The organism is Arenibacter algicola (assembly GCF_018860365.1).
Lineage (GTDB): Bacteria > Bacteroidota > Bacteroidia > Flavobacteriales > Flavobacteriaceae > Arenibacter > Arenibacter algicola_B.
The window spans coordinates 1-57671 of the sequence record NZ_JAHKPO010000018.1; the positions used below are offsets into that span (position 1 = coordinate 1).

The window sequence follows — 57671 nt, forward strand, 5'->3', positions numbered from 1 at the left end:
ATAGATGACCATTTCGGGGTGTACCACGCTGATGGCGTGGCAGGTCTCGCCCGGCTTGCAAAGCCAAAGGCATTGTTATCGCGCCGCGTTTGGGACGCGGAGGTCGTCACGCTTTGGGCGTGACCACCCCAAAGAGAGTTAGTATATGTTCGTTTATATTTTATATAGCGAGAAACGTTCAAGATATTACGTAGGTCAGACTACGGATATTGACAAGAGATTGAAAAGACATAACCTCGGGATTGTTCCTTCTACCAAGAGTGGGACCCCTTGGAAATTAGTTTTGCAACTGGAAGTATTATCTCGCTCGGAAGCCTTAATTTTGGAGCGACGTATAAAGAAAAGAGGAGCAAAACGTTTTATAGATGACCATTTCGGGGTGTAGCGTAGCCCGGTTATCGCGCCGCGTTTGGGACGCGGAGGTCGCAGGTTCGAATCCTGCCACCCCGACCAAGAAAATCCGATCATGAAAGTGATCGGATTTTTTGTTTTTAACGGTATAGTGCCAAGGGCACTTAAACCGGGAAAAACAAAAAAGACGTACAGGCGTCAGCCTGTGTCGGATTATCTTGAGCACCGAACCCTAAACATGATCACCGAGCACATCAAGGTAATCCTGGCACGGATACCATTAGCATAGCTAGGGGGTTAAGCAGTGGAAAACAAAAAATCGGGATAGGCACAAGTCTGTATCGGATTTTTATAGGCCACGATCCTGCTAGAGGATTATGGAACTCATTGAGTTAATTTCTGATTATTGATTCAATATACATTGAAACCCTTCTTTTTCATATATTTCCCTTCAAAGTTTACGTCTACCCACTATAAGAATCCTAAGAAAACCTGACGATTCGTTAGCTTTTTGCTTATATTTTGCATATTCGTATTTTGTAATGTTAAAATTTATTAAATCTATAATATAGCCGGCCTATATTGCGATATATTTAATAAGTTTGAGTAGAATTAGTTAAAAAAACAAATCTAAAACATCCTTAAAATATGAAAAAGTCAGTATTTATCTTGATGGCTGCAATGCTGTTGAACGTGGTTCAAGTTTTTGCTACCGATCCCCAAAAAGGCGAAGCAAAACCGGCGAAAGCAGTTACGACCCAAATTTTCCAATTGTTGAGTGACAATATTATTCCCGATGAAATTCGTGGCGCAAAGGCCGAGGTACGTGTGGCATTGGACAATGGTGATTATTTGCGGGTTCTAAGTGTTAAAACGGAAAACGAAGCATTGGAGACCTATATTCGCAATAGTATCGATTTTCAGAAAGTTTCAAAAGGAACTTTCGAGCAAGGAGTTATATATCGTATTCCTTTAGAAGTCAGTAAAAAGGGAAGTATCCTGTAAGCTGATTCAATTAAATAATAGTAAAAGGCCCCTGAAATACTTTCAGGGGCCTTTTGATTTTTTGGAATACTATCAATACTTTTTTAGAAGTATTAATGATTTTCCGATGAATGTGCATTGGTATTTATTCCAAAGAAGGTATTGTAATTAACAACCTCCTCGGTTTTATCGCTTCTTTTCAATTTAGTGATCAAGTATGGAATGTAGGTGACAGCTACCATAATAATTCCTGTAACCACTAGTACCACTGGGTTCACGAAAAATTCGCTGAAAGAAAAAATACTAATGATCAAAATGGTGGAAAACGGCATGGAACAAGCCAAAATATTAACGGCAAAGTTAATATCGAAAGTGGGCTTTTTCTGTTCGTCCTTTTCCTCCAAGGTACTTACAGCACTCATATGGGCAAACGGCCAAAAGCTGCAGGCACTCTGTGGGAATACCACAATAAATAAAATCATTGGGGCGGCCAATGCAGGGAACAGGAAAACAAAAATAGCCGATAGTAAAAAGGTGATACCGGCGCGTCTCATCAAAAGTGAAAAGATAAAGCCAAATTCCCTAAATTTTATACGTACTGCCATACCAATGAAAAGGAGCACCAAAGGTGTCATAATCAAGCTCATTTTAACTATGGTGTTCCCCAAGAAATCAGGAAAGGAGCTAAGGGTTAGTCCGAACCCCAAAAGTACCATAGCTACTATTATAACCAGGTTAATAGGTTCATTCAGCATTGAAAGGAACAGGCCTTTTAACTTGCTGGAAGTAGTTGCAACCAAATCTTTGACGGCCCTTGCATGATACCAGTGCATCCCTAACATATACAAAAGGATAAGGACAAAGATTTTGTTGCCAACGTCTGCCAATGCGGCCAAGGCCAGATATTCATCCCCCAAATAGACTATGATAAAGGGGAAACAGGAAAGTCCTGGTGCCAAAGAGGGGAGGAGCATTGTCAATGTTCTTTTTTTAGCTCCTTCATTGTTTGGTAGTGAAGGTGCCAATAGGTACTTAGTGGCTATGACCATTATAAAATTAAATACCAAAGCCATAAGGGGAAAAACCAATAATGACCCTTTGAGTTCTATTTTTAATAAGGCCACAAAAATTGTAGCTGGCAATGCCACGCTCAATATCAAGGTCTTAATCCCTTTCAGGTCATCCTTAGCTACCTTTTTTTGTAGTAACAGACCCAGACCTATGATCAGTAGGAGTTCTAATGTTTTTTGTAATGCATAATTCATATTATAAGTTCTTAATAATTCACTATTCCGTTCGGGGGTTTCCGTAATAAAGAACCCAACAGTAGTTGGATCATAGAAAGATCTGTAAGACCCTCCTATTGATCCAACCCGTGGGTAAACTCAACTTAAACCAATACTTTTTCCAACGCTTTTGTAAATAGCTTCATTTCCTCCATGGTACCCATACTAACGCGGCACCAGTTCTTACCCATAATCTCGAAGGCGCGAACACCTACTTTCTGGGCTGTCATTTTCTCTAGGAAGGCCTTTCCTTCCATTTCAATAGGGAAGATTATGAAACTTGTGGAAGACGGAATGTATTCAAAGCCCATTTTATCCAAACTTTGGTAGACATATTCTCTACATGCAGCGTTGAGCTTTCTGGACTTGTCCTGAAAGGCTACATCATCCATACTGGCCGTAGCTGCAAATATGGAAGTGTATGCAATGCCCATACCCCCGCGGGTAACTTTTTCAAGTTTTGCCAGAGTCGATTCCTGTGCCACGATATATCCTACCCTTAGGCCGGCCATACCGTGTATTTTTGAGAATGTACGGGCTATTATTACGTCCTTGCCTTCATTTACTAGAGATACCATACTTTGTTTGGCACCATCCTCTAAAAAGCCCATATAGGCCTCATCCACGAAAATGGGAACTTTTTCGGATACCCTTGAACAGAAATCTACCAATTCAGCACTATCGGTCATTGCCCCGGTAGGATTGTTGGGATTACAGATGTATACCAATTTTGTATCTGCGTCAATGGCAGCTTCCATGGCTTTAAGGTCATGTGACCAATCTGCCTTACAGGGAACGGCTTTCCAAGAAGCACCTGTGGCCTCTGCTACACGAATCAATGACATATAAGTAGGGTCAGCGGATACCACATTACCACCGTTCGCAAAAAGGACCATGGCTGTTTTTTCCAATAGATCGGATGATCCAGGCCCCATCATAATGTTCTTGATGTCTACGCCTTCTTCCGTAGCTATTTTGCCCATTAGGTCAAAAAGTTCGTACCAAGCATAACGATTGCCTTTAAAGGCAACATTTTGTAAGGCCGAAATGGCTTTTGGGGATGGTCCGTAAGGATTTTCGTTGGCATTTAATTTAGCTTCCAATACCGGCATTTCACGACTATAGTCCGGTAAAAATTCCTTAAAAAATGGAGTGTAAATGGCATTTCCCTGGGCATCAAGTGCTAAAGGTGCTTTGGGCATCTCGGAGATCCCAAAACTCAAATGTGGCATAGCCATTGCTCCTGCAGCAGTTAATGCTCCTTTTTTTAACCATGATCTTCTGTCTAATGTTTTCATAATGTTATCGTATTTAAGTTTATGAGTTTAATTTTTAATTACTTTCTACTGGTTCGGCATTGGCACCTATATTTCCTGAGGCCACTACCGTATTATCTGTTTCGCTTAGGTAAATGTTGATGTGCGCATCCAGGTCTAGGAGCCCATCATAAAAAGAAGTATCGCTAATGACGTAAAACTTGTTGTCATTTAACTCGCCCGTATCTCCGGAAACGGTATCCAGTGTTAGCAGGGTAGTAGTTCCTACTCCTGCCGCACCCTCTATAATAAGTGCAGGATGTTGTTGGCCTTCAATGGTGTTATATAGCGAAACCTGAACAAGTGTTCTGTCTAGGGTGCCTTTCCAAAAAACCACGCGACCATAGACATTGGATCCACCTGGGTCAGCAGCATCAATGGTATAGGCAGTATAATAGCGTAAAGTTCCTCTGCCTTCGGCGACCTCTAATGCAGCTTCTGGCATTTCTTGCTCACAGGAAGCAGTGAAGAAAACAAGAAATAGCAAACTAATAATTTTTATAGATGTATGTTTCATATCTTTTATTTTTATAGCGTTAACAGATTAAAATCCAAAAGTTAGCCTAGCGAAATAATATGCTCCGTTAGAACCTTGCTGATAGTTGGAGTATAGGTAGAAGCCTCTTTGTTCGGACCTTAGAATATCTGGGTACTTATTAAAGATGTTATTGCCCCCTACAGTTAATGCAAGCATGTCAGTAAAGTTGTGGGTAACTCCTATATCTGTAACAAACTGAGCTGAAAAGGTTTGGTCTGGATAGCCTTCAGAACCATCACTAAGAGTTATGAAATTGTTGCTTAAGGAGGTTACTTCCCCAAAATAGGATCCCCTTAGCATTCCTGACCATTTGCCCCAAGTATAGGTTCCAGAACCAATAAAGGTGGTGTTTGGAGTACCTGTTTCAAATTGACCTATGGAAGACCTGTTTACATATTTAGTTTCCAATTCCTCATCGGACAATACGGTATTAAGATCGGGAACACTTGCCCCTTCAAAAGTGTTTTCACGGAATACACCTGAAAGTGTTAGGCCCAACATGCCTTCACCTACTTTTTCTCTATAGTTGGCCACTATTTCAACTCCTTTGGTGCTTATGTCGCCGCCATTTATTCTAAAACTGGCCAATCCGGAACCAATGATAGGTGCCAATGCAGGAGCTTCGCTAGCATCAAAATTATCGGTTTCAAAGATGCGGTCTTTTATATCAATTTTATAGGCATCTACTGTTAGGTCTATTTTGTTGAAGAGACGGGTAGTGAAACCTATACTTAAATTTGTGGACTGTTCCTGTTTTAGGGCCTCTATACCGATGGCTCTTGCGGCACTACTTGTATTTGGATAAAGTGTACCATCAAAAGGATCAAGACCTACAAAGAAGGTAAAGGTGTGTGAATAATTCAATTCTTGTAGGGATGGAGCTCTAAAGCCCGTGCTCAAAGACCCTCTCAAGGCAAAGTTATCCAAGATGGAGTATCTAGTAGCTATTTTCCCAGTAAAGACATCTCCAAAATCTGAGTAGTTCTCAGTACGAACGGCACCTGTCAATAGCCATTTTTCGGTAACATCAAGTTCAGCATCCAAATAGGCAGCTGTAACCGAGCGAAATTCGTTGGCCTCATTCTCAGGGGCAAAGCCTCTAAAGCACTGACAGTTGGGGCTGTAAAATTTATTTATGTTGGTACTGGCCTCACCATAAGGCAGAACTACTGGGCTGCCATCTGCATTTACAATGGGTTCGGAGTTAAGATCTTCCAAGGGAAAACCATCAGGACCCAATAGCGCTTCGTTATCAGTAGTTGCCGTATATATCCCGGCATCGCCTATGGCGTAACTTTCTGGCTGACCTGCCTCAATTTGGTAGTTTTCTACCCTTAGTTCTACTCCTATAGCAACGTTAAGCCCTAATAGTACATCATCAAAATATTTTGATACATCAAAATTGGTTGTGTTCTGGTAGAAGCTGTGTGTTCCCAAATCCATTGTTGTAGGGGATGCGGATTGTAGGCTTGCGTTGAAGGTATTGAACATGTCATAATTCATTTTGTTTCTACCGAAGGTATTGCTGAAATCAAAATTGAAATCGCCCAGGGTACCATCAATTCCACCTGTAAAGGCTATGTTGGTCTGGGTACTGGCAATCTGGGGCCTAAATCCATTCGGGAAAAGGTCAAAATTGGCTCGGTCCGCTTGTGCAGCTCTACGGTAAAAGCAGCTGTACCCAGCTGTGTATTTATATCCAAAATCACCAAAAGAATAAAATTGGATATCCTCATTGATGGGAAATGCCAAATTGTAGGCCACGACTCCTAGATTGGATGCCGCGGTACCTGCATAGGAGGAAAAATCCTTGGCAGTAAGGCCTCTCGCATCCGAAAGTCCGGCATCTGTCCTAAGTTCATCTGCAAGGGCTGTATTGCCTGAGGCCTGTGCCGCTACCAGTTCTGGGTTGGTTATGATAATATTCCCTTGGGCATCCGTACGCTCGTTGTTCAGGTATGCATCACCATAAGGAGTAGCATTACTTATATTGGGGCGAACTGTTGCTTCTGCTTGGCGGTAAAGTCCTGTAAGGTTTAAGTAGCCACCTTCTTCAAAAGAGACCCCGTAATTTCCTGCCAATTGATAATTGATACCATCTGGTTCTGTGTCTTTCAACAAAGCCTGATTTTCTACACTTACATCGGTTCCGCTAAGATCTGGGGCGGAATTTGGGAATCCGCCCACAGTAAAATTTCCGGTAAACTCTCCAGTACCCTTTTTTAGTACAACGTTCATTACACCGGCAATGGCATCGGAACCGTATTGCGCCGAGGCACCGTCCCTTAAAATTTCGACCCTGTCAATGGCGTCGGGGACAATGAAGCTCATATCCGTGGCATTTGCAGCTGATCCAGTTTGTGAACCTGCCAACAGTGCTGAAGTGTGTCTTCTCTTACCATTTACAAGTACCAACATTTGGTTCGGGGCTAGACCACGAAGGGTGGGGGGGTCAACAGCAGACGAAAGGTCACCACCCTGGGAGCGAAAGGCACTAAATGAAGGTGCTGAGGCGACCAGCATTTGCGCCAGGTCCATTTGCGGCATATTAATAGCCTGTTCCTTTATACTTATAACATCGACGGGGGCAGTAGTTTCCAATTTGGTCCTACCTTTACTTCTAGAGCCAATAACTATAGTTTCCGTTAACATTTCAGCAGCTTCGGGAAGGGTTACGGTAATGTTGGTTCTTCCTCCTATTAGAATTTCCTTATTAGCGTAACCTAATGATGATAATAATAAAACTGCGTCGGATTCCGCGTCAATGGAAAAATTTCCGTCAAAATCCGATATACTTCCTTTAGTGGTACCCTTGATTACTACATTCACGCCTGGTAGGGGGGTACCGACTTCATCTGTAACTATTCCAGATACAGTAATTTGTTGGGCGTTCATCGCTAGCATACTGAATAGTGCGAGTGATAGTATTAGAGCTTTCTTCATATACAATAGTTTAAGGTAGTTAGTAAACACTGTTTTAGGCATACCTATTCCAATCGTTTCCATGGCCATGGAAATTCAACTGTACACCTGGTAAAAGGAAAGTTCCGGATACTTAGCTATCAAAAAACAACCAAAATTTATTGTTAAATGACTTTACAAATTTAACGATACATTAGGATAAATAAAAGTTTGGTGGTTTTCTAAAAGTCTGTATTATAGTCAGTTACAAGTCAAAAAGTAAACATATAGCCATTTTATAGTCCGTTTTCTAACGATATGTCAGCTTTTTTAATTTGAAAGAATAAAAGCTGTCAATATGATCAATTTTGCAAATAATTCATTTTTATCATTATGATAAAAAGCCTCTTGTTCAAAATGAATTAAAATCAGTATTTGATTCTTTTTCTTGCCATATTATTTGTGTTTTTTGCAAAATGGTAAATTAAATTTATTAAAATCGACCATTAAAAGGATTTTATTGAATATTTTTCATCGTTATTTTTGTAAAAAACTGACTAATAAGTTTATTATGATCTAAAAAGTGATAAAACAATATTATCTGGTCTTGAATGGATGTTTTTACAAGTATTGTATAGTAGTGGGTCTTAGATTTCATCCATAACGGTTATTATTATTCGGGAGTCTTAAGTGATAATATTAAGATTGGATCCAATAATGGGGATTCTAAGTGTCCCATTAAAGACAACACAACAGGAGTAGCTTTCAGTGACTGGACCACAAAGCGAGCCCAAGTATGCACATAGAGCTATATTATCCTAATTGCTTTAAAGGTGTAATGACATTGGTCCGTATGCGGAAAGGGTATAATTGAAATCCAAAAAGGTCTATAGGAAGGATAAACTAATATTGGAATGATTAATGGAGTTGGAGTTAAGGGGTAACCTTTATTATATACGGCTAATGTTAATTTACAACTATATCAATATTGGGAAATGTATACCTATATATAATAAGGAGTATATTTCTATGGTAAAGTGCTTCGGGTTTTATACCGTTACTGAAGGTCAAAGAATAAGTTCCTTTTTTATTATTGTCAATATATGGTTGATGGAGCCGTATAATAGAGAAGCCTTTGGAAAACTTAATAGCCCAGGGTTGAAGGTTGTTAAATTCGATAATTTAGTAAAAGAGCCTGATCCAAGTTGCCGTTAAGCAATGGTTCCAAATATTCAATATTTAAAAGAAGTTGTAGTTAGTTGGTAGTGATCTTAGGAGTTGGCCAAAAGATTTCAATAAAGGAGATTGTTTTTATCTAAAACTAAAGAATTGGCAGTTTTAATAAATATTATATGTCATATAAGTATATTATATCATTTTTTTTGATGATTTTTTAGATTTTCGAATTCATTGTTCAAAGGCCATCGCTAAGAACAAAAAAATGAAAAAGTGATTTTTAATAATATGAAAAATCCTACTTCTGAAAAATGACATAAAATTATTTTTACATCTTTTTATTATCATATTATTAGTGTTTTTCCTTAAATGATGAATTAAATTTACTGAAACTTATAATTATCAGAATAAAACACATTATTTCACAACTGATGTTATATACGTGACAGATATTTAATGTTCTGGATAATCTAAAATTGAACAATATGAAAGATAGAATTGATGAAATGGATTTCAAAATTTTAAGTTTGCTGGCAGACAATGCCCAGATGCCCTATACCGAGGTGGCTAAAAAGGCAGGTATTTCCCCTGGTACAGTTCATGCCCGGACCAAGAAAATGATAAATTTGGGGCTGATAAAGGGTGCAACCTTAGATCTTGACTACAGCAAGATAGGATGGAAAATGACTATTTTTCTAGGGGTTTATCTACGTGAAAGTTTTATGTACAAACAGGTTATCGAGGCCTTGAGAAAGGTGCCGGAGGTAGTTAAAATTCACCACAGTACTGGTAAATATGATATTTTTCTTAAAATGCACGCTAGGGATAGTATGCATTATCGGGATGTGTACCAGGATACCATTTTAACCATAGACGGGATAAAAGGGGTAGAATCTTTTATGTCCGTGGAGGAAAACATGAGCCGACATATTTCTTTTGAGTGATTTATATTTTTCCAAGTCCGTGGTAACCAATTACGCTACAATTAGGTTGACCATTGGAACAAATGGTTTCAATGGTGCTTTTTGATCGGAGCTTCAGCTTTCATACTAAGGAGGACTAAGGACGACTATGGAGAACCAGGGGCCCGGCCCCAAAACCTGAGCCCCTGTGTCTATTATATTTTAGAAGCTAAATAGGGCCGTAATATCACCAATAATACCTCCTTATAAAATCAGCCTTATATATTGAATAGCATTATTATATATTTTTCATTTCGGCCACCAAATCTGTCAAAGCCGCCTTTGCGTCACCGAAAAGCATGGAAGTTTTGGAATTATAAAACAATTCGTTCTCAATCCCGGCATAACCTGCGTTCATACTGCGTTTGTTTACGATGATATGCTTGGCATTTTCCACATCCAAAATTGGCATACCGTAAATGGGGCTTGTTGGATTGTTATGTGCTGCCGGGTTAACAACATCATTCGCCCCAACAACCAGTACTATGTCGGTATTGCTAAACTGGGGATTAATATCTTCCATTTCAACCAGCATATTGTATTCTACATTGGATTCCGCCAATAATACATTCATATGTCCTGGCATACGACCTGCAACGGGATGGATCGCATATTTCACATTTACCCCCTTTCTTGTCAACATCTCCTCCAGCTCATGAATTACATGTTGCGCCTGTGCAACTGCCAAGCCATAGCCAGGGACAATGACTACATTGTTCGCATAATTCATCATAATGGCAGCATCGCTGGCGGTGGTGCTCTTTATGGACCCTAAAGCCTTATTCTCACCTGCAGTTGCAGTTGCTCCCCCAAAAGCACCAAAAATTACCGACCCCAAGGTTCTGTTCATGGCCTTGCACATTGCCACCGTAAGTATAATACCAGCAGATCCTACTAATATACCCCCTACGAGCATCACCATATTATTATACAAAATCCCTGTTATGGCAGCGGCAATACCTGTCAAAGAATTTAATAAAGAGATTACCACTGGCATATCAGCGCCTCCAATGGGAAGCACAAATAGAATTCCATAGATTAGGCCTGCAGCCAATAGTGTATACAACACAAGCTGGCTATCTACGCCGGTGGTGACCATAAATGCCGCAAAAATGATAATTCCAATAATGGTAATATTGTTTATGATGTTGTAGTAGGGTATCCTTACCACACTTTTTAAAGAGCCGTTTAATTTGCCCCAGGCAATTAAACTACCGGAAAAAGTAATGGCCCCGATTATTATTCCTGAAACTATGGTCGTGGATTGGGTTGCGTAGTTTACGTTTTTACCGTATTCCACTAGCCCGATAAGTGCTGCACTTGCACCTCCAAAACCATTGAATAAGGAGACCAATTCTGGCATTTTCGTCATTTCTACCTTTATGGCTATTAACCAGCCAATAATGGAACCTATGAGAATTGCCACCCCAATAAGGATATAAATTAGAGGTGAAACTTGTTGCTCATGAACAAAAACAGTCCCTAAAATGGCCAATCCCATACCGGCGGCCGCAATGGAGTTACCTTTTTTTGCCGTTTCTGGGTGGCCCAACATTTTTAGGCCAACTATAAATGTTACGGTCGCAATCAGATATATGATATTCAATAAAATCCCCATTATTTTTTTCTTTTAAACATTTGTAACATTCTATCGGTAACTGCAAAACCACCTACCACATTTAGGACCCCCAAGACAACAGCAATGAATCCCAAGGTCAAGGCTACATAATCAGTTGGATCTGCATGCAACATCACTAAAATAGCTCCCACTATTACAACACCGCTCAAGGCATTTGCCCCGGACATTAAAGGTGTATGCAAAACAGCAGGAATACTCTTTATTACCTCTACCCCAACAAATATGGCAAGGATAAGGATATAGGTAATCTGTAGGTTGTTCTCTATAAATTCCAAAAACTCATTCATTGTTTAATTTTTTAATTATTTCTAATAATTCCATTTTGTACAATCAGGGTCTCATCCGTAATTTCTTCCTCCAGATCCCATTTAAAATTGGTCCCTTCGGTTAAATGTTTAATATAGTTGTAGATATTTTTTGCATACAGATCACTGGCATTTGTGGATACGCTTCTTGGATCAATACTGGTGCCAATGACCTTAACACCATTTCTGACGATGGTCTTATTTATCTCACTTACTTCGCAGTTTCCTCCTTGGGCAGCGGCCAAATCAATGATTACAGCACCATTTTTCATTTGCATTACCTGTTCTTCCGTAATTAATACTGGTGCTTTTCTGCCGGGAATATTGGCTGTTGTAATAACCAGGTCTGCCTGGAACAGGGATTTGTTTACCGCCTCTTTTTGTCTTTTTTGGTAATCTGCCGAGGCTTCCTTGGCATAACCCCCTTCTGTTTCCTCCCCCTCATTGTCTACCGAGATAAATTTGGCCCCAAGGGATTCCGCTTGCTCCTTGGTTTCAGATCTTATATCTGTGGCCTCTACAATAGCTCCCAATCTTTTGGCAGTCGCTATGGCTTGTAAGCCTGCAACGCCAACACCATAGATCAATACCCTTGCTGGCGCAATGGTTCCGGCCGATGTCATCATCAAAGGAAAGATTTTAGTCATCTCAAAGGCTCCCAAAATCACAGCTTTATAGCCGGCCAGATTGTTTTGAGAACTCAATACATCCATATCCTGGGCCCTTGATATCCTAGGAATGGCATCCATGGAAAAAGCAGTAGCGCCTTTATTGGCAATGGCCTGGATTAGTTCTGGGTTCGACTTATGATATAATTTACTGATCAAAATCTGCCCTTCGTCCACCAATTTTAAATCTTCTTCATCAAAGGGATTAATTTTTAGGAGTACCTCGGCTTCATGGAAAATGACAGCTCGTTTTTCAACAGCTACCTCAACATTTTTATAATCTGAATCCTTAAAGGAAGAGTACTCTCCTGCACCTTCCTCCACAAGAAGTTCAAATCCTGAGGCAATTAATTGTTTGGCAATGTTCGGCGTAATGGCAACGCGTCTTTCTCCATCCAAGGTTTCTTTTAAAATGCCTATTTTCATTTTGGTTAATGGTTTAGTTATTTATGAAAATTAACTTATTGGTTATGATTATAGAAAATTGGCGAAAATAGAGAATTAACAAAGTATTTGAGGTTATTCATAAGAAAGATTACAATTTTTGTGTTAATTGTTTAATATTTCGTAAAAGGATGGCAAAACTACAAGGCCATTCCTTTTGAGTGTTATTCTTAGGTTTAACTTTTTTATTAATGTTTCTATAGACCATTCAATACTACAATGATAAGCTTAGTGAGTTTTTTAGGCATCCTGTACTGTCCGGGCTTGGACGTATATTAAAATGCAATTTTGGAAATTTTCTATAAGATTATCTCTTTAGGAAATGTAGTTTTTACAATCCATTCAAGATGGGTAACTTAACCTAATATTGTTAATTGTCGATTTGATTACCGACTTCAGTGTATTCCAGATGGAATTAAAGAGGCGTATTGAAGTATTTACAAGGAATATGATCTTCTAATTAATGTTCAGGGGCATTATGGGCCTCTCGCATTTGTTCACTGTCCCAATGATTGTCAAATTCAATAATACCCCTATTTAAATCTTCCTCCAACTGTTTTTCTTGTTGTTTCATTTCTTTTTTGGCCTTAAAAATATACTCTTCCCTGGTTTTGGGTTTATTGGCCAATCGTCTTAGGCTTTCCTCATCGTATTGAATAAATTTCTGGGCTTGCCTGTATATGGTGTATTTTCTAAACCCTAAATGGTTTAAAGCATCACTTGCCATTTTAACGGAGGTTTCCAAAGACTCTCTGTACACATCTTCAACACCCATATTTAGTAAATCGTACGCATCATATCTGTTTTTTGCGCGTAACATCAACTTCACATTAGGATATTTCTCCTTCACCATTTTCGTTAAATGGATTACGTTATCGCTATTGTCAATTGCCGATATTAGAATCTTGGCCTCTGCTATACCTGCAGATTCCAATAGATCTATTCGAGTGGCATCCCCATAGTATACTTCAAACCCCATTTTCCTTAGAAGATCTACCCGGTTGGAATCGTTATCCAATATAGTGGCTTCAATGCCATAGGATCTGAGGAACCTTCCAACCGTACTTCCAAAATGGCCAAAACCTACCAAAATAACTTTGTGGGTCTTGGCAATGTGATCCACTGGTCTGGTTTCCGCTTTTTTGGTTCCTACCCGCGGTAGGATCAATCGCTCATTTATTATTCCCAGTATGGGCGTAAGGGTCATGGTAAGTGCTGTTACCACCAACATCATATCCAATTCAACCCTATCCAGAATATTTAATTGATAGGCGAAAGAAAGTAGTACAAAAGCAAATTCCCCAATTTGGGCCAGCCCAATAGTTAGGAGCAGTCTTTGATCGGCCTTGAGTTTAAAAATGGCTCCGACCAAGAATAGGATTAGGGCCTTTAAAACGATTACGGCGACTACCAACCCACTAATCATTAAGGGGTTGTCCCCAATAACAATAAAATTAATAGAGGCTCCGACCGCCATAAAGAACAAACCCAACAACAGGCCTTTGAAGGGTTCCAGATTACTTTCCAGTTCATGTTTAAATTCGCTGGTAGCCAATACCACTCCGCCTAGAAAAGCCCCCAAGGCCGGACTAAGTCCAACCAATTCCATAAGATAGGCGAGGGCAATAACGATGAGCAGGGCGGAAGCGGATAGTAGCTCCCTAAGTCTGGTTTTGGCTACCAACCGCAACATGGGAACAAAGAAATATCGACCGGCAAGAACAACGGTCACTACCGACAGGAAAATGGCCAAAGCCTGAAAACCTAGGGGTAAATTCTCAAGTAGATAGATATGATCCGAATGATCGTCGGCAATTGCAGTTTTTTCCGAATCCGTTAGTAAGGGGATTACCGCCAACATCAAAATAACAATAATATCCTGAAAAAGAAGAATGGAAAAAGATGAAGCCCCGTAGGTAGTATTCATCAATCCATTTTCCTTTATAGTCTGTAAGGTTATGGCAGTGGAGGACAGGGATACTGCCATGGATATGATAAGCGAAACTTTCCAATCAAATCCAATCATGTTAAATAACAGGAAGGAAACGATCATAGTACCCAGAACCTGGGCTCCGCCCATGCCAATTATGGTTTTTCTCATTTGCCAAAAACTCTTTGGTTCTATTTCAAGGCCTATTAGAAAAAGCATCATGACCACACCAAATTCGGCAAAGTGAAGTATGTCCTGACCTTCATCGCCAACAAAGCCCATAATATAAGGCCCTATTAATATTCCAGCCAAGAGGTAGCCCAGAACAGAACTTAGTCCGAACTTTTTGGCTATGGGAACACAAATAATGGCACCGGTCAGAAAGACAATTGCTGCAAAAAGTATGCTACCGCTCATTTAGAAGTTATTTTATTTAGTTGGGGAGTGTCATTTAAGAATTCACAGTTTTTCATCTTGTCAAAAGGAAGGTTTTGCTGTAATTCAAATATTAATTGTTCGTATTTCAAGGTGTAATCTTCCAGCTCTTGATCGGACATGTTATGGGTTCCCATAACCGTAAATGGTGGCAGATATATCATATTACAGAGTCTGGCGGTCTGTTCAAAGGGTCGCAAAAATTCATTTACAGAATAGTTATTGCTACCTTCTGAACAGTAAACTGCCCTGGTTCCACCGGTGGTAATAACATTTAAACATTTTTTGGATTGTAGCGCCTTGCCGTTAGCTCCATAGGCCCATCCAAATTCCAGAACCACATCCATCCATTGTTTCATCAAGGGGGGGCAACTGTACCAATAAAAGGGATGGTGCCAAACAATAACATCGTGTTCGGCCAAAAGTTTTTTTTCACTTGTAATATCTATGTTAAAATCGGGATAGCGCTCATAAAGGTCATGAAAAGTAACCCCCTCTTTATTTTCTACCATTTTTACCAGGGCTTTGTTTGCTCTGGATTGTTCAAATTTTGGATGTGCAAACAAAATTAATATTCGATTCATACTTTTAATTTAATGCAAAACATTGGAACCAAGGTTTCATTTCCAATAAATATGGCATTCCATATCTGTAATTAGGCCCTTCCTTACCGATTTACACCTTATCCAGACCATTGTTAAAAGAGGTTGGCAGTTCAAATACTTCCAACTCAAAATAAGGCAGTGCCGCCAACAAATGGTCAAAAATATCCGCCATTATATATTCGTAATTTTCCCAACGTTTATCACTGCTAAAGGCGTAGATTTCCAAGGGTATCCCTTGTGGTGTAGGAGATAATTGCCTGGTCATTAGGGTCATAGTCTGGTTAATAGCGGAGTGGTTCTTTAAGTAGGTTTCCGCATATTTTCTAAAAACACCAATATTTGTAAGGTTCCTTCCGTTTATGGCCATTTGTTTGTCAATATCGTGCTCATTGTTATAGGTATCGATATTGGTATTTCTTACCTCTAAATATTTGGAAATTATCTGTATACCTTTCAGGGTTTCGATGTTTTCTGCAGTCAGGAATTTAATACTTTTCTGTTTTATAAGCAGAGCGCGTTTAATCCTACGGCCTCCGGAGGCCTGCATTCCCCTCCAGTTTTTGAAAGAATCAGAAATAAGCGAATAGGTAGGAATGGTTGTAATTGTCTTGTCAAAATTCTGGACTTTCACCGTTGCAAGGGAAATTTCGGTAACATTGCCATCGGCCCCAAATTTTTCAAAGGTTATCCAGTCCCCTATACGCACCATGTCATTGATACTTACCTGTATGCTTGCCACAAGGCCTAAAATGGTATCTTTAAATATCAAAAGAATTACCGCAGAAGCAGCGCCCAAGGCGGTAAAGAATTTCCAAATAGTGGTATCGGTCAATACCGCAAAAAGAGTTAGGATGCCCCCGATCCAAGCGAATATCATAAATACCTGAATATAACTATCCAAAGGCTTGTCCTTCATATGGGGCAAGGTTTTTAGATAATCCTTAATGCTTCGGAGCAGGCTTCTTATAAGTATTAGCACCAAAATTACGGCTAGGATTTCAATGGCCTTCAATATAATACCTTCGGTATTTTCAAAATCGAGGAAGGCCAAGGGAAGATACCTGTACAACAACCATAAGGGTATAATGTGCGCTACATACCTGGGCACCTTATTGAACACTAAAAAATTATCAAAATTGGTCTTGGACTGCCTAGCGAACCTGACCGATAAGAAACGGAATAGTTTCCAAAGGATATAATCCATCAATAGGGCCACTAAAATTATTCCTATGAAAAGAATTAGGGCGTTGAGATAGGCGGCCGTGTTGGCTTCCAAACCGGATTGGATCAGGTAATCGTAAAGTAATCGTCTTAAACCGTTGTTCATGACCAGAATGCAATGTTGAATATTTGGCAAAAATAAGGATTGAGGTTCAGTTGTAGCAGTAGATAGGCAAAAAGTATTAAAGCTCTGTCCTACAAACTATTTTAATCCCTTTATGTGCTTAAACAGGTTGCTTATCTATACCGGGCTAAAATCGTAAAATAAATTTGAAGTTAGTTAATTTTTACCGGCTAATGATTTCATTGTTCAGAATATTGCCATCAACGTCATAATGTGTAAATTCTACCACTGTGGCAGTTCCTTCCCAGGTCAATTTAATTCCATTGTTGGCAATGACATCCTGGCAAAGGAGGTACGGCAGCAATGCCGATCCATTTTCATTGCTCGCACATAGGATAGTTGAAGTTGTACTTGGCACAATAAATATTGAATAATGTTAAAAAAAAGCCATATATTGAATAAGCTAAAAAAACTCTAAAATATAACCACCCATTAACAAAGTCAATATGAAAATAAACCGATTCTTTATGACCGTGGCCACGGTAGTTGTAGTGTTCCTATACAGTGAAAATGCATTTTGCCAGACCACAGATATCGCGGTAGTGGATAGTACCTCCAAAGCAGAAAACAGATTAAAATTCGGTTGTGGGTTTGGATTGAGCTTTGTTGGAGGTACCAATATTAGTCTATCTCCTAATTTGATTTATGATGTAAGCAATAAAGTGAGTCTTGGCGGTGGAATCCAGGGCAGTTATACCTCCATCAAGGATTTGCAGAATACCACCACTTTTGGAGCCAACATTATAACCCAGTATAGGCCGATCCGACAATTGACTACCTTATTGGAATTCGCCCAACTCAAGGTAAATACCAAAACGGAGACCCCCACGGGAAAAGTTACCGATGATTACTGGGACTCTGCACTCTTCGTTGGTTTAGGATGGAATATTAATGAAAAAATATCCGTAGGGGCAAAATACAATGTATTGTACAAGGAAGATGAAAGTGTATATACCAGTCCCATTCTTCCCTTTGTAAATATTACCTTTTAGAAGATTGGCGGCTTAGGTGGCATTAAAGTTTTAATAGCGCAAGGCCAAACACTATCTTACTTGTGTTGATATCGGGCATCGAGGTCTTTTAAAGTACCTAGGGGGGGGATTAGAACCGGATTCCCATTTTTTTTGACGATAGATTCAATCGTTTTTCCCAATTAGGTTTACAGAGAATTTTATCCCATTTGCGGCAATTCCTAGATCGCTTCTGCAAATAATATCACTTAATATTCAACTTCATGGATATTGTAATACCTCAAATAATTAATACACTGCTCTAGATTGGGATTAACCCAACTATGCTAAATGTTGACATTTTTTAAGATTTGTTGTCAATGTGCAGTTAAAATAGCATATAAATTGGAAAATCCTGCTGTTTCATGAGGAAGTGTATGTCTATAAATTTGTAGGCGTATTCTTTAAATACTTCGTTATGAAAAAAATGAATTTTTATCCCAAGACTTGGCAAGTGGTACCACTGCTTTCCGATAGGTATCTGTTGGATTCAGATGGAAAATGTATAAAGGATTTGGTCTTGCGGAATAGCTATGCCACGGATATGAAAGTGTCCGAAATGGATTTGAACATTACTAAGTTTTCTGCTATAGATACCCATGGACAGGAGCATTTTATTGGGGACTTCCCAGGTCAGGCTTCCATACCTATCAAAGGTATGCATACGGGCCTATTTCTAAAATCCAAAAGCGTCCTTAGCTTGGAAAAAGGTTCTTACAGTGCATTCAGATTTTATCTTGGCAAATCTGGGAGCAAGATAATCTATAGTGATAGATTTCAAGAACGTGCGGACGGAATTAAATTCCTGGACTTCGAGATAGTGAACGGACTAACCATTGAAGGGGAGGAGTCGCCCGAAGCTATTCTCCGGTTTGATTTTGTACCCTTTAAAACAATGGGACTTTTGAAGTCCATTGCACAATTTTTTAAAGGCCCTGCTGCACTTGTGGGCAAGCTCGCACACTCGTAGGTCTGGAAATCCAAAAAGCCCGTTGATTGGGACAAAATCAGTTTCCAGAGATGTAATGGCCTAAATAATACGGACTACAAACAACCCACAGAACATGAGTAACTTGTTTTGTGGGTTTTATATTTAGCATTCACTGTTTAATGGATAGCTGTAAATAGTTCAATCCTATCAATAGCTGATAATTATCATAGTTAAAACACAACAATTCCCGAACTTTGTTCATTGCACTTATCCCAGTCAACAAACTAAAAAGGAAACATGTGGAATGCTATTTTTCTTAGTCTTTATTTACTTATTGCTTTAGTCATTATCATAAGTATCCTTTTGCACGGCGCAAAACCTTCAAAAAGTTTGGCCTGGCTTCTGGCCATTTTTACCATTCCGGTAGGTGGGATGTTTCTTTATCTTCTTCTGGGAAGAAATCGAAGAAAAAATAAGTTGCTGAAATTAAAAAAGAAGGCCTTTTTAAATTTGCCGGAACCCCTAATGCAGCACATGGCTTCCATGAGCGGGAGGCACCAAAAACTAATGACCTTGGTATACCGGAATTCACATTTCCCTCCAACGGACAATAATGAACTCAAACTGCTGAAAGATGGAAAAACGACCTTCGAATCTATTTTCGAAGCTTTGGAAAACGCCCAATACCGTATACATCTACAATACTACATTTTTGAAGAAGGGGAACTTACGCAAAGGCTATTGCAACTTTTTGAGCGTAAAATTGCGGAAGGGGTGGAGGTTAGAATGATCTATGACGGTATTGGCAGCTTTTCATTAAGTAAGGCCTATTTGAAAAAATTAACAATTATAGGTGTAGAGGTATATCCTTTTCTGCCGTTCAAGTTCGGGCGGTTTTTTTCTTCCTTAAACTATAGGAATCATAGAAAGATCATTGTTGTAGATGGCAAGGTGGCATTTACCGGGGGAATCAACGTATCTGATAAATACTTAAAAGGTGATGTGGAACTGGGCAATTGGCACGATATGCACCTAAGATTGAAGGGTACTTCAGCGAGTCATTTGGATTTTGTTTTTGCAATGGATTGGTATTTGGTTTGTCAGAAGACGATTTCTGTGCTGCCCTTGGATACTGATAAAGGTGCTATTGAAAAAAATGAAGGTAAACTTGTACAGATCGTCTCTGGGGGACCGGATGATGATTTCCCTTCCTTGGAACAGACTTACTTTACAATTATAAATAAGGCGAAGAATTATCTGTTTATTACCAATCCCTATGTAATTCCCGGACAGGCTATAATGGAGGCCTTACAGACCGCCGCTTTGGGAGGTGTGGACATACGCTTGATGGTTTCCGAGAATGCGGACAACAAAATAGTAAGTTGTAGCGTGCGGTCTTATTTTGAGCCCCTTCTTAAATCCGGGGTGAAGATCTATTTATTTCCTGACGGATTTTTACATAGTAAAATCATTGTTAGTGATGATACTATAGCTACCATAGGCACGGCCAATTTGGATGATAGGAGCTTTGAACAGAACTATGAAGTAAATGCCATTGTTTATGATGCCCCTTTTGCACAGCTGTTGAAGGAGGATTTTCTTAAGGACGCCTATTCAAGTAGAATGCTGGTCTACGAAGATCATATAAAAAGACCTTGGGGTGAAAAACTAAAAGAAGGTTTTGGAAAAGTGTTTAGTCCGTTGTTATGAATTGATCATTTCAAGACCCAGTTCGTTCTGGCATGGTTTACCTTCTTCCCAACTATTTAGATTTTCATAAGTAACTTCGGCAATATTGGTCAACGCCTCTTTGGTTATAAAACCTTGGTGGGGTGTAAGAAGTACATTGGAAAAGGATAATAATTTTATTAGGGTCTCATCTTTGATTCCATCAATAGAATTATCCTTAAAGAACGAGCCTATTTCCTTTTCATAAACATCTGTGCAGTAGCCGCCAATTGCGTTTTTTTCCAAAGCATTGATCAATTCTTTAGTTTCCACTAAGGCTCCTCTTGCAGTATTTATCAAAACAACCTCCGGTTTCATTAAGGCTAATTTTTGTTTGTCTATTAAATAGTAGTTCTCTTGGGTGAGCGGAATGTGAAGGCTAATTATATCCGATTGTTCACAAAGCTTGTCCAAGGAAGTGTAGGTAAGATCATATAATTGAACAAGTTTATAATCGGGTTTAAGGTCGTGGGCCAATATTTTGCAACCAAAACCATGCATGATTTTTGCCATTACACTGCCAATTTTGCCAGTTCCAACAATGCCTACGGTCTTTCCGTTCAAATCGAAGCCCATCAGATTGTTTTGTAGAAAATTATAGGAGTGTACCTGCCTATCTGCCAAAATAATCTTCCGGTTAAGTGCCTGCAATTGGGCAACGGCATGTTCGGCAATGGAGTAGGGGGAATACTCTGGGACATTGGCTACCTTAAGCCCAAATTTATGTGCTGTTTTTAGATGCACGTTGTTATACCCGGCCGAACGCAAGCTAATATAAAGAACGCCCAAATCCGATAACTTTTCCACTACTAGGGCGGAGGCATCATCTCCGGAAAATATGGAAACCGCCTTATGGCCAACAGCTTGGATGGCCGTCTCTGCATTTAAGGCATCTTTTGTAAAGGTAACTTTATGACCGTTGTTATTGGCGCTATTTAAAAAAGGGATTTCAAAATCTTTAGCGCTATAGACCAGTAATTTCATTTTTTTCTTCTTTGATAAATATTAGATCTTGGTCTTCCATGGCCAGTATAACAAGCTTTATATAATCTTTGATGGTTTTTTGTATGTTCTTGGGGTCTGAGATGTCTATACTTCCCCTCCAGATCATAGACCTTTCCTTGCCTTCACAAATACAGTAAAGTGTGGTCTCGGCATGGTATACCGTAAATTTATCATAATATCCTTGGTCATAATAGATGTCCTGGTGACTTAGATAATCGTCATTAAATCTTCCTTGGTAATTGTTCCACCTTGAAATGGATTTCAAAAAACTTTCCTTATCCTCCGAACCAACAACTTTGGTAAACAGTATAGCATCAAAATCTTTATCCAGAAGACTTTGTTCCACATCATCCAGTTCTTTTTCGGTCTTACGGGTATCGGTAAAGGAAACATCAAAAACATCAAGGCTGCGCATGGCTTCAACATTTCGTTTGCTAAATTCTTTCTGCATGTTCGTTTCAAAATCCATCCTGGCTTCCTCGTCAGACGCCATTCCTACTATCAACACTTTATTGGCATGGAACAGTACAGTGTCCGGATTTTTCCAGTTTTCAACCAAACTAGTGGAAGAGCATCCCGTTAGTAGTATTGCGAATAGAATTAATATTTTTTTCATGGTATAAGCCTTTGTAATAATAGTATTTTTTAATTTCAGGAATAGTTGCGAAGGTAGCAGATGTGCTAATGAAATAATATGACGTTGGTCAGTTATTAAGAATGCTCCCCGTATAATTGAAAATTTCGCTTTTTAGATTTTGGTAAGCCCCCTGACATTCGTCGACCTCCAATTGAAGACTATCATTTTTTTTAATGTCGTCCGCACTAATGGCGCTGTCCGCTATATCCAACTCAGTACCTAAATTGTTTTCGTGCAATGAAATTTGGGTTCTTACGGCCGCATTTCTATTTTCGATATCCTTCAAACGGGTTTTGTAATCCTGTAAACGTTCAAAGAGGTTAGGGATGTTGGGCCTAAAGGCATTGGAATCCAATAGCCGTTTTATAAAAACAATTTCCTCATCCATTAACTGAAACCTCAATTTCCATTGCTGAATTTTCCAGTGCAATAGGGTAACTTTCCCCCCGTTATCTGTGGCCGTATTTTTCTTTTCCATTTTTTTTGGATCTTGGATAAAGTTAAGAACTTTTAAAAACCTCCGCAATGAGATTCGTCATCGCAGGTTTAGATGAATATTTCTTGTATGTCGTTGAGTTTAGGGATTTGTACGTTCCATCCATGAACATCCCTGATCTTGACTCTAAAGGCATCCAAGGAGGTAGGTTCCCCATGGATAAGGAAAACTGTTTCCGGAATATTTTCAATTTCCTCCATCCAATGTAACAACTCGCTTTGATCGGCATGGGCAGAAAGACTTTCCAAATGATGAATTTTTGCTTTAACCGGATAATATTTTCCAAACAGCTTTATTTCATAGGCCCCTTCCAATAGTTGGCGTCCGCGGGTTCCTTCCGCTTGGAAACCCACTAATAAAACCGATGTTGATGGAATGTCTATCAACTGTTTTAAATAGGTAAGAACCCTGCCTCCCGTTACCATGCCGCTTCCGGCGATCACAATTTTAGATCTGGGATCATCGATAGTCTTCCAAGTGTCGGCATAGGAGGTTATAATATTGAAGTGATTGCACATGGCACGGTACTCGTTCATAGGAAGCTTGTGCCAATGTGGAAATTGTTCAAAAACAGACAACACATTGTTGCCCATAGGACTATCTATAAATACAGGGATATTGGGGATCTTATTTTTTTTATACAACCGCCAAAGTAGGTACATTAAAGATTGTAGTCGCTCCACGGCAAAGGACGGGATGATCAGATTTCCCCTTTCCTGAATGGTTGTTTTTATGAGATTGCTAAGTATTGTTTCCACGTCTTCCTCAGGATGTAATTTATTCCCATAGGTGCTTTCCACAAAAAGATAGTCGGCCCATTTTGGACGTTCAGGGGCTTCCAATAGATCATCATGTAACCTACCAACGTCTCCAGAAAAAACGAATAGTTTTCCGAAGATTTCCAGTTCAATATAGGTCGCTCCAATGATATGACCGTTATATCGGTATTTGAAGCGAATATGTTCTGACAGGGTAATCCATTGGTCCTTTTCCTTGGATTGGAACAGATCTATAGTACGCTCTGCGTCTTTTATCGTGTAAAAAGGGAGTGCGGGGTCATGCTTACTATAACCTTCCTTATTGGCCTGCTCTGCTTCTTCTTCGTGTATCTTGGCACTGTCCAAAAGAATTATTCTAGTAACCGCCAAAGTGGGTGCTGTTCCCACAATTTTTCCCTTAAAGCCTTCCTTTAATAATCTGGGCAAGTAGCCTGTATGGTCTAGATGTCCGTGGGTCAATAGGACCAAATCTATTTTAGAGACATCTATGGGCAAGGGATTCCAGTTTTGTTGTCGTAGTTCCTTTAGTCCTTGGAACATGCCACAATCGATCATCAGATTCAATTCAGGCGTTTCCAAATAGAATTTAGAGCCTGTTACGGTACCCGAAGCACCCAGAAAATGTATTTTTATAGTATTCATGTTCTAATGATTGCAAAGTTTTTTAATTTCGTTCAGGATCTTTTCTTTCCTGGAATTGGACATTCCCAAATGGTCCAAAAAGAACTTATCTTTCCAAAGCTGCCTACATAACACAACATCCCTACTCAACAAAAACTGTTTTTCCCTATTACTGAGCAGGGTGGATACGGTGATGGGGTAAAGTCCCAAACGATCAATACGGTCCTTAAGTCCATCATTTAATGGTAGGTCCCAACTCAATAGGTACATTCCTGCACATTTACCATAGGCTATGGCATCGCCGGTAAAACGGGTGTTGGTTACTACCCATCCTTTATCCAGTTCCCTATTTTCTGTTTTCTTGGTGGCCCAATGTGCTTTTACATCGTTATATCTGGAATGGATGTATAGGGGAATCTTAACATTGCAGTTGCGCCCTTCTTCCGAGTGGAACTTACATTCTATAACAGTGACCGTTCCATTCTTTTCTGCAATAACATCAATTTCATGGGTTACACAGATACCGTTCATAATTTCATCTACACGGGTTTTGTAACCCGAATATTCCAGGATGGCGGCCACAAAACGTTCAAAGGGAAAGCCTGTGGGTCCCAATTCGTAAATGGCTTTTTTTAGTTTGTATTTTGAGGCAAAGACCGATTCGTTCTTTTTTAGAAGGGCATAGGCCCTATTGTAGATCTCATTGGTGGAGATGCCCTCATAGAGTTCATCCTTTACCTTGCCAACAATTTGTTCTACCAGATTATGGTCGGCTCCACTGTGTTTAAGGGATTTACGCAGTTTATCCATGGAAAATATGGCCCGTTCCCCAGAGGATTTTAGAATTTCAATGTCCAATTCCTTTTCCATATCATTGCTTTAGGTTAATATCCAATTCTGGTATTTTTAAAAGTTGCAGGGTGGTAGAAGCAAGTTTCACTTTGTCATCCGTAGCCATAAGGGCCTGTACTATCTGCTCGAACAATTCGTGCTTTGTAATACGTCTTAATTTATAATCCGTGATATACCTTAAGTTTATCGCAATCCAATTATCCGTTGGACTAATGGCCAGGGTAGGGGCAATTTTGGCATTTTCTATATAATAGTGCTCCACCATTTCCTCCCATTTTGCCAATGAATTCTTGGTGTATTCCGAAAGGAAATCCGTAGCCTTTTCCAAGACCAGTTTTTTTGCCAACGTAACATCGGAATCATAGGTTATAAGTATATTTAGTTCATCCCAAACAAAGGGGAAATCCATGGAATAGTTCTTTATGGGACCTTTAAAAACAAAGGCGTTGCTGATTTTTACGATCCTACCCGAATAATTGTCACTGCTGACCCATTCCCCAATTTCCATTAGGGTAGTATAGATGCTATCTATATCAATGACATCCCCTTTAATACCGTTAATTTCAATTCGGTCCCCGGGTTTATAGACCTTTACAAAAAAGATATAGAAGGATCCCGCAATACTTAGGATCAATTCTTGTAGTGTAAATGTTATACCAGCAGTAAACAGACCTATAATAATGGTATAGTCCTTAATACTTTCTACCGTAAATGCCATTAGGATCAATAGCGCAATTAGTACGTAGCCAATAATCTCTACTCCTTTTTGCGCCTTGTATCTAACTGAGACGTTGTCTATTCTTTTTTTAAGGACCCTCCGAAGAAACCCAATGAAAATTATTATGGCGAGTATCCATAATAAAAGTTTTGCAATCCGTAATACAACGGGGTCGTTAATAAAGTCCAAGGGACTGTTCATGGGCAATTTATTTTAATAAGACCGCCAGAACAATATTTGTTTCGGCGGTCTCCCAATTAAAAATAACCAACTATTTTTTTTGGCCAAAAAAGTCCCGAACCAAGGCTTTGGTCTGGTTCTCGGTCATGCTATCGGCTTTGGTGACGGCTTTTACTCTTGCTGCCAGGCTTTTGTGGTGTTCCAACAGTTCTTTTCTAAACTTTTCATTGGTATCTGCCGGGCCAAAAAGCGCTATGGCATCCGCATCGCCTATGGCATCTGCGAGTTTTTTAAAATATGTTTTCATTTGTGCCTTCTCCCTTTCCAGATAGGTACGTTCGTGCGTAACATCTTGGGTTGCACCCGATTTTACCCTGGGCCCAGAGGTACCCTTGCGATTAAAAAATTCCATCTCCGAAAAAATGGTTTCCAATTTCTCTTCTTTGTTATCCAAACGGATGATATGGGCTTTTTCCCTATCCATCCATATTCCAATATTTTTCATAATACAGTGTTTTTAAGATTCGTTCAAGGCCAAAATAGGCACGGTGGCGTCATAACCAATTTCCTTCACCAATGGTCTAGAAAATATACTATTGAACAGAAAATGCTTTTTGTTGATAAACGCTATCATGTCGCTGTTCCTACTCTCTACAAAAGTGGTTATTCCCTGGGCGATGTCCTTATCCGTAAGTGTATGGAAGCTATGGTCAACGCCTTTGAGGATGTCGTCCAAGAGTTGTTTGTGGTTTTCTTGGTCTTCGTCCAGTGTAGTTTTTTTCGTAAAGTGTACAACGCGTATGGACGTATTGTGCATCATAGCAATCTCGATCAAATAATTCAATTCCTTGCGACTAAAGGCGGATTTATAATTGGTTGGAAATACAATTTCCTTGGGAATGGAAAACCGCAGATTATCAGGAATTGCCATTACTGGGCACTCCCTTATTTTTTCCATGGCATTTACCGTATTGCTTCCAAAAATAACCCCTTTGGCGCCCGTAGCTCCCTGTGTACCCATTACAACAAGGTCTATATCTTTGCTGTCAATGGTCTGTTTCATAGCCTCTGAGAGAAAATTGAAGGAAGAAATTGTATGATAACTATGTTTTGGGTTGTCATGGTGAAGCTCCAACATGTCCAATAGCTTGGCAAAATCTTCCTCAGATGCCCCTTTGGTAGCTTCGTATTCTGAACTGCCAGGTTCTGGCAATATTAAAGTATTTGTAGTGTAATTGGTCAACCGGAAGACGTTTAAAAAATAGAATTCGCAGTTAAGCTTTGCATAAAGGTCCAAGGCATAGCGTGTGGCGTTCAACGCATTTTTGGAGAAATCGGTAGGAATTAATATTCTTTTGTCCATAACTATGCTTCTTTAGTTTTATTAAATATAATAGGCTTTTGCGACAGTTTCTATGACAATGGTCATTCTTGGGACGGGAGAATTAGGAATGGAATATCGGAATACATACTTAGGTCTTTTACCACTGGTTCACGGGTAAGTTTTTCAAAAAGATTGCGTTTTTCATGTACCATGGCGAACATATCCACTTTCAGTTTTTCTAAAAAAACATCTATTACCTTCGCTTTGTCGTCAAAATTCTTGATCCATTGAAAGGAATGGCCCACATTTCTTAGACCATCTTCCAATTTCTTTCTGTTCTCTTCCTGTGTCTTGTTCAGAATATGTTGTTCTTGAACGTGTACCACCCTAATTGCCGCTTTGGACAAAGAGGCCATGTATAGTAGTTGATCTATTGTTTTTTGGCCACAATCCTTTCTCAAGTCCGTCACAAATGCAATTTCCTTTATTGGGTGGAAATCCATTTCGCCCGGAATGGCCAATAGTGGGCATTTAAGATTATCGGCCACCTTTATGGTATTGCTCCCAAAGAATACATCGGTAGCTTCTGTAAGTCCTTTGTTACCCATAGTTACCAAATGGATCTTAAGTTCCTCTATCTTTTGTTCTATGATATTTACCAAGTCCCCTTTTTGGGATATGGTCTTGAAGGTATGTAGCGGATTTTCATTGTCCAAGACTATTTTGTGCTTGGTATGCGTTAATTTTTCCTTGGAATCCGCTTCCAATTCTTTTAGATGTTTTTTAATATTAAGGATAGGGAGTGTTTTGCCAGGGGATAGGGTAAGTTCCGAATAGGTGTTTAGAATGTAAAAAGTACATTTTTCCGATGCCAAAAGTTTTGATGCGTAGAATAGGGCACAATAGGCATTATTGGAGAAATCGGTGGCAACTAGTATATTCTTCATTATCTATTAATTAAAATTGTGGAATTACCATAAAAGGTATAGTAACGTGGAAACCTATTTTTTTGATAACAGGTTCAATAAAAAGTCGCTCCATAAAAGTATGTTTGTTCTGAACCATGACCAGAAGGTTGATTTTTTCTTTGGACTGGAAGGCATTGATAGCGTCTATAATTTCATTATTGGGAACATCGTGGAATAATGCCTTGTTACCCAAAATCTTTTCAAGGCCTTTCTTTTGCTTCTCTTGATCCGGGGTAAGTTCATAGCCTGTGGATACGTGTAACACATTTATTTGGGATCCATGCTCATTGGCTATTTCCAATAGGGGGCTTAATTTTTCCTGTTTGTATACAATCTCATAGTCTGTTGGAAATAATATTTCCAATGGATTCTCGTATTCAAAATTGGGGGGTACTACTAGAACAGGGCAATTGGCTTTTCTTATGACATGTACCGTATTTGTCCCAAAGAGGATTTCCTCGGCCCCTGTGGCCCCTTTGGTGCCCATTACTACCAAATGTATACCTTCGGATTCAACGGTTTCCATAACTTCGTTCACTAGGGTGTTGAAAGCGGTGTGAATAACAATACTGTGATTAGGGTTGTTGTATTCCTTTTCCAAACGGCTTTTTAGTTTTTCCAGTTGGGTCATGGATGTTTCCTGCATTACATCTCCCAAGCCTATGAGTCCCGGACTTCCAACCAAGTATTCCGCGTTGTACACTGGCGGCATATAGGTATGCATAAGGTAGAATTTACATTTTGCATTTTTGAAGATTTTTAGGGCGTAGCTAATGGCCTTAATGGAGTTGTCTGAAAAATCAGTGGGAAGCAATATTCTTTTCATAGTGTTTATTACATTAGTATGGTAAAACTAAAGCAGAAGAATTTTGAAAACCATGATATTGGTCAGTTCCATATTCTCTTTGTTTAGGTAATTTTACTTTTCAAAAATTTAATTATGAAGGATAGTTTTAACAATATTATCAATTCTGAAACCCCTGTTCTGGTAGATTTTCACGCGGATTGGTGCGGACCTTGTAAAATGTTGGCGCCCATTTTAAAACAGGTCAAGGAAGAAATGGGTAATGCCCTAAAAATTGTAAAGATTGATGTGGACAAGAATCAATCCTTGGCCAGTACTTATCAAGTTAGGGGGGTACCTACCATGTTGCTGTTTAAAAACGGAAAGCAGGTTTGGCGACAATCCGGCGTGCTTCAAAAGAACGACATACTACATGTTGTTAAACAACATATTTAAAGGGCGGTACTAAGGATTCGCCCGGCAATTAAAATCCAACATTCTTATTCGTGAACAATTAGAAATGGAATCTTGGTATGGTAGCTAATTTTTTCGACCGCTGGTTTAAATAGGATGCGTTCCAAGAAGTTTAGGTTCTTGGCTACCATGACCAACATATCCAGATCCCTACTTTCTACAAATGCTTGTACTGCATCATCCAAGTTCTTTACGGTAAGGGTATGGAAGGAATGTTCGTTTTCCCTAAAATAATTCTTTAAAAATTCCTTGTTCTTCATCTGGAGATCGCTGAGGTCCTTTCCTTTTTGGGACACATGTAGGAAGCGCAGTGCAGAGTTGTGCATTATTGCAAGTTCCTTGATATGGTTCAGGACCTTTATATCATAGCTCAATTGGAAATCTGTAGGAAACCCAATTTCCCGGGGGTTATTATACTCGGCGTCTTCGGGCACGGCCAGAACAGCACATCGTACTTTGGTAAGAACATTGCCGGTGTTGCTTCCCAAGGAAACGGCTTTAAGGCCGGTGGCCCCTTTGGTTCCCATTATGATCAGGTCAATATTTTTATCCTTTACTTCTTGCTTAATATGATCTGTAAAAAATCCGTATAGCGCTGTTGTATTAAAGGTATGTTTTGTGTTAAGGGGCAAACGTCCAATCTCTTTAAGCAAATCTTCCAATTTTTCTTTGCTCTCCTTAAGAATGTTTTCCTCCAGAAGTTCCGGTGAAGCATACATGGCTGCCTCACCACCCGAATTATAGGAAATAGGATTTATATGTATAATATGAAACGTACATCTGGTTTTGGAGTACAATGCGGTTCCATATTTAATGGCATTCCAGGCATTGTCAGAGAAGTCGGTCGGGATCAATATATTTTTCATGTAAGTTGTTTTATCGGTTCAATACTGTTCGGTTTTGTTGGCAAGCTTCAATGAATTAAAATTAAGCCCTCCTTAATTGTTTCCCAATGACATATATCATGTTGATTGTAATAGTCGCAAAATGGGAGTGGTATTTAGGGTTCTATTAGGGGGAATATTAAAAAAGGTACTTCCGTATTAAAAGCTACCCGCTTAATAACATTTTCTTTGGTAAGCTTCTCAAAGAAACTATGCCAATAATTTACCATGGCGATCATTCCTATATTTTCATTTTCATGGGTATAGCCATTTATTGCCCCTGAAATATTGTTATGTCCCTTAACCTCTTTAAAATTGTATTCTAGACTAATGAACCGTTTGGGCAATGAATCTTTGGCAGTTTTTTGATGGGGTTGCAATTCCTTGCCCGTATCAATATGTACAATGCTTATTTTGGAGTCCCATAATTTTGCCAATCCTATTAGCGGTACTAATTCTACCTCACTATAAATATGTTCAAAATTTGTGGCAAAGGCTATTTCATCGGGAAGATCAAAATCATAATTTTCCGGAACGGCAATGATAGGGCAGAAGTCTATTTTCTGTATAATCCTTACCGTGTTACTGCCCATAAATACCTCTTTCAGTGCAGAGGAACCTTTGGTTCCCATAAAAATGTATTGTATGCCTTCATCTATTGTGGTTCTTGCTATCGCATTAACCAAGGAATCGGCAATACTTAATCCCTTAAAGGTGTGCTTACTATTTTTGTTTTTGGATTCCAATTCGTCTATTAGGGATTTTATGTCTCTCTTGGATTCGTCTTTTATTGCCCTAAATAGGCGGGTGTCCTTTGCCTTGCCCATAGTACTGCTAAGATTGGATGCCCCAACTTCAAAGGCATGCAAAACATAGAAAACACATTTCACCTTTTCAAAAAGGTAGACGGCGTAGTCTATGGCATTGCGGGCGTTGGTAGAGAAATCTGTAGGTAGGAGTATATGTTTTGCTTTCATGTGTTTGTTTTTATTGCTCTTAGGAGATACACCGGCTTGAAAGATTCGTTCTGTCGTGTGTCGCCTTTGATGATTAAAAAATGTTAAGGCCCTTTCTGAATAGTAATATTCTGAATCATGTGGGGCTAATTTTATAAATGGTTGAACGGTTTTTAGTAGCTCCTCCTATGATTGCCCTGGAAGAAACAAGACCGGCACCATGGAATGGAAGGCTATTTTTTTAATAACTGGCTCATCTATAATTCTCTCCCAAAAGCTATGCCGGTATCTCACCATGGTAAGTAGATCCGCCCTTGTTTCGTTTACGTACTGCTCTACACCGTCCGCAATATTGGATTCGAATCTAAGTTCATGAAGGGAATATTTATAACTGGCCAACCGTTGTTCCAAAATTTTCAGGTTCGCTTTCTGGACATCGGTGAGAATAAATTCTACCGCCACATGTATCACCTGTATTGCTGTGTTCCAAAGTTTTATAAGTTCTATCATGGACAATAGTTCAAACTTTTCATACTTTCTGGTATAATCCGTTGGAAAGACAAGTGTCTTTAGCTGTTGGAAGTTAAAGTCCTTGGGAACCACTAAAATGGAAATATTTTTAAGTTGTTTTAAGATTTTCACCGTATTGCTGCCCATAAAGACTTCCTTTGCACCAGTAGCCCCTTGAGTACCCATAACAACGAGATCTATATCTTTGACAGATACCAATTCCCTGACCGAGCCTTCCAAAGTATCGGATCTGGAAATAGTTTCAAAACTGTGGTTGGGGTTGTTGTGGTTTTGGTTCAGGTAGGACAAAATCTTATCAAGTTCCTTAGCTGAATTCTGTGCCAAGGAGTCATAAACGACGCCTAGTCGCTGTTGACTTTTTTGCCCCAACATGTTCATGGCTTTTGGTTCATAGGCATGTAAAATGAGAAACTTACATTGTACATCGGCATAGAGTTTTAATGCTGTAAATATGGCATTCCAGGCATTATCGGAAAAATCGGTAGGCAGCAGGATTTTTTTCATGTTTTGGCTTTTTGAGGGAGGTCTTTCCAAGTATCCGGTATTACCAAAAAGGGAATCCTCGAGTGGTACCCTATCGAGTCTAAGGTAGATTTTGTAATCAATCTTTCCAAAAATGAATGCTTCCTATTCATTATTGCCAAAAGCCCAATTCTATGTTTTTCCACATATTCATGTATGGCATTGGGCATTAATTCGCCCTTTACCTGCTCAAAGCAATGGTCCATGGTTTCAAGGAAAATGCCTAGGGCTTTTTTATGGACATTTTGTTTCTCGTCAAGAGCATAGTCCTCCTTAACATTCAGTACTATCAATTTAGCCTTATGCACTTTGGATATTTCTGCCAGAAAGCCTAATGATTTGGGGTCATAGGGCGTGGTGTAATCTGTTGGGAAAACTATGGAATCAATTTCCTTAAAGGCATAACCATTGGGAATGGCCAATACCGGAATTCTGGCTTTTTTGATGACATGGACGGTCTGGGTTCCCAAAAAGATTTCCTTGGCTCCTGTAGCCCCTTGGGTTCCCATGGCAATGATGTCTATGCCCTCCCGTTCTGTAACCTCTTCAATTTCATCGGTCAGAATATTAAAGGATGAAATGGTCTTGAATTGATGGTTCTTATTGGGATATTGCTTCCTTATATCCCTTAGTGTTTTTTCCAAACCTGCCTGGGCCGTCTCGACCCCCTTGTCGGGAATAGCACTGTTGACCGGACCGCCCATCATATAATCTACCCTATAAAATGTGGGGGTATAGGTGTGAAGTATATAGAAAAGACATTTTTCATTTTGGAAATAATTCACCGTATACACGATAGCGTTCCAGGCATTGGCGGAAAAATCGGTGGGCAATAATATTTTTTTCATCCTTGCTTCTTTTTAAATTATCGGGGTAGATTCTGCATCACCAAAAAAGGCAGCTTTAATCGTAGCCCAATTTCGTCTACGGTTGATCTGTATAGCATATCTTCCAAGAATGAATGGCGCGAGTTTACCATGACTAAAAGGTTTATGTTATTCTTTTTGATGTAATCCATTATGGCCTCCGCCTTATTCTTAGTGGGAAGTCTTTCAAAAAACAGGAAGGCCTCTGCCAAAGATTCCTTAAGGAAACGTTGGTTGTCTATCTGCCTGTTGCTTAAATCTTCGAAGTCTGAAATATAAAGGCAATGGATTTCCGATTTAAATTCGGATGCCAAGGTGTTCAACAACTTCAATTCCCTACGCTTATATGGCAGCATATAATCTGTGGGAAACAATATTTTTTTGGGCTGATGATATTTATAGTCCAAAGGTATTGCCAGCACAGGGCACTGTACGTATTTGAAAACCTGTACCGTATGGCTGCCGAAGGTAAGTTTTTTGTCGGCAGTTTGCCCTTTTGTACCCATTATCACTAGGTCAACATTTATTTGATTGACAAAATCGTTGACTGCATCCACCAAAGTGTCGAATGCCGAGAGCGTTTCATAAGTGTGTTTTGGATTACTCTCCCTAGCGGTAAGTTTTTGGATAAGATCCTTTAAAGATTTATCCGTAGTATTCTTAACAGTTTTCTTTTGATCTTCAATAGAGGTTTCCCCATTAGTCTTGAACGGGCCATAAACCTCGTCTGCATAAGCATGTAAAAAGTAGAAATTGGCGCGTTCGCATTTGTAAAGATTCAGTGCATAATCTATTGCATGCATTGCACTATTGGAAAAATCGGTAGGAATCAAAACTGTTTTCATGGGTTTTCTTTTGTATACCTACCAAAGTTATTGGTAGGGACATATAAAACCTATGACATTTATCAGTAGCCCAATATCAACATAGGGGAGAGCGTTTATTCGTGCAGGACAAGTAAAGGAACGCTGGTCTGAAAACTAATCTTTTTAATGGTGGTGTCGAACAGCAGTTGTTGCAGAAAATTAAGGTTCTTGGCCACCATGATTACCATATCTATTTTCTCGCTGACCACAAATTGCTCAATGGCACTTTTTGCTTTTTCATGTTTTAGGTTGTGGATACTATGCGATTTTTCATAAAGCTCCAGTAAATAGTCCTTTAGATAGACCATGTTCTGATTTTGGGCTTCATTTAATTGAACATTGGGCTTGGAGACATTAACAACTCGGAGATTGGCTTTGGTGATACGGAGCATTTTTGAAATCGCCTCCAAAATAGAATGGGAATAGAAAATATTGTAATCGGTAGGAAAGGCAATTTCCTTGGGGATGCACTGCACCGCTTTTTCCGGAATCACCAATAGATTACAAGGTACTTTGGTCATGACATTGCCGCTATTACTGCCCAAAATGGTTTCTTTTAGACCCGAAGCCCCTTTGGTCCCCATGACAATTAGATTTATCTTTTTGTCCATTACGGTCTTGCGAATAATATCTATGAGATTTCCGTATTCATGGAGGGCAATAAAGTTATGTTCTTTATTGGTGGTAATGGTCTTGATGCGGGCAAAGGTATCTGCCAGATTATCCCTAAGGGCCATATTCACGGCTTTGGAAGGCATAATAAAGGAATTGCTGTCCACACCGGATTGACTTAGGGCATCAACATGGAGTACGTAAAAATTACATGGGGCATCTTTAAAAAGCTTTATGGCATATTCAATAGCGTTCCAAGAATTTTTGGAAAAATCGGTAGGGAACAGTATATTCTTCATTCAAAATTATATAGCAACATTTGTACAAAACTAGACTTATGGCTATAATTGAAATATGACATTGGTCAGTTTCCAATAAAATATAGTATTGGAAAAATGCTTAATTGATGTATTGCAGGGCCTTTAATTCCTTGATACGGATATTTCTTCCTTCAATATCTATAAGCCCTTCTTTTTTGAACCCGGAAAGTGTGCGTATAAGGCTTTCGGTGGCAATACCGGCTACACTGGCCAAATCGTTTCGGGAAATTTTAATGGGATCCTCGGTTTTTTTGTTCATTATTTCTGCAAACTGCAACAAGGTTTGCGCGGTTTTCTTACGAACGGAACTGTAGGCCATTTGCAACAATTGCTGTTTTATGTCCTTAATATTTCCAGTAAGCAGTTCCATTAGTTCCAAGGAGATATTGTGGTTATTTTCCAATACCTGTTTTAGATTTTCCTTGGATATCCCGGCCAGTTCCACATCCTCAATGGCGGTTGCCGATTCTTGATACGGAATATTGTCTATAAAAGAGGTAAATCCTAAAAAGTCGTCTGCCCTATAGAGGGAAGTGATCAGTTCTTTTCCGTCCTCGTCCATAGTATGGCATTTTACCACTCCTTTTAGGATAAGATATATTTTATGCGAATATGTACCTTCTTGGTAGATAGTACTTCCTTGGAGAAAACTAGTGGGCTCGCCATTGTCGTCAAAAAAATTCTTCAACTCGTTCAAGGTGCGTATCTGATCTTCCGGACCAGCAGTTCCTTGTGATCTTTCCTTTGCCATGCGCCCCAAAAGTTCCACTTTTGCCAAACGACTTTCAATGGCATTTACAAGATCTTCCTCTTCAAAAGGCTTGGTAAGGTAATCGTCAGCGCCCAGATCCATTCCCCGTCGTATCTCCTTGTGCTCGGTTTTGGCAGATAGGAATATAAAGGGAATGTGTCTGGTTTTTTCATCGGAAGACAAGTCCTTTAGAACGCCATAACCATCCACTTCCGGCATCATAATGTCGCAGACGATAATATCCGGCAATTTTTCTTTGGCCATTTGAATACCAATTTTTCCGTTCGGGGCGGTAATCATGGAGTAACCCGAAAGCTCCAAAAGCTCTTCGGTATTTTCGCGTAAGGCCCTATCGTCCTCGATCAATAAAATGGTCTTCATTGTTCTTTCAATTTACGTTTTCTAATGGGATAACTATAGTAAAAATGGATCCCTTATTTTCTTCACTTCGAAATTCAATGGTGGAGCCAAGATTCTCCAAATGCTGTTTGGCAATATTAAGTCCAATGCCCGTACCTTGGTTCAATAATGCATTTTCCGCCCTGAAATAGCGATTGAATATATGTTTTTGGTCTTTTGCGGGTATGCCAATACCACGATCAATAACTTCTATTAATATAGTATCTTTTCCCTTATCCACCGCTAGACTTATGGTTGTATCTTCAGGGGAATATTTAATGGCATTGTGAATTAGGTTGGACAAGGCAAGTTCTAAGGTTTTTTCGTCAAATCTTATGAAAATGTCATCGATATTCTCAGGATATTGGATGGTTTGGCCCGCCTTAAGGAGCATGTTGGCACCATAGACAACCTCGTTTATAATTTTGCTTAGAGGGAAAGTTTCGATCTTGTAATTTACCTTTCCTGAATCCAAACGCTCCACCGAAAGGAAATCGGTTAAAATGGTATCCAAATATCGTACTTTGTTCTTTATTGTTTCTACGTGTTTGTCGCGCTTTTCCTGTTGGTGACTTTCGGTATACTTGGCCAATAGCGTTATAGAGGTAAGTATACTGCTCAAAGGGGTTTTGAATTCATGGGAAACCAAGGAAAGGAAGCGTGTTTTTAGTTCGTTCAGTTCTTTCTCCTTGGCCAGGGCTTCGGTAAGTTGTTTGGTACGCTCTTGGACCTTTTTTTCTAGTTTTTCCGTGTAACTTTTTCGTTCTGTGATATCGAGTATTATGGCAACAAAAACCTGCTCTTCACCAAGAATTGATAATTGAATATGCACTTCTACAGGATAAATAGATCCGTCCTTTCTTTGATGGTCTGTTTCAAACTTTACCTTATCCCTTTCTCCATTCAACAACGGGTCTATAAGTAGTTTAAATTGTGGCACGTCCATATGGGGCTTAATATCCAATGGGGTCATGGCCTTAAAATCTTCCAGGTCATAGCCCATATTTCGTTGGGCCTCTTTGTTGACATTTACAAAATGTAATGAGATAGCATCGAACACGTAGATTTCGTTCAAAGATTCATCAAAGATCCTGGCCCAATGGCTAAGTTCCTTTTCCTTGATCTTACGTTCTGTAATATCGATAACTAGGGCCATTACATAGGTTTCGTCATAAAGCTTAAACGGATTTAGACCCGCCTCGACCGGAAATTCCTCGCCGTTTTTACGTACGCCGTGTAAATCCCTTCCCCGACCCATTTGTCGACGTTCACTTTTATCAATAAAGTCCTCCACATGGTGGCCGTGATGCCCGTGGTACCTTCTGGGTATAAGGGTGTCCAGGGGTTTTCCAAGAAGCTCGCCCTTATGGTAGCCAAACATTCTCCCGGCCGAGGAATTGGTGGCTACAATAAGCTGTTGGGTATTGACAACTATAATTCCTTCGGATACTCCTTCGGAAAGAAGGTTGAATATTTCACTGTTTTTTTGAAAGGCCTGCATAAGCCAAAGATAAAATTTTTAAACTGATTATTGTCATATAAAAAACTTGGTCTATTCGCTATTTTTAGCGCATACACTTGAACAATATAAAAATGAAAAATACAAAGAAAGTAGGTAAGGAATTGTACGAAAACCTGGGAAAATTATTTTATGCCATTGCCATGGCAGATTCCCGCGTACATGGTAAGGAAGTAAGCAAGCTTAGGTCTTTTATTAGAAAATATTGGTTGGAGGTAGATGAGCTGGAGGATGAATTTGGTGCCGACGCGGCCTTTCAAATCGAATCGGTGTTCGATTGGTCAATCGACAATGATTTGGAAAGTGAAGCATGCTACGATGAATTTAAGGATTTCTATAAAGACAATAGAGGTATGTTCAGCGCGTTCATAAAGGTGCTTATATTGGATACAGCGAACGCTATTTCCAATAGTTTTTCAGGAAAAAACAAGGCAGAATTAGTAATGTTGGGCAAATTGGAACTTTTGCTCAAGGAATAATAAAGTAGAAGTGGTTAGGCTCCGATTATTTGTCAGATCTTGAATGTCATAACCGGTAATCTCGCGTGGTTGGCTATATCTTCACCTATACTTCCCAACAAGAAATGAGCAACGCCTTTTCTTCCATGTGTTGGAAGTGCAAGTAGGTCAAATTTTTCGGTCTTACTGAAATTCAGTATTCCATTTTCCACACTACGGTCATTGTATATTTCAACTTTAGATTGGGTATCCCCGGCCTTGAACATGAATTTGGCCATGCGATCATCGGCTTCAGGAGTACTCAAAAAATCCTGATATGGGGTATTGATGTAAACCAATTTTAATTTGGCGGAAAATTTTTGAGCCATCAACTTAACATTTTTAAAGGCCTCTATCATATCCTCCGAATAACTGCAGGCAAATAGGATATTGTTTATAGTGAAGTTTGAATTTTGTTCTTTTATAACCAAAACAGGAATATCGGAAGTGCGGACAACCTTTTCGGTATTGGAGCCGATAAAAATTTCATTGAAGCCTGTACTACCGTGAGAACCCATAACGATCAAATCAATATTTTGTTCCTTGGCAACATTGTTGAGCTCACTGAATACCTTATAGTTCTGCACTATTTTATGAATAGTTATATCCTTTAAATAGGGTTGGTCCAAGAAGGTCTTAAATCTTTTCCTAGCAAGCCCCATAAAGTATTTGGCTTCTTCGTACTCCAAAAATTCCTCTTCGGCATTTACTGCCTCCGAAATTCCCAGCATATGTAATATGGTAATATCCGCGTTCTGCTGTTTGGCTATGCAAGCAGCAGCCTCCAGCGCATAGGCAGAGTGTTCGGAAAAATCAACAGGTACCAATATGTGTTTCATAGTGTATTTTTTATAGTTGTGATCATCTTAGGTCTACTTTTGGCAGCCGTTTCAATTCGCTAATGCGGGGAGATGGTCCCCTATGCAAAATTTTCAGTTCTGGCCAGCTTAGGCCTACGTCCCAGTAGAATACCATAATGTTCTGAAACAAAAATATACAGTAGCCGGACTATTTAAAATGATATTGGTCACTATATCCAGCTTTAATTGAAGATATTTCAAGGATCCCTGAACTTTGAAAGAGCTTCATTTCAATTTAATATTTCCATACTCTTTAAAACTAGGAACAGGGATGAAAGCCCGTGGTTGGGAATTAATATTTGTGGACTACTGACATTGGTCATTTTGTACTGCATATCCATACACTACTTTAGTGGAAACTAAAATTCGAAGTCATGAAAAAAATTATTATAACAGCATTCGTAATGCTAATGCTTCCGAACGTATTCCATTCCCAAACCATTAAAAACATTGATGAAATAGCTCCATTTAGTGAAGGATTGGCGGCCGTTAGACAAGGAAATCAATGGGGATTTATTAATGAAGAGGGTACTATGGTCATTAATTTTCGTAACGATATTTATTGGAACAAAGATGCGGATACCTCTAAAAAGGATATTTCCGGTGTCCAATATCCTATGTTCAATGAAGGAAGGTGCCTTATCACTAAAAAGGTGGAAGATGGTGTGTCCGTTTTCGGATTTATCGATACCAAGGGTAAGGTAGTACTTGAGCCCCAGCTATTAAATGTTTATCCCTTTAAGAATGGTTTTACCACGGCCGTTCTTTTTGAGAAATCCATGAAGGGAAAAAACGAATTCAATCTAGATATTTACGAATTTAAGTTTCACGATGTTATGCTGGACACTTCTGGGGAAATTGTAGAGTTCTTCAATAGAAGGAACAATATCCAAATGACCAAAAAAAGGTACGAGATGCCTTCAGTAGGGGTGAAACAATTCAAAGATGGTCTTGTTGCGGTATATACCCAAGATCAAGGTTGGGAAGTAAGGAAGATAACTTTAAATAATTAAAATGTTACGACTAAAGGGTAAAGTAGCCGTTATAACAGGCGGTGCTGGGGGCATAGGATTGGCTACGGCAAAACTGTTTTTACAGGAAGGTGCCAAGGTGGTTATCGTGGATATTGATAGGGAAGTTTTGGAAAAGGCAATCCTGGCCTTAGATCACGAGAATCTGTCCATTTGTGTTGCCGATGTTTCAAAAGCTATGGACAACGAAAAGTTTGTCGAGACAACGCTGGAAGTTCATGGAAAGATCGATATATTTTTCGCCAATGCCGGAATTGAAGGTGTTTCCAAACCAATTACGGAATATCCGGACGAGATTTTCGATAAGGTAATTGGGGTAAACCTTAAAGGGGTATGGCTTGGGTGCAAGCATGTAATTCCGAAAATGCAGCCAGGAGGAAGTGTAATAATCACTTCTTCTGTGGCGGGTTTAAAGGGCTTTTCCGGTTTGGGAGCTTATGTGGCCAGTAAACATGCTGTAGTTGGTATAATGAGGGTAGCGGCCCAAGAAAATGCCAAACGTAAAATTCGTGTGAATACCATTCATCCAGGTCCCGTAAACAATAATATGATGCGGCGTATTGAAGTGGATATGTCGCCCAGCAGTCCTAATGAGGTTATGAAAGGCTTTGAGGCGGCAGTACCTTTAGGTCGTTATGCAGAATCTAGCGAGATTGCAGCTATGGCACTTTTCTTGGCTTCGGACGAGAGTAAGTATATTACAGGAACTACCCATGTGGTAGATGGCGGCATGTTAAGTTCATAATGTTTGGGGATTTGGAAACTACAACTAACATAAAAAAATATTTGGAAGGCGGTGATATAAGATCCATAGGCCGGGTTAAGTTTTTGATACCTTTAATTCGGAATCAGGGAGACTTCGACCTTCTTTTTGGTTTTCTTCAATCCAAGGATAGGCCAATAGTTATGAGAGCTGCGGATGCCGTGGAAAAAATTACCATTGGGAGGCCCCAATATCTTCAAAGTCATAAAAGTGAGATATTGTCTTTTCTCCAAAACGCCCAAGACAAGGAATTTAAATGGCATTTATCCCTAATGGTGGCAAGGCTTTTACTCACAGAGCAAGAGTTGAATATTGTCTCCTCCAAACTTAACCAGTGGGCAAGCGACCCTGCCGAAAGTAGAATTGTAAGGGTGAATGCCTTACAGGCCCTTTGTGATATTAAAGATCAAGATCCAGGAATGGAAAAGGATTTTAGGACTCTTATAGGGAAATTGCAAAAGGAAGAAATAGCTTCGATAAATGCCAGGATTCGAAAATTAAAAATAAGCTGATTTTGGCCACTTTAGCTTAAGAATAGGGACAGCTTAATTAGTTCTTTAACTAATATTGTACACTGTCATATTCGTCTATACCTTATCTATTTGCATTTCTCCACTTTCAGGGGCAGACCTTTCCAAATTTTTTATTACCGCCCTATACTTCTTCCTGTTTAAATAGTCCAGTCTTTCGGCACCAAGGTATTTATAGGGGCTAATTTTACCACTTATGACATTTGTCATTGTCAATGTCGTGCTGTGGAAATATCTTCAGCAAAATATTATTTATGAAAGGTTTTTTAAGGTTGGGAAAGATTGCCGGCATTCAATTGGAGGTCCATTGGACTTTTGCATTATTATTAATTTGGGCCGGATTTATTGAGTTTCAAAATAGCGGAAACTTCGAAAGGGTTGCCGTTAACCAGGGCTTTATTTTGGTATTGATGGCCTGTGTAGTGCTGCATGAACTGGGTCATGCCCTGACCGCTAGAAAATTTGGTATCAAGACCCAAAGAATTATTCTTCTACCCATTGGCGGTGTGGCCACTTTGGACAAAATGCCGGAAAAACCGGGGCCGGAACTATTGGTAGCCTTGGCCGGTCCGGCCGTTAATGTTGTGATAGCCATTATATTGTCTCTTATAATACCTATCAAAAGCTATTTTAATTTCGATAATATTGTGGTGGAAGAGATGCTATATGCACCCAACCTACAGAATTTTCTATTTTATCTTTTTGTAGCCAATGTAATGTTGGTAGTATTTAATCTTATACCTGCATTTCCTATGGATGGCGGACGGGTACTTAGGGCCTTGTTGGCCTTTAGATTGAGCCGTGTGGATGCAACGAACATTGCAGCCACTATTGGCCAGGCCTTGGCCGTGGTATTTTTTATACTAGGATTTTTCGTAAATCCCTTTTTAATACTTATTGCCTTTTTTATTTTCTTCGGGGCTTATGGCGAGAATCAAATGGTTAAGCAAAATTCCCTGCTGCAGGGACATCTGGTAAAGGAGGCCACTTTGACCAATATAACGATATTACGTCCGGATAATAATGTTCAAGAGGTTATAGATATTCTTATGGCAAGTACGGAAAAAGATTTTGTGGTAGCCAAGGACATGGAAATTATTGGAATTGTAACCCAGAAGGATGTTATTAAGTATGCCAAGACCCCTTCAACACTTGTAACGGAAATTATGGATAAGAACTTCACCGTAATTGATGAATCTACAGAAATCCTTAAAGTATTGGAATTGGTAGGAAAGGAAAAGAAAAGCTTTTTTCCCGTTACAAGGAATTCAAAATTAATTGGAGCTATAGATATGGTCAATATAGGGGAGTTTATTTTGTTTAAAACAGTATCCTGAAACAAGTTCTTGGAGCAATATCTTCTTATTTAAGGTTGAACAATGATCCAAACCTCTAATCCAGAATAGCGCTTTAGACCCTTTTTATATTTCCAATTCGGTATTGGAACAAAAAAAAGTGAGTCTGTTGAGGTAGGCAATAACTTCTAATTAAATCATAACAACCCTAAGGAACTCCGAATTTGAAAACAACTAATAGTCAAGAAATGAAAAATAGTAATTTGGGAGGGACTTTGAAAAACAACCAGGTTTATGGTTTTATTCCAACGGATATTGATGGTGTTGACGAGCTCGCTGAGTTGGCCCTGGATTTACGCTGGTCTTGGAACCATGCCGTAGATGAAATATGGTACAAATTAGATCCCGAACTATGGATGGAGACCCATAATCCGTGGGTAGTTTTACAGAACGTGTCCCGGGATCAACTCATATTTCAAATGGGCAATGAGGCTTTCCGGAACAAGTTAAATGAAATGATAAAGCTTAAGGAGAAGTCCCAAAACGACCCCGCGTGGTTCCAAAGGAAATATCCCTCATCCCCCCTAAAATGCCTTGCTTACTTTAGCATGGAATTCATGCTTAGCGAAGCATTGCCCATTTATGTTGGAGGCCTTGGTAATGTTGCTGGGGATCAATTAAAATCGGCCAGTGATCTAGGGATTCCCGTTGTTGCCGTGGGGCTACTTTATCAACAGGGATATTTTAGGCAGTTGATAGATCAATATGGTACCCAACAGGCACTTTTTCCGTACAATGATCCTGGGCAATTGCCCATTTCGCCACTGCGGTTGCCCAATGGGGAATGGTTGCGGATCAATATATCCTTATCCGGTCATACGGTTTGGTTGCGCACATGGCAGGTACAGGTGGGCCGGGTGAAACTTTACCTGTTGGATAGTAATGATCCGGTTAATATGCCGCTCCACAGGGGCATCACCAGTGCAGCGTATGGTGGCGGGACCGAGCTTCGCATTCAGCAGGAAATTATTCTGGGTATAGGGGGATGGAGATTGCTCCGAGCAATGAATATTGCACCAGAAGTATGCCATATGAACGAAGGTCACTCCGCCTTTCTTGTACTGGAAAGGGCGGCCGATTTTATGCGGGAGAATGGCGTGTCTTTCCAGGAGGCCTTGGCAGTAACCCGTGCAGGAAATTTGTTTACCACCCATACGGCGGTGGCGGCCGGATTTGATAATTTTAGTCCAACTTTAATGTGGCAGTTTTTTGCCAATTATGCCAAAGAGGAATTACATATTGATTTTAATGATCTGTTGGCATTGGGTAGGGAGGACCCGCTTAATTTATCCCAGTATTTCAACATGGCCTATCTGGCTATTCATGGCAGTAGTGCTGTAAATGGGGTGAGTAGGCTTCATGGGGAGGTAAGTCGTAATCTTTTTGGAAATTTATTTCAAAGGTGGCCTAATAGCGAAGTGCCGGTTGGATATGTAACCAATGGAGTTCACATGCCCAGCTGGGATTCTATATACGCCGACAAAATCTGGACGCATTCCTGCGGTAAAGAACGCTGGAGAGGTCATTTGGAATCTGTTGAGCAAGATATTTACTGCGTTTCCGATGTTGATTTATGGCAACTCCGGAACGATTCTAGACATTACATGATAAACTTTATACGGGAAAGGTTCCAAGGACAGACCGAGGATGCCGGCCAGTCCCCGGAAATCGTGGAAATGGCCAAACATATTTTTGACAAGGAAACTTTAACCCTGGGTTTTGCACGGAGATTTGTTCCCTACAAAAGACCAAACCTACTTTTGCATGATGAGGAACGATTTATTCGCATTCTAACAAATCCACAGCAGCCGGTGCAATTGGTAATTGCGGGAAAGTCTCCGCCCTATGATGAGTCCGGAAAGGCATTGATAAGACAATGGGTGCAATTTATTGAACAGCATAACCTATATAAGCACGTAGTTTTTTTAAGCGATTATGATATGTTGTTAACAGAACATCTTGTTCAAGGGGTAGATGTGTGGATAAATACACCTAGGCGTCCTTGGGAGGCCTGCGGTACCAGTGGTATGAAGGTTCTGGTAAATGGTGGGATCAATTTATCGGAGCTGGACGGTTGGTGGGCAGAGGCCTACACCCCGGAAGTGGGTTGGGCATTGGGCGATGGTCATGAACATGGGGAGGATTCCTCTTGGGATGCTGTCGAGGCCAACGAATTGTACGAGCTTTTGGAACAAAAAGTGGTACCGGAATTTTATAATCGCAATGAAGATGGGATACCTGAACATTGGGTAGCAAAAATGCGAAATAGTATGTCTACCTTAACCCCAAAGTTTTCGGCAAACCGTGCCGTTCGTGAATACACGGAGAAATATTACCTTCCGGCAGCAATCAATTACAAAAAAAGATCGTCCAAAAAAGGAGTGGCAGGAAAAAAAATAGTTGACACCTATCTTGAATTACAAAATAAGTGGTGGCAAATGCGCTTTGTCCAAACCCAAATTGAAAATATTGTGGAAGGATATCAATTTAAAACGGTGGTCTGGTTAAACCACCTTAGTCCTGACAATATTTCTGTTGAGCTTTTTGCCGAAGGCCTTAATGGTGGTATAAATGAAATTATAAAAATGGAGATCGTTGGGCTCGCAAAGAATGGGTTGGATCATGAGTACCAGGCACGTATAAGGACCAGCAGGCCAGAGAGTCATTATACGGCAAGGATAGTTCCCTGCTATGAAAATATTTCCGTGCCGCTGGAAAATAACTTGATTCTATGGCAGCGATAATTATTTTGAAGAAAAAGGGCTATAACCTGTTGCGCATAGTTAAGATTTTATAGTGTTTGTAAGGGGAATTCAGTATCTTGAAACTAAATGGATAAACAATGATCGTACATAGCTTAGGGGAAGAAAATTCACTGCTAAATAAATTTGTCGCCGAAATCAGGGATGCCAAAATTCAACGTGATAGCATGCGCTTTAGGCGTAATATTGAACGTATTGGGGAAATTTTGGGTTACGAACTTAGCAAAACCCTTAACTATAGGAACCAAATGGTTGAAACACCTTTGGGAACCAAAGAAATGTCCATGCCCGTTGATGATTTGGTGTTGTGTTCCGTTTTACGTGCCGGACTCCCCTTACATCAGGGCCTGTTAAATTATTTTGACAATGCGGAGAATGCCTTTATTTCTGCCTATAGGCATCACCGCGGCGATGAGGATGCTTTTGAAGTTATAGTAAAATACTTTGCGGCCCCATCCTTGGAAAATAAAACCTTGGTCCTTACAGATCCTATGCTGGCCACTGGAAAAACTTTGGAAAATGTTTTAAATGCCCTTAAAGACCATGGCAAACCCAAGCAGATCCATATAATATCGGTAATTGGTTCCCAATCCGGGATAGACCATATTAAGACAGTTTTTCCAAAGAATACCCAATTGTGGATAGCGGCTATCGATACTCAATTAAATAGCAAAGGCTATATTATTCCCGGTATAGGGGATGCAGGGGATTTGGCTTTTGGGGTTAAACTTTAGACTTCTTACTATCTGCTCATCTGTTGCACTATTTTAATTTCTCCTAGCTCGTTTTACCCCTTTCACAATTTCATACCAGAGTACGGAAATCATGCCTACAAGGACTGAAATTCCCAGCTGATTAAGGGTTAAGGTTTCAAATTGAAAAAACCTTGTCAATGGGGGAACAAAGAGCAACAATGCCGATAAGATCAAAGTAATTCCTATAATCAAAGGCACCAGGTTGTTCTTATATTTTAAAGTGGTCCAAATTGAATAATAAAAAGAGCGGTTTACCAAAGTCAGAAAAATATTGGAAGATATTAATACCATAAACACCATAGTTCTGGTTACGGATTCGTTATGACTTTCAAAAACGGCGTATTGGTATACCGATAAAGATCCCAAGGTGATCACCAGTCCCTGAATGATACTAGTTGTCAATTCTTTGAACTTAAAAAAAGTTGTAGTAAATGGCCTTGGTCTTTGGATCATTGTATTTTTCTCCATAGGCTCGTTTTCATAAATAATGGAGCAGGTGGGGCCCATAATCAATTCCAATAAAATAACATGGGAGGGTGAAAATATGGCAGGATAGGCCCACCCCAGTGCCAAGGGGATAAATACCGTTAATATGATAGGGATATGAATGGATATGATATACTGGATGGCCTTTTTTAAATTGCCGTAAATTTTTCTGCCCATGGCAATGGCATCTACCATTTTTGAAAGGTCATCGTCCACCAAGATCAAGGAGGCGGCCTGCTTGGCAATTTCAGTTCCTTTTTTGCCCATGGCAATACCGATATGAGATGCCTTGAGCGCCGGACCGTCGTTGACCCCATCACCTGTCATGGCCACTACTTCGTTATTGGCCTTTATGGCGTTTACAATTCTTAGCTTGGCTTCTGGGAACATGCGGGTAAACACCTGGGTAGACATTACCTTTTGTTGTAGTTCCTCATCGTTCAATTGCATTAGTTCTTCCCCGGTCATGTTTTTATCATAGCCAGGAAAATCAATTTGTTTGGCAATGGCCATGGATGTGGCGGGATTATCACCTGTAACCAGTTTTACCTGTATGCCGGCCTTGTCAAAATCTTTCAGTACCTGGCGAATGTTATCTTTAGGGGGGTCATAAAAAGCCACCAATCCCTTGAAAATAAATTGAAAATCCTGTTGTTTTTCAGGAAAGTCAGGTCCTTTGAAATTGGCCTGTCCCACTCCTAACATTCGGTATCCTTCCCGCCCTAAATTGGTCAAGATATCCGTAATCTGTTCTTTTTGGGCATCGGTAAGTGTGGACGTTGCCAAAAGTGCTTCCGGTGCCCCTTTGGCAGCAATGATACGGTTACCTTCACTATTTGCGAACAGATGGGTCATCATAGGAGGTTTTCCGCTTAGCGGATACTCATGTATCATTTTATAATGTGGTCGCTGGTCTACAGAGGCAATTCTACCGTAGGCCACATGCAAGGCCTTTTCCATAGGATCGAAAGGTATTGGTTCGCTGGCCCACATCGCTATGGTGACCAATTCTTTTTGAGAATTATTCAGGAGGGCATCTGCAGAAACTACCTCTCCCGTATCCAAGGTGAAGAGTTTGGCAAGTTCCATCTTATTCTGGGTTATGGTACCTGTTTTGTCCGTACAGATTACCGTAGCGCTTCCCAAGGATTCTACGGTTTTCATTTGTTTTACCACAATGCCCATTTTCATTAACCTATAGGCACCTAGGGCCATAAAAGTGGTAAAGGCCACGGGTATTTCTTCTGGCAGGACACTCATGGCCAAGGTTAAGGCTTTCAGCAAACTTTCCAAAACCTCCCGTGATTGAAGGTAATTGATTCCCCAGACCAATAGAAAAATGATACCGCCCCAAATGGACATATGTTTTACGAAATTGGAAATCTGTTTTTCCAAGGGTGTCTTCTCCTCCTGGATTCCTTCAAGACTTTTTCCAATTTTACCCAACCGGGTGCTGTTCCCAATTTCTGTAATGGTGGCGATTGCCAGTCCACTGGCAACTGTAGTGCCGCCAAATATCTTATTGTCCAATTTTGACGCATCCTTAAAAACGGAAAGGGATTCTCCGGTAAGTATGGATTCGTTTACGGAGAAATCGTTGGAATGTACAATGGTGCCATCGGCAGGAACGGTGTTGCCTTCCTCTACCATTAGGCTGTCGCCAACAACCAACTCCTCACTGGGTATTTCTATGACCACTCCGTTCCTAATGACCTGACTATTGGGTTGGGTAAGACTTTTTAATTTTTCCAAGGCCATCCTACTTTTGGAATCCTGATAAAGGGATATGGAGGCTACCAGGATAATGGCGGCGACCATAAATATTCCATCACCATTATTTCCTGTTATAAAATAGATAGAGGAAGCCACCATTAATAGGATGACCATTGGCTCCTGGGCAACACTTTTTAAAGCGTCTAAAAAACCATTTTCCTTTTTATAGCTAAGGCTATTTTCGCCATGTTTTTTTCTTGAGCTTTTTACTGCTTCATCCGTTAGCCCTTTAATGCCAAAATCGAGTGGATTGATCATGTTGTCTAAATTAACAAAATTGTACAGAACCTTGCATTATAGACCAACTCTTATATGAATTTAATTAAGATATGGTTATAACAGTTTTGATACATTGATTTGATATGGTAAAAATAAACGTAAAGAAATTTTGAGAGACTGACCTATATCATTTTGTACAAAGGCATTTGGATGTACATTAGGGATAACAATAAATGTATAACCCTTAAAATCAAAATATTATGTCAGTAGTAAAATTTAAAAGGAGACCATTTGGCAACCTAATGAGCCAAGATTTTTTTGACATGGACGATTTTTTCGATAATCGCGGTTGGGTAAGGGACATGCTACCCGATAGTTTCTGGAATGGAAAAAGGTCGGAGCCAGCCTTGAACATTAAGGAAACCGGTGACCATTTTGAGATAGAACTGGCCGCTCCTGGATTTCAAAAAAAGGACTTTGAGGTAACCATAGATAATGGATGCTTGAACATTACTGCCGAGAAATCGCAAACCAAAGAGGAAAAGGAGGACAAATTTACGCGTCGGGAATTTAGCTATAATTCCTTTGAACGGTCCTTGCAGCTACCTGATAATGTAAAACAGGAAGAAATTAAGGCCGCCTACAAGGATGGTATCCTTAGTTTTAATCTTGCCAAAAAAGAGGAAGCTAAAAAAGCACCTCCTAAAAAAGTACAAATCGGATAATAATTATTGGTTGGTTATTTGTTAGTAGCAATGCCTTCCTACTAAAAACTGAATTACGTTAAAGTATAAGGTTTAAGTGGGAGGGCTTTTGCATTTTTAAACCTCACTAGAGTTCAACCCTGTTGTAATAATCTAGGGTAATAAGGTGAAATTCCTTAAGAAAATGTCTAGCCTTTTAAATTTATACCAATAGTAATAAACTTTATGATATGTGATAAAAAATATTGTCGAGGGTTTATTCTTTTGGAGTATTCTTAACGGAAGTATTCATTGAAAAACCATTCATTGCTTCCAATTCTGCATCCGACAGTAATTCTGAGGAAATAGGGTTGTTTTCCAGTGCTTTCATGGTTGCGGTATAGCCTAAATCTAAGATGATGTCCAAGTTTTTTAAGGTGAACATACTATATTGATCCATGTTCTTTGGACGGATCAATAAATCACAGTCCTTAAATTTTTTAGTTGTTTCATTGGCTACCATTACATGATAGGCCCTTTCTAAAACCTTGTTTACATGATTAAGTTCTTTGATGCTTACATGATTGAACGGATTTACATAAACGCCCACAATCTTATCACAATATTTTTTTATAAGGTCCACAGGAAAATTGTTTAAAGTGCCACCGTCTACGTAATATCCTTTTTCAATCTGTACGGGCGCAAACAATCCAGGAACCGCTGCTGATGCCAAGACAGGTTTTATGAGTTCTCCACGACTAAAAATATTCAATGTACCATCAAGTAAGTTGGTGGCCGTTACATAAAGCTGCTTTTCCAAAGATTCGAAGGTATCATGGGGCATATAGGCCTTTAATTGATCATGGAATTTTTCTGTGTCCAAGAAACCTGGTTTTCCCATGGCATAATTATTAAAACTAAAAATTTCTGTAGTCTTAAAAAAATCCAGCATTTGCTCCCATGTACAGCCAGAAGCGTACAAGGCACCAACTATGGCGCCTGCACTGGTTCCTGCTATATGCGTAGGGTAAATGCCATATTCTTCCAAGGCTTTTATGGCCCCTATATGGGCAACGCCCCGGATACCACCCCCGGATAATACCAAACCTGTATTCATTGATCTTACTTTTAATTCTAGTCTCAAAATTATTCCATTATTGGGAGTACAGATATGACCAATATCATGTTCTTGGAATCTAGGTACAGCTTATGACGGATATCATTTCTTAGGGCTATAGCGAACAATACATTTGTGTAAATGAGTGCTAAAATACTAGAATACAGGACTCAATGGGTAGTTTATTTTCAACCAAACTCCTTAGCGGTCCTTCCTTTTGGTTTGGTCAAGACCATTAAGTGAAAATCAGTAAAAGGACAATGAATGAAAAATTAACAAATAGCGATCTTTATCAATCCATTTTTGAATCTTCCTTAGCTGGACTGATTGTGGTAGACGAACTTGGATACATTCTCATTGCCAACATGTCTGCCCAAAAAATGTTCGGATATGTTGAAAGGGAATTAGTGCAGGAGAAGATTCATTTGATTATTCCCGATTGGAAGAACAGTGCTTTTGATGTCCAAATGAAAGATATTGTTGTAGGGCCCAACCAGTTTTATGGTAGAGAAAAGAACGGGGTCAAATTTCCTATCGATATTAGAATAGTCCCAACAATGGTAAAAGGTCAAAGCCTAAAAGTGATCTATTGCAAACCAGCGGATATCCCTGTATTTGAAAGCGATAGAAAGTTTCGAACCTTGATTTCCAATGTAGCGGGCATAGTTTATAGCTCTAAAATTGATAGACCTTGGAACATTGAATTTATCAGTGAAGCCTGCAAGGCTATAAGCGGATATACTCCTATGCAATTTTATAATAGATCAGGGATTAGTTGGGAATCTTTAATTCATCCAGAGGATTTGTCCAAGGTTTTGGATGAGGTGAACAAGGCAATTTTGGATAAAAAACAGTATCAGCTCACCTATAGGATTGTTACTGCAAATAAGGAAATTAAATGGATATGGGAGCAGGTTTCCTGCGTTACGGATGAGCAGGGCAATGTTTACAGTTTGGAAGGTTTTATGCAGGATATAACGGAGCCGAAGAAAATAGAAATGGCACTGGACAAGGAGAAAAATTTGCTCCGACAATATTTGGATACGTCCGCCTCCTTGTTTTTGGTTATCAATAAGGACTATACCGTTGAGCTGGTCAATAATAAGACCTGCGAGATTTTAGGTCTTGATCAGGATGCAGTTTTGCACAAGAACTGGTTTACAGGCTTTGTTCCAAAAAGGGAAAGAAAGGAACTAATGGCACTTTTCGATACTATTTTTAAGGATAAGGTGAAGCCAAAAGATTTTTATGAAAACCATGTACTCACCAAGGATGGGAAGCAACGACTTATACGATGGCGGAACGCCACCTTACGGAATGGAAATGATCAGATTATCGGAATTGTAAGTTCTGGGGTAGATGTTACGGATACCAAGTTGTTACAGAATACCCTGAATATCAGAAATAGGGCCTTGGAACTTGCAGGAAATGGAATCATCATTGTAGATGCCCAAGATCCAAAACTCCCCATTATATATAGCAACAAGTCCTTTACCCAAATAACCGGATATAGCCACAAGGAGGTTCTGGGAAGAAATTGTAGGTTTTTGCAAAATGGAGATAGGGACCAACCTGAAATAGCAACCTTGGCCAAGGCTGTGCAAAATGGTGAGTCCTGTAGGGTTGTACTAAGAAATTATCGTAAGGATGGGACCCTTTTTTGGAACGATCTGGCCGTTACGCCCCTATATGATAATGAGCTAAAATTGACACATTTTATTGGGGTTCAGAACGATGTTACCGAAATTCAGCAAAACAAGAAGAAGTTGGAGGAATATGCCCAACAATTGGAGCATAAAGTGAAAGAACAGACTAGGGAAGTACAATCTACAGTACAGAAACTGGTGGCCACCAGTTTAAACCTGGAAGATCAGGTAGTGGAGACCCAAAGGGCGGAAAAGAAGGCCAAGTTGAGTAGGGCATTGTTTTCTGCCATAGCACATAATTTTCCCAATGGGGTCATAATGGTCTTTAATTCGGATTATGAACTGGTTTATGTGGAAGGGGAGGAAATGGACCGAATAAATATTAAAAAGTCCGATTTTGAAGGAATACCCATAGATGATATCCCTGTTTTTTCAAAATGGCAGATAAAAAAAATAAAATCGGATATTCGAAAAACATTAAGGGGGAGCAATATTTCATTTGAAGTGGATTTTCACGATCAGTGTTATGCCGTGAATTCTACACCGCTCTATTCCGATGAAAAGAAAATAATGTGGGCCTTGTTCGTTTACAACAATGTTACCGAGCAGAAGGAGATTCAGCATAAATTGGAAAAGACCCTGGAGGTTGAAAAGGAACTAAACGAGCTGAAATCCCGTTTTATTTCAATGGCCTCCCATGAGTTTCGTACCCCGCTCAGTGCCATACTTTCTTCTGCTATACTGATAGGAAAACAAAATGAGCCGGGTAAGGAGGACAGGAGGATGAAACATGTTTCAAGGATACGCAACAATGTGAAGGATCTTGTTGTTATTCTTAACGACTTCCTCTCTTTGAGCAAGTTGGAAGAAGGCAAAGTGCAGGTAAAACCACAGTCTTTTGAATTGATACATTTTATAAAAATGTTGATCGATGAAATGGAGCCAAACAAAAAAGATGGACAGGATATTATTTTAAAGCATTCCGAACCTTCTGTATCGGTTTATCTTGACCCCAAATTATTGAACCATATCCTTATAAATCTTCTCTCCAATGCCATAAAGTATTCGGAGGAGAAAAAAGAGATTATCATTAAAGTTAAGGTTGGTGGAAAAGTCTTATCCATAGATATTAAGGATAAAGGCATTGGTATACCTAAAGACGAGCAAAAAAATCTATTTAACCGTTTCTTTCGTGCAGAAAACGCCACCAACTTTCAGGGCACGGGTCTCGGGCTTCATATTGTTAAGCAGTATACAGAACTTTTGGGCGGTGGTGTAAACTTTAAAAGTGAGGTGGGTATAGGAAGTACCTTCAATATTAAACTTCCCGTAAATATAAATGAATATGAAAAGAATTCTATTAATTGAGGATAATAAGGATGTTCGGGAAAATACAGCAGACATATTGGAATTGGCCAATTTCGAGGTGGCTACCGCCGAGAATGGAAAAATAGGGGTAGAACTTGCAGAAAAATTTAAGCCGGACGTGATCATATGTGATATCATGATGCCAGAACTGGATGGATATGGAGTCTTGGAACAGTTGGGTAAAAACAGTACCACTTCTAGTATACCCTTTATATTTCTAACGGCAAAAACCGATAGGGCAGAGGTGAGGTTGGGAATGAATTTGGGGGCGGACGATTATCTGACCAAACCTTTTGAGGAAAAGGAATTATTGGAAGCCATTACCTCCCGATTGCGAAAGAGCGACTTTCTTAAAAAAGAGATAGCCAAAAACATGGAAGGACTTAATAAATTCTTGGACGAGGCCTCCCAATACGGCGATATGAAAAGTCTTTCCAAGGATTATCCCCTTAAAACGTATCATAAAAGGGATATTGTTTTTTGGGAAGGTGATAACGCAAAATCCTTGTATTTTATAGAAAAGGGCAGTGTAAAGACCTATAAGAGTACGGAATCCGGAAAGGAATTTGTGACTGGCATATATGGTCCGGGAGATTTTGTAGGGCAACTATCCTTATTGAATTCCGATAAAGTTTATGTAGAAAATGCAACTGTGTTGGAGGATGCCGAAATGTGTGCCATACCTAGGAAGGATTTTACCAAATTGCTTTATGGCAACTCGGCGGTTTCACAGAAATTTATTGGAATGATATCCAATAACCTTATGCACCTGCAGGAACAATTGGTGGATATGGCTTTTGCCTCTGTAAGACAACGGGCCGCCAAGGCCTTATTGGAACTTTATGATAAACATGTAATACAGGATAAACCCAAGGGCGGTATAGGAATTCCACGGGAAGATTTTGCAGGTATGATCGGCACCGCAACAGAAACCGCTATCCGTACCTTATCGGATTTTAAGGAAGAGGGCCTCATTGCCACCGACCACGGACGAAGGATCATTATTTTAAATGAAAAGGGACTTAGGCAGGTAGCTGATTTTTAAGGTTGTCATTCATTGAGGACAAGATTCAAAATTATATATGCTACCTTTTACTAAACATGGCCTTTAGTTTCCTTATTGCATAGATCAACAACATTTGTTGAATGCTACCCTTAAGGTTTCCCGCCAATTGCAGTGGTCTTAGATTTGACTTTAGCTGATTAATATTAAGTTTAAGGCTTTCAATTTCAATTTTGCGCTGTAATTTCAAGACCATTAGCCTTTCATCAATTTCTTTAAAAGAGTTGTATTGTTTCCCCATGGTCTTAATCAAAAAAATGTTTGGAAAATGTGCGCAGTAACGGCCCATTGAGTCTATCCCTAAGAAAATAACAAATGAAAGCTATAAGTATATAGCCCATACCCACCACTAAATATCCAAGGTAAGTGCTTTCCATTATTTCATTCAGGGCATTTGATGCGGCCCAAGATAACAAAACCAAAGCAAGTAGGGCCAAGGCCCCAATTAAAAGGGTTTGCGCAAATGTGGTCACAAGCTCCATTAGCACCTTAAATATTTTTAGCTTGGCATATTCCTCGCTATTTTCTAGATAAGACCTTACATCGGCTTCTGCTTCTGTAAAGTCTCTCTTAAGTTCTTCCAAGGCCATATTACCTTATTTTTGAAATTGGGCGTTCTTCTTTTTTAAGTCTTCCAATTTACGCTCCAAGGTAGCAATAATGTCATCTGCCTTGTAGCTCATAGTGGAGATGGCTTCATCCAATTTTCGGTCAAAGGCATCTTTTTTCTCATTGGCAGTTTTGGTAAGTTCTTCCTTGGCATGTGATAATCTATCTGATATATCATGGGTAGTTTCCCCAACCTTTTGCTTTATTTTATGTCTGGTCTCAATACCCTTGTCAGGAGCATATAGAATTCCAATTCCTGCTCCTATGGCAGCCCCTGTTAATAAAGCCAAAAGAATATTTCCGTCGTTGTTTGTCATGATTTTTGTTTTTAGATTACTATATGTTTATTAATAATACCAAAAGTAACCTTAACAAAACCCATTTGAAATGATTTAAATCATATCCTAAAATCTTTATGATGCTTACATTGGGATTGAACGAATATTCCAGCCTGACCATTTCATAATTATCTATAAAAAAATGAAATCCAGGGTGAACACTACAGGTAAAAGGATTATTATAATAGTAGATTTTCAGCATTTACAGATGTTGAGAAAAGCTATACGGGAAATATTGTCCAGCAAGGATACATTCCAGTTGTCCATTTTGGGTCAACTTGGAAACGACGGTTTTTTCCTGGATAAAATGGAGGTAGGCTTAGAACGGGAATTGAAGACCTATTGGAATGGGGTTTTAGAGACTAAAACCGATTTTGGGATTTTTGGGAATCCGGAGTTTGGAACCCTTTTTGTTACCGGTCCGGTAGCTTCCCAATTTCTAAAAGACATATCTGGGGAGCCTTTGGGAGCAATTTCGGCAGGCCCTTATGGTATTTTAAGGGGCATGGGGATATTGGAAGAAGAGGTTAATTCACATCTTAAGTTATTGAAAGAGGGGCATTACTTGCTTTTTATACGGACTTATACCCAACATTGGAAATTGATAAAAAAACAATTGGGAAAGCTTATATTAGTTTAGAGGCTTCATTTCGTTTTGGTGTATGTACTGCTTGCGGTAACCAAAAAAAAAGAAACAGTAGCTCTAGAGCTACTGTTTCCCTTTAAGGGTTTAATTCCGTTTGTACTTCCATTTATGCCCATATTTTAATTTATTGCTAAAATGATTCAAAAGTCGATTTTAGAACAACCGGTATACCACCCATAAATATAGTTCCATGGCTAACGCCATATTTGGAACTAATGACATTTACTCACTAAGTGGAATTTGAATGCTCCGACGCCTCAAGGGCCTGCCCAGAAGTAATTAACTTATATAAGAAACCGGGCCACCTGAATGTCCCGGTTTCCAAGAAGCTATTGAGCCTGCCTGTTACGCTTACTGTAATTTGTCAATGATGATCTTAGCATTTCAAGTTTTCAAAATACAGGGTCCAAGGCATCTCCAACAACTTCTTTTGGATCCGTGCAGTGTTACTGCGACACTACATCCGTATCATGAGGTATTTAAAGAATAATATTTTAATTAAAAGTATGTCAATATACATGGATATTTTCAAGAATGAAATGACGTAGGTCAGTAATAGATATTATTAATTTTTTTTGATAATCCATTGTTCTATAATGATATAAATCATTTTTTAAGAGCATTAAAGGTTGCATTTTTGAAGGAAAGTTACTTAGCAAATAAATAAATTCAATATGGAAGAATCAGTAAATATTTATCAGAGCAAAAGGGAGTTTCACTTATTCGTGGCCAATACGTACAGGGATTTGAAACAGCTCAAAAAAGAAGGGGATCTGTCAACTTTTAATAATCTATTGTTAAAGGCGATGCCAGAGGTGAAACGCTATGTTAATAAGAATCTGAACAGGGCACTGTCCAATGGCAAAATTGATAGGAATAAGTATAGGGCAGATGATTTTATAGATCAACTTTTTATTGAGGTGTATGAACATATTGATGAAATTGAAAATGAAAAGGAACTTTACCCTTGGATGTTTAAAAAAGTGGATGAGCTATTGGGAGATATACTTGTAGAGGAGGAATTTGATTCTTTATTCTTCGAGAATTTGGATAACTATTCCAAGCCCGAATGGGATGCAATGCAGGAGAAATTTTCTACTGATGGAGATGGTGATTTGGTGATGAAAGAAGAATGGGACGATATTTCCTATGCAAAGAACGATTATGTGCTGAACCATGTTTTTGTTGAAGACGGGGATCAGGAAATCATAGTCCAATTGGACAAGGAACTGGGGGCTGAAAATATAAGAAAACATTCCGAATTGGTTTTGCGTCATTTACCAGGGCCCATGCGAAGAGTATATGAGCTTTTTACCGAACATCAGTTTGACGTAGCGGAAATTGCAAAAATACGCAACAGCACCATCAAGGAGGTAGAATCACTTTTGGACGCAGCCAGGAAAAGTTTGCGTAAAAGTTTCTTAAATAGATATGTATCCTAACCAAGGATAACCTAAAATAAATAAAACTATGAACGCCAAATCATCAGGTCCGAAAAAAGAAATATTGTTGGATAGCGCATTGGATGTACTGCACAAAGAAAGTGTGGAAT

57 protein-coding genes and 1 tRNA gene (1 of these 58 running past the window's edge) are annotated in these 57671 nt (G+C 39.5%); 22 read left to right on the top strand and 36 right to left on the bottom strand.

What is annotated here, in order from left to right:
• Positions 1-145: 145 nt before the first annotated feature.
• The 4 genes from KO529_RS15440 to KO529_RS15455 all read left to right on the top strand — a co-directional run bounded on the left by KO529_RS15440 (position 146) and on the right by KO529_RS15455 (position 1356).
• On the top strand, positions 146-385 hold the full coding sequence (locus tag KO529_RS15440) for a GIY-YIG nuclease family protein (RefSeq protein ID WP_215948765.1): 240 nt from the start codon (positions 146-148) through the stop codon (positions 383-385).
• A tRNA-Pro gene (locus KO529_RS15445) sits at positions 376-453 on the top strand. The genes KO529_RS15440 and KO529_RS15445 overlap by 10 nt, the downstream gene beginning before the upstream one ends.
• Before the next feature lie 13 nt (positions 454-466).
• Positions 467-640 carry a hypothetical protein gene (locus KO529_RS15450; protein ID WP_215948766.1) on the top strand — a complete coding sequence of 58 codons (174 nt, stop codon included), beginning with the start codon at positions 467-469 and terminating at the stop codon, positions 638-640.
• Positions 641-999: 359 nt separating this feature from the next.
• Positions 1000-1356 (top strand): hypothetical protein, encoded by a 357-nt coding sequence (locus KO529_RS15455; RefSeq protein WP_215948767.1) that lies wholly within the window; start codon positions 1000-1002, stop codon positions 1354-1356.
• 92 nt (positions 1357-1448) lie between these two features.
• Here the strand turns inward: KO529_RS15455 and KO529_RS15460 are convergent, their stop codons facing one another.
• The 4 genes from KO529_RS15460 to KO529_RS15475 form a co-directional block, all read right to left on the bottom strand.
• A complete protein-coding gene (locus tag KO529_RS15460; protein WP_215948768.1) occupies positions 1449-2600 on the bottom strand; it encodes a permease in 1152 nt (383 codons plus the stop codon).
• A gap of 125 nt (positions 2601-2725) precedes the next feature.
• Positions 2726-3919 (bottom strand): pyridoxal phosphate-dependent aminotransferase, encoded by a 1194-nt coding sequence (locus KO529_RS15465; RefSeq protein WP_215948769.1) that lies wholly within the window; start codon positions 3917-3919, stop codon positions 2726-2728.
• Between the two features lie 34 nt (positions 3920-3953).
• The gene (locus KO529_RS15470; protein WP_215948770.1) at positions 3954-4454 is read right to left on the bottom strand and encodes a hypothetical protein; all 501 of its coding nucleotides are present in this window, start codon (positions 4452-4454) and stop codon (positions 3954-3956) included.
• A gap of 27 nt (positions 4455-4481) precedes the next feature.
• Positions 4482-7418, bottom strand: a complete 2937-nt coding sequence (locus KO529_RS15475; protein WP_215948771.1) for a TonB-dependent receptor — start codon at positions 7416-7418, stop codon at positions 4482-4484.
• Positions 7419-9037: 1619 nt separating this feature from the next.
• On the opposite strand from KO529_RS15475, the gene KO529_RS15480 reads away from it, so the two are divergent.
• On the top strand, positions 9038-9496 hold the full coding sequence (locus KO529_RS15480; protein WP_215948772.1) for an Lrp/AsnC family transcriptional regulator: 459 nt from the start codon (positions 9038-9040) through the stop codon (positions 9494-9496).
• Between the two features lie 256 nt (positions 9497-9752).
• Here the strand turns inward: KO529_RS15480 and KO529_RS15485 are convergent, their stop codons facing one another.
• The 7 genes from KO529_RS15485 to KO529_RS15515 all read right to left on the bottom strand — a co-directional run bounded on the left by KO529_RS15485 (position 9753) and on the right by KO529_RS15515 (position 17243).
• Positions 9753-11132, bottom strand: a complete 1380-nt coding sequence (locus KO529_RS15485; protein ID WP_215948773.1) for an NAD(P)(+) transhydrogenase (Re/Si-specific) subunit beta — start codon at positions 11130-11132, stop codon at positions 9753-9755.
• Positions 11132-11440 carry an NAD(P) transhydrogenase subunit alpha gene (locus tag KO529_RS15490; RefSeq protein WP_215948774.1) on the bottom strand — a complete coding sequence of 103 codons (309 nt, stop codon included), beginning with the start codon at positions 11438-11440 and terminating at the stop codon, positions 11132-11134. The genes KO529_RS15485 and KO529_RS15490 overlap by 1 nt, the downstream gene beginning before the upstream one ends.
• A gap of 11 nt (positions 11441-11451) precedes the next feature.
• Positions 11452-12552 (bottom strand): Re/Si-specific NAD(P)(+) transhydrogenase subunit alpha, encoded by a 1101-nt coding sequence (locus KO529_RS15495; RefSeq protein WP_215948775.1) that lies wholly within the window; start codon positions 12550-12552, stop codon positions 11452-11454.
• 478 nt (positions 12553-13030) lie between these two features.
• Entirely contained in the window at positions 13031-14917 is a 1887-nt protein-coding gene (locus tag KO529_RS15500) for a monovalent cation:proton antiporter-2 (CPA2) family protein (RefSeq protein WP_215948776.1), read from the bottom strand.
• Positions 14914-15519 carry an NAD(P)H-dependent oxidoreductase gene (locus KO529_RS15505; protein ID WP_215948777.1) on the bottom strand — a complete coding sequence of 202 codons (606 nt, stop codon included), beginning with the start codon at positions 15517-15519 and terminating at the stop codon, positions 14914-14916. Before KO529_RS15505 ends, KO529_RS15500 begins: the two co-directional genes overlap by 4 nt.
• Before the next feature lie 91 nt (positions 15520-15610).
• The gene (locus KO529_RS15510; RefSeq protein ID WP_215948778.1) at positions 15611-16867 is read right to left on the bottom strand and encodes a mechanosensitive ion channel family protein; all 1257 of its coding nucleotides are present in this window, start codon (positions 16865-16867) and stop codon (positions 15611-15613) included.
• A 181-nt stretch (positions 16868-17048) separates the two neighbouring features.
• Entirely contained in the window at positions 17049-17243 is a 195-nt protein-coding gene (locus KO529_RS15515) for a hypothetical protein (protein ID WP_215948779.1), read from the bottom strand.
• 88 nt (positions 17244-17331) lie between these two features.
• On the opposite strand from KO529_RS15515, the gene KO529_RS15520 reads away from it, so the two are divergent.
• The 3 genes from KO529_RS15520 to cls all read left to right on the top strand — a co-directional run bounded on the left by KO529_RS15520 (position 17332) and on the right by cls (position 20536).
• Positions 17332-17877, top strand: coding sequence for a hypothetical protein (locus tag KO529_RS15520; RefSeq protein WP_215948780.1), 546 nt, complete (start codon positions 17332-17334; stop codon positions 17875-17877).
• 436 nt (positions 17878-18313) lie between these two features.
• Positions 18314-18865 (top strand): hypothetical protein, encoded by a 552-nt coding sequence (locus KO529_RS15525; RefSeq protein WP_215948781.1) that lies wholly within the window; start codon positions 18314-18316, stop codon positions 18863-18865.
• A gap of 258 nt (positions 18866-19123) precedes the next feature.
• Entirely contained in the window at positions 19124-20536 is a 1413-nt protein-coding gene (cls, locus tag KO529_RS15530; protein ID WP_215948782.1) for a cardiolipin synthase, read from the top strand.
• Here the strand turns inward: cls and KO529_RS15535 are convergent.
• The 10 genes from KO529_RS15535 to KO529_RS15580 form a co-directional block, all read right to left on the bottom strand.
• Positions 20531-21538 carry a 2-hydroxyacid dehydrogenase gene (locus tag KO529_RS15535; RefSeq protein WP_215948783.1) on the bottom strand — a complete coding sequence of 336 codons (1008 nt, stop codon included), beginning with the start codon at positions 21536-21538 and terminating at the stop codon, positions 20531-20533. The two genes, cls and KO529_RS15535, sit on opposite strands and share 6 nt — an antisense overlap.
• Positions 21519-22175: a hypothetical protein gene (locus tag KO529_RS15540; protein ID WP_215948784.1), complete on the bottom strand. Its 657-nt coding sequence runs from the start codon at positions 22173-22175 to the stop codon at positions 21519-21521. The genes KO529_RS15535 and KO529_RS15540 overlap by 20 nt, the downstream gene beginning before the upstream one ends.
• Positions 22176-22263: 88 nt before the next feature.
• Positions 22264-22674: a hypothetical protein gene (locus KO529_RS15545; protein WP_215948785.1), complete on the bottom strand. Its 411-nt coding sequence runs from the start codon at positions 22672-22674 to the stop codon at positions 22264-22266.
• Positions 22675-22742: 68 nt separating this feature from the next.
• The gene (locus KO529_RS15550) at positions 22743-24113 is read right to left on the bottom strand and encodes an MBL fold metallo-hydrolase RNA specificity domain-containing protein (protein WP_215948786.1); all 1371 of its coding nucleotides are present in this window, start codon (positions 24111-24113) and stop codon (positions 22743-22745) included.
• Between the two features lie 3 nt (positions 24114-24116).
• Positions 24117-24962 (bottom strand): restriction endonuclease, encoded by an 846-nt coding sequence (locus tag KO529_RS15555; protein ID WP_215948787.1) that lies wholly within the window; start codon positions 24960-24962, stop codon positions 24117-24119.
• A gap of 1 nt (position 24963) precedes the next feature.
• Positions 24964-25863, bottom strand: a complete 900-nt coding sequence (locus KO529_RS15560) for a mechanosensitive ion channel family protein (protein ID WP_215948788.1) — start codon at positions 25861-25863, stop codon at positions 24964-24966.
• A gap of 70 nt (positions 25864-25933) precedes the next feature.
• Positions 25934-26347: a hypothetical protein gene (locus KO529_RS15565; RefSeq protein ID WP_215948789.1), complete on the bottom strand. Its 414-nt coding sequence runs from the start codon at positions 26345-26347 to the stop codon at positions 25934-25936.
• Positions 26348-26359: 12 nt separating this feature from the next.
• Positions 26360-27205 carry a universal stress protein gene (locus KO529_RS15570; protein WP_215948790.1) on the bottom strand — a complete coding sequence of 282 codons (846 nt, stop codon included), beginning with the start codon at positions 27203-27205 and terminating at the stop codon, positions 26360-26362.
• 62 nt (positions 27206-27267) lie between these two features.
• Positions 27268-28113, bottom strand: coding sequence for a universal stress protein (locus KO529_RS15575; protein ID WP_215948791.1), 846 nt, complete (start codon positions 28111-28113; stop codon positions 27268-27270).
• A 10-nt stretch (positions 28114-28123) separates the two neighbouring features.
• The gene (locus tag KO529_RS15580; protein ID WP_215948792.1) at positions 28124-28960 is read right to left on the bottom strand and encodes a universal stress protein; all 837 of its coding nucleotides are present in this window, start codon (positions 28958-28960) and stop codon (positions 28124-28126) included.
• 114 nt (positions 28961-29074) lie between these two features.
• On the opposite strand from KO529_RS15580, the gene trxA reads away from it, so the two are divergent.
• Positions 29075-29374, top strand: a complete 300-nt coding sequence (gene trxA / locus KO529_RS15585) for a thioredoxin (RefSeq protein WP_215948793.1) — start codon at positions 29075-29077, stop codon at positions 29372-29374.
• A gap of 44 nt (positions 29375-29418) precedes the next feature.
• On the opposite strand, the gene KO529_RS15590 is transcribed toward trxA, so the two are convergent.
• From KO529_RS15590 to KO529_RS15625, 8 genes are all read right to left on the bottom strand, one after another.
• Positions 29419-30258 (bottom strand): universal stress protein, encoded by an 840-nt coding sequence (locus tag KO529_RS15590; RefSeq protein ID WP_215948794.1) that lies wholly within the window; start codon positions 30256-30258, stop codon positions 29419-29421.
• Between the two features lie 134 nt (positions 30259-30392).
• The gene (locus tag KO529_RS15595) at positions 30393-31253 is read right to left on the bottom strand and encodes a universal stress protein (RefSeq protein ID WP_215948795.1); all 861 of its coding nucleotides are present in this window, start codon (positions 31251-31253) and stop codon (positions 30393-30395) included.
• A 165-nt stretch (positions 31254-31418) separates the two neighbouring features.
• A complete protein-coding gene (locus KO529_RS15600; protein WP_215948796.1) occupies positions 31419-32267 on the bottom strand; it encodes a universal stress protein in 849 nt (282 codons plus the stop codon).
• A complete protein-coding gene (locus tag KO529_RS15605; protein ID WP_215948797.1) occupies positions 32264-33133 on the bottom strand; it encodes a universal stress protein in 870 nt (289 codons plus the stop codon). Before KO529_RS15605 ends, KO529_RS15600 begins: the two co-directional genes overlap by 4 nt.
• 17 nt (positions 33134-33150) lie before the next feature.
• The gene (locus tag KO529_RS15610) at positions 33151-33996 is read right to left on the bottom strand and encodes a universal stress protein (RefSeq protein ID WP_215948798.1); all 846 of its coding nucleotides are present in this window, start codon (positions 33994-33996) and stop codon (positions 33151-33153) included.
• A gap of 95 nt (positions 33997-34091) precedes the next feature.
• Positions 34092-34928, bottom strand: coding sequence for a universal stress protein (locus KO529_RS15615; RefSeq protein ID WP_215948799.1), 837 nt, complete (start codon positions 34926-34928; stop codon positions 34092-34094).
• Positions 34929-35028: 100 nt separating this feature from the next.
• Positions 35029-36081, bottom strand: a complete 1053-nt coding sequence (locus KO529_RS15620) for a response regulator (protein ID WP_215948800.1) — start codon at positions 36079-36081, stop codon at positions 35029-35031.
• Between the two features lie 7 nt (positions 36082-36088).
• Positions 36089-37600 carry a sensor histidine kinase gene (locus KO529_RS15625; protein ID WP_215948801.1) on the bottom strand — a complete coding sequence of 504 codons (1512 nt, stop codon included), beginning with the start codon at positions 37598-37600 and terminating at the stop codon, positions 36089-36091.
• 92 nt (positions 37601-37692) lie between these two features.
• Here KO529_RS15625 and KO529_RS15630 point away from each other — a divergent pair, with 92 nt between their 5' ends.
• Positions 37693-38097 carry a hypothetical protein gene (locus tag KO529_RS15630; protein WP_215948802.1) on the top strand — a complete coding sequence of 135 codons (405 nt, stop codon included), beginning with the start codon at positions 37693-37695 and terminating at the stop codon, positions 38095-38097.
• 32 nt (positions 38098-38129) lie between these two features.
• On the opposite strand, the gene KO529_RS15635 is transcribed toward KO529_RS15630, so the two are convergent.
• A complete protein-coding gene (locus KO529_RS15635; protein ID WP_215948803.1) occupies positions 38130-38954 on the bottom strand; it encodes a universal stress protein in 825 nt (274 codons plus the stop codon).
• A gap of 395 nt (positions 38955-39349) precedes the next feature.
• Between KO529_RS15635 and KO529_RS15640 the strand changes: the two genes are divergently transcribed.
• The 3 genes from KO529_RS15640 to KO529_RS15650 are packed head-to-tail and all read left to right on the top strand — an operon-like array spanning position 39350 to position 41281.
• The gene (locus KO529_RS15640) at positions 39350-39988 is read left to right on the top strand and encodes a WG repeat-containing protein (RefSeq protein ID WP_215948804.1); all 639 of its coding nucleotides are present in this window, start codon (positions 39350-39352) and stop codon (positions 39986-39988) included.
• 1 nt (position 39989) lies between these two features.
• On the top strand, positions 39990-40751 hold the full coding sequence (locus tag KO529_RS15645) for an SDR family NAD(P)-dependent oxidoreductase (RefSeq protein ID WP_215948805.1): 762 nt from the start codon (positions 39990-39992) through the stop codon (positions 40749-40751).
• 11 nt (positions 40752-40762) lie between these two features.
• Entirely contained in the window at positions 40763-41281 is a 519-nt protein-coding gene (locus KO529_RS15650; RefSeq protein ID WP_215948806.1) for a hypothetical protein, read from the top strand.
• 75 nt (positions 41282-41356) lie between these two features.
• Here KO529_RS15650 and KO529_RS15655 read toward each other — a convergent pair whose 3' ends face one another.
• Positions 41357-41509, bottom strand: a complete 153-nt coding sequence (locus tag KO529_RS15655) for a hypothetical protein (protein ID WP_215948807.1) — start codon at positions 41507-41509, stop codon at positions 41357-41359.
• 44 nt (positions 41510-41553) lie between these two features.
• Between KO529_RS15655 and KO529_RS15660 the strand changes: the two genes are divergently transcribed.
• The 3 genes from KO529_RS15660 to upp all read left to right on the top strand — a co-directional run bounded on the left by KO529_RS15660 (position 41554) and on the right by upp (position 46150).
• The gene (locus KO529_RS15660; protein WP_215948808.1) at positions 41554-42636 is read left to right on the top strand and encodes a site-2 protease family protein; all 1083 of its coding nucleotides are present in this window, start codon (positions 41554-41556) and stop codon (positions 42634-42636) included.
• 206 nt (positions 42637-42842) lie between these two features.
• Positions 42843-45398 (top strand): alpha-glucan family phosphorylase, encoded by a 2556-nt coding sequence (gene glgP, locus KO529_RS15665; protein WP_215948809.1) that lies wholly within the window; start codon positions 42843-42845, stop codon positions 45396-45398.
• 98 nt (positions 45399-45496) lie between these two features.
• Complete coding sequence (upp, locus tag KO529_RS15670; RefSeq protein WP_215948810.1) at positions 45497-46150, top strand: uracil phosphoribosyltransferase; 654 nt, start codon at positions 45497-45499, stop codon at positions 46148-46150.
• A 33-nt stretch (positions 46151-46183) separates the two neighbouring features.
• Here upp and KO529_RS15675 read toward each other — a convergent pair whose 3' ends face one another.
• A complete protein-coding gene (locus tag KO529_RS15675; protein ID WP_215948811.1) occupies positions 46184-48688 on the bottom strand; it encodes a cation-translocating P-type ATPase in 2505 nt (834 codons plus the stop codon).
• Between the two features lie 221 nt (positions 48689-48909).
• Here KO529_RS15675 and KO529_RS15680 point away from each other — a divergent pair, with 221 nt between their 5' ends.
• Positions 48910-49374 carry an Hsp20/alpha crystallin family protein gene (locus KO529_RS15680; protein WP_215948812.1) on the top strand — a complete coding sequence of 155 codons (465 nt, stop codon included), beginning with the start codon at positions 48910-48912 and terminating at the stop codon, positions 49372-49374.
• A gap of 235 nt (positions 49375-49609) precedes the next feature.
• Here KO529_RS15680 and KO529_RS15685 read toward each other — a convergent pair whose 3' ends face one another.
• Positions 49610-50449 (bottom strand): patatin-like phospholipase family protein, encoded by an 840-nt coding sequence (locus tag KO529_RS15685; protein ID WP_215948813.1) that lies wholly within the window; start codon positions 50447-50449, stop codon positions 49610-49612.
• 260 nt (positions 50450-50709) lie between these two features.
• Between KO529_RS15685 and KO529_RS15690 the strand changes: the two genes are divergently transcribed.
• The gene (locus KO529_RS15690) at positions 50710-53463 is read left to right on the top strand and encodes a PAS domain S-box protein (protein WP_215948814.1); all 2754 of its coding nucleotides are present in this window, start codon (positions 50710-50712) and stop codon (positions 53461-53463) included.
• Positions 53441-54508 carry a response regulator gene (locus tag KO529_RS15695; protein ID WP_215948815.1) on the top strand — a complete coding sequence of 356 codons (1068 nt, stop codon included), beginning with the start codon at positions 53441-53443 and terminating at the stop codon, positions 54506-54508. The genes KO529_RS15690 and KO529_RS15695 overlap by 23 nt, the downstream gene beginning before the upstream one ends.
• Positions 54509-54548: 40 nt before the next feature.
• Here KO529_RS15695 and KO529_RS15700 read toward each other — a convergent pair whose 3' ends face one another.
• From KO529_RS15700 to KO529_RS15710, 3 genes are read right to left on the bottom strand one after another with little or no spacing between them, the layout of a single operon-like run.
• On the bottom strand, positions 54549-54767 hold the full coding sequence (locus tag KO529_RS15700; protein ID WP_215948816.1) for a DUF6327 family protein: 219 nt from the start codon (positions 54765-54767) through the stop codon (positions 54549-54551).
• A gap of 4 nt (positions 54768-54771) precedes the next feature.
• Complete coding sequence (locus tag KO529_RS15705; protein ID WP_215948817.1) at positions 54772-55116, bottom strand: hypothetical protein; 345 nt, start codon at positions 55114-55116, stop codon at positions 54772-54774.
• A gap of 6 nt (positions 55117-55122) precedes the next feature.
• Complete coding sequence (locus tag KO529_RS15710) at positions 55123-55452, bottom strand: YtxH domain-containing protein (RefSeq protein ID WP_215948818.1); 330 nt, start codon at positions 55450-55452, stop codon at positions 55123-55125.
• Positions 55453-55615: 163 nt separating this feature from the next.
• Between KO529_RS15710 and KO529_RS15715 the strand changes: the two genes are divergently transcribed.
• From KO529_RS15715 to KO529_RS15725, 3 genes are all read left to right on the top strand, one after another.
• Positions 55616-56113, top strand: coding sequence for a hypothetical protein (locus KO529_RS15715; RefSeq protein WP_215948819.1), 498 nt, complete (start codon positions 55616-55618; stop codon positions 56111-56113).
• A 680-nt stretch (positions 56114-56793) separates the two neighbouring features.
• Entirely contained in the window at positions 56794-57561 is a 768-nt protein-coding gene (locus tag KO529_RS15720) for an RNA polymerase sigma factor (RefSeq protein WP_215948820.1), read from the top strand.
• Positions 57562-57589: 28 nt separating this feature from the next.
• Positions 57590-57671 carry the beginning of a hypothetical protein gene (locus KO529_RS15725; RefSeq protein WP_215948821.1) on the top strand. 317 nt of this gene lie beyond the right edge of the window, so 82 of the gene's 399 nt are visible here — the first part of the coding sequence; it begins with the start codon at positions 57590-57592; the stop codon falls past the right edge of the window.

What these genes read in the sequence shown, in the direction of transcription:
- KO529_RS15440 (WP_215948765.1), top strand. Translation starts at nt 146, where the DNA reads ATGTTCGTTTATATTTTATATAGCGAGAAACGTTCAAGATATTACGTA.
- KO529_RS15450 (WP_215948766.1), top strand. Translation starts at nt 467, where the DNA reads ATGAAAGTGATCGGATTTTTTGTTTTTAACGGTATAGTGCCAAGGGCA.
- KO529_RS15455 (WP_215948767.1), top strand. Translation starts at nt 1,000, where the DNA reads ATGAAAAAGTCAGTATTTATCTTGATGGCTGCAATGCTGTTGAACGTG.
- KO529_RS15460 (WP_215948768.1), bottom strand. Translation starts at nt 2,600, where the DNA reads ATGAATTATGCATTACAAAAAACATTAGAACTCCTACTGATCATAGGT.
- KO529_RS15465 (WP_215948769.1), bottom strand. Translation starts at nt 3,919, where the DNA reads ATGAAAACATTAGACAGAAGATCATGGTTAAAAAAAGGAGCATTAACT.
- KO529_RS15470 (WP_215948770.1), bottom strand. Translation starts at nt 4,454, where the DNA reads ATGAAACATACATCTATAAAAATTATTAGTTTGCTATTTCTTGTTTTC.
- KO529_RS15475 (WP_215948771.1), bottom strand. Translation starts at nt 7,418, where the DNA reads ATGAAGAAAGCTCTAATACTATCACTCGCACTATTCAGTATGCTAGCG.
- KO529_RS15480 (WP_215948772.1), top strand. Translation starts at nt 9,038, where the DNA reads ATGAAAGATAGAATTGATGAAATGGATTTCAAAATTTTAAGTTTGCTG.
- KO529_RS15485 (WP_215948773.1), bottom strand. Translation starts at nt 11,132, where the DNA reads ATGGGGATTTTATTGAATATCATATATCTGATTGCGACCGTAACATTT.
- KO529_RS15490 (WP_215948774.1), bottom strand. Translation starts at nt 11,440, where the DNA reads ATGAATGAGTTTTTGGAATTTATAGAGAACAACCTACAGATTACCTAT.
- KO529_RS15495 (WP_215948775.1), bottom strand. Translation starts at nt 12,552, where the DNA reads ATGAAAATAGGCATTTTAAAAGAAACCTTGGATGGAGAAAGACGCGTT.
- KO529_RS15500 (WP_215948776.1), bottom strand. Translation starts at nt 14,917, where the DNA reads ATGAGCGGTAGCATACTTTTTGCAGCAATTGTCTTTCTGACCGGTGCC.
- KO529_RS15505 (WP_215948777.1), bottom strand. Translation starts at nt 15,519, where the DNA reads ATGAATCGAATATTAATTTTGTTTGCACATCCAAAATTTGAACAATCC.
- KO529_RS15510 (WP_215948778.1), bottom strand. Translation starts at nt 16,867, where the DNA reads ATGAACAACGGTTTAAGACGATTACTTTACGATTACCTGATCCAATCC.
- KO529_RS15520 (WP_215948780.1), top strand. Translation starts at nt 17,332, where the DNA reads ATGAAAATAAACCGATTCTTTATGACCGTGGCCACGGTAGTTGTAGTG.
- KO529_RS15525 (WP_215948781.1), top strand. Translation starts at nt 18,314, where the DNA reads ATGAAAAAAATGAATTTTTATCCCAAGACTTGGCAAGTGGTACCACTG.
- cls (WP_215948782.1), top strand. Translation starts at nt 19,124, where the DNA reads ATGTGGAATGCTATTTTTCTTAGTCTTTATTTACTTATTGCTTTAGTC.
- KO529_RS15535 (WP_215948783.1), bottom strand. Translation starts at nt 21,538, where the DNA reads ATGAAATTACTGGTCTATAGCGCTAAAGATTTTGAAATCCCTTTTTTA.
- KO529_RS15540 (WP_215948784.1), bottom strand. Translation starts at nt 22,175, where the DNA reads ATGAAAAAAATATTAATTCTATTCGCAATACTACTAACGGGATGCTCT.
- KO529_RS15545 (WP_215948785.1), bottom strand. Translation starts at nt 22,674, where the DNA reads ATGGAAAAGAAAAATACGGCCACAGATAACGGGGGGAAAGTTACCCTA.
- KO529_RS15550 (WP_215948786.1), bottom strand. Translation starts at nt 24,113, where the DNA reads ATGAATACTATAAAAATACATTTTCTGGGTGCTTCGGGTACCGTAACA.
- KO529_RS15555 (WP_215948787.1), bottom strand. Translation starts at nt 24,962, where the DNA reads ATGGAAAAGGAATTGGACATTGAAATTCTAAAATCCTCTGGGGAACGG.
- KO529_RS15560 (WP_215948788.1), bottom strand. Translation starts at nt 25,863, where the DNA reads ATGAACAGTCCCTTGGACTTTATTAACGACCCCGTTGTATTACGGATT.
- KO529_RS15565 (WP_215948789.1), bottom strand. Translation starts at nt 26,347, where the DNA reads ATGAAAAATATTGGAATATGGATGGATAGGGAAAAAGCCCATATCATC.
- KO529_RS15570 (WP_215948790.1), bottom strand. Translation starts at nt 27,205, where the DNA reads ATGGACAAAAGAATATTAATTCCTACCGATTTCTCCAAAAATGCGTTG.
- KO529_RS15575 (WP_215948791.1), bottom strand. Translation starts at nt 28,113, where the DNA reads ATGAAGAATATACTAGTTGCCACCGATTTCTCCAATAATGCCTATTGT.
- KO529_RS15580 (WP_215948792.1), bottom strand. Translation starts at nt 28,960, where the DNA reads ATGAAAAGAATATTGCTTCCCACTGATTTTTCAGACAACTCCATTAAG.
- trxA (WP_215948793.1), top strand. Translation starts at nt 29,075, where the DNA reads ATGAAGGATAGTTTTAACAATATTATCAATTCTGAAACCCCTGTTCTG.
- KO529_RS15590 (WP_215948794.1), bottom strand. Translation starts at nt 30,258, where the DNA reads ATGAAAAATATATTGATCCCGACCGACTTCTCTGACAATGCCTGGAAT.
- KO529_RS15595 (WP_215948795.1), bottom strand. Translation starts at nt 31,253, where the DNA reads ATGAAAGCAAAACATATACTCCTACCTACAGATTTCTCTACCAACGCC.
- KO529_RS15600 (WP_215948796.1), bottom strand. Translation starts at nt 32,267, where the DNA reads ATGAAAAAAATCCTGCTGCCTACCGATTTTTCCGATAATGCCTGGAAT.
- KO529_RS15605 (WP_215948797.1), bottom strand. Translation starts at nt 33,133, where the DNA reads ATGAAAAAAATATTATTGCCCACCGATTTTTCCGCCAATGCCTGGAAC.
- KO529_RS15610 (WP_215948798.1), bottom strand. Translation starts at nt 33,996, where the DNA reads ATGAAAACAGTTTTGATTCCTACCGATTTTTCCAATAGTGCAATGCAT.
- KO529_RS15615 (WP_215948799.1), bottom strand. Translation starts at nt 34,928, where the DNA reads ATGAAGAATATACTGTTCCCTACCGATTTTTCCAAAAATTCTTGGAAC.
- KO529_RS15620 (WP_215948800.1), bottom strand. Translation starts at nt 36,081, where the DNA reads ATGAAGACCATTTTATTGATCGAGGACGATAGGGCCTTACGCGAAAAT.
- KO529_RS15625 (WP_215948801.1), bottom strand. Translation starts at nt 37,600, where the DNA reads ATGCAGGCCTTTCAAAAAAACAGTGAAATATTCAACCTTCTTTCCGAA.
- KO529_RS15630 (WP_215948802.1), top strand. Translation starts at nt 37,693, where the DNA reads ATGAAAAATACAAAGAAAGTAGGTAAGGAATTGTACGAAAACCTGGGA.
- KO529_RS15635 (WP_215948803.1), bottom strand. Translation starts at nt 38,954, where the DNA reads ATGAAACACATATTGGTACCTGTTGATTTTTCCGAACACTCTGCCTAT.
- KO529_RS15640 (WP_215948804.1), top strand. Translation starts at nt 39,350, where the DNA reads ATGAAAAAAATTATTATAACAGCATTCGTAATGCTAATGCTTCCGAAC.
- KO529_RS15645 (WP_215948805.1), top strand. Translation starts at nt 39,990, where the DNA reads ATGTTACGACTAAAGGGTAAAGTAGCCGTTATAACAGGCGGTGCTGGG.
- KO529_RS15655 (WP_215948807.1), bottom strand. Translation starts at nt 41,509, where the DNA reads ATGACAAATGTCATAAGTGGTAAAATTAGCCCCTATAAATACCTTGGT.
- KO529_RS15660 (WP_215948808.1), top strand. Translation starts at nt 41,554, where the DNA reads ATGAAAGGTTTTTTAAGGTTGGGAAAGATTGCCGGCATTCAATTGGAG.
- glgP (WP_215948809.1), top strand. Translation starts at nt 42,843, where the DNA reads ATGAAAAATAGTAATTTGGGAGGGACTTTGAAAAACAACCAGGTTTAT.
- upp (WP_215948810.1), top strand. Translation starts at nt 45,497, where the DNA reads ATGATCGTACATAGCTTAGGGGAAGAAAATTCACTGCTAAATAAATTT.
- KO529_RS15675 (WP_215948811.1), bottom strand. Translation starts at nt 48,688, where the DNA reads ATGATCAATCCACTCGATTTTGGCATTAAAGGGCTAACGGATGAAGCA.
- KO529_RS15680 (WP_215948812.1), top strand. Translation starts at nt 48,910, where the DNA reads ATGTCAGTAGTAAAATTTAAAAGGAGACCATTTGGCAACCTAATGAGC.
- KO529_RS15685 (WP_215948813.1), bottom strand. Translation starts at nt 50,449, where the DNA reads ATGAATACAGGTTTGGTATTATCCGGGGGTGGTATCCGGGGCGTTGCC.
- KO529_RS15690 (WP_215948814.1), top strand. Translation starts at nt 50,710, where the DNA reads ATGAATGAAAAATTAACAAATAGCGATCTTTATCAATCCATTTTTGAA.
- KO529_RS15695 (WP_215948815.1), top strand. Translation starts at nt 53,441, where the DNA reads ATGAAAAGAATTCTATTAATTGAGGATAATAAGGATGTTCGGGAAAAT.
- KO529_RS15700 (WP_215948816.1), bottom strand. Translation starts at nt 54,767, where the DNA reads ATGGGGAAACAATACAACTCTTTTAAAGAAATTGATGAAAGGCTAATG.
- KO529_RS15705 (WP_215948817.1), bottom strand. Translation starts at nt 55,116, where the DNA reads ATGGCCTTGGAAGAACTTAAGAGAGACTTTACAGAAGCAGAAGCCGAT.
- KO529_RS15710 (WP_215948818.1), bottom strand. Translation starts at nt 55,452, where the DNA reads ATGACAAACAACGACGGAAATATTCTTTTGGCTTTATTAACAGGGGCT.
- KO529_RS15715 (WP_215948819.1), top strand. Translation starts at nt 55,616, where the DNA reads ATGAAATCCAGGGTGAACACTACAGGTAAAAGGATTATTATAATAGTA.
- KO529_RS15720 (WP_215948820.1), top strand. Translation starts at nt 56,794, where the DNA reads ATGGAAGAATCAGTAAATATTTATCAGAGCAAAAGGGAGTTTCACTTA.